Annotated in this window: 58 protein-coding genes and 1 tRNA gene (2 of these 59 only partly in view); 34 read left to right on the forward strand and 25 right to left on the reverse strand. The window is 70.4% G+C overall.

The window, feature by feature from the left end; genetic code table 11:
- From uvrA to Q9S71_RS08660, 10 genes are all read left to right on the forward strand, one after another.
- Positions 1–1,071: the final stretch of an excinuclease ABC subunit UvrA gene (uvrA, locus tag Q9S71_RS08615; protein WP_217531316.1), read on the forward strand. It extends 1,815 nt beyond the left edge of the window; the window shows 1,071 of its 2,886 coding nt (coding positions 1,816–2,886); its start codon lies off the left edge, out of view; it ends in the stop codon at positions 1,069–1,071.
- A gap of 1 nt (position 1,072) precedes the next feature.
- Positions 1,073–2,992, forward strand: coding sequence for an excinuclease ABC subunit UvrC (gene uvrC / locus Q9S71_RS08620; RefSeq protein ID WP_311861849.1), 1,920 nt, complete (start codon positions 1,073–1,075; stop codon positions 2,990–2,992).
- 33 nt (positions 2,993–3,025) lie between these two features.
- Positions 3,026–3,898 (forward strand): RNase adapter RapZ, encoded by an 873-nt coding sequence (gene rapZ / locus Q9S71_RS08625; RefSeq protein WP_217531341.1) that lies wholly within the window; start codon positions 3,026–3,028, stop codon positions 3,896–3,898.
- A gap of 55 nt (positions 3,899–3,953) precedes the next feature.
- On the forward strand, positions 3,954–4,931 hold the full coding sequence (gene whiA / locus Q9S71_RS08630) for a DNA-binding protein WhiA (RefSeq protein ID WP_064002298.1): 978 nt from the start codon (positions 3,954–3,956) through the stop codon (positions 4,929–4,931).
- 113 nt (positions 4,932–5,044) lie between these two features.
- On the forward strand, positions 5,045–5,671 hold the full coding sequence (locus tag Q9S71_RS08635) for a superoxide dismutase (protein ID WP_064002297.1): 627 nt from the start codon (positions 5,045–5,047) through the stop codon (positions 5,669–5,671).
- Positions 5,672–5,808: 137 nt separating this feature from the next.
- On the forward strand, positions 5,809–6,819 hold the full coding sequence (gene gap / locus Q9S71_RS08640) for a type I glyceraldehyde-3-phosphate dehydrogenase (protein ID WP_064002296.1): 1,011 nt from the start codon (positions 5,809–5,811) through the stop codon (positions 6,817–6,819).
- Positions 6,820–6,821: 2 nt separating this feature from the next.
- Positions 6,822–8,039, forward strand: a complete 1,218-nt coding sequence (locus Q9S71_RS08645; RefSeq protein WP_311861850.1) for a phosphoglycerate kinase — start codon at positions 6,822–6,824, stop codon at positions 8,037–8,039.
- A complete protein-coding gene (gene tpiA, locus Q9S71_RS08650; protein WP_217531320.1) occupies positions 8,027–8,818 on the forward strand; it encodes a triose-phosphate isomerase in 792 nt (263 codons plus the stop codon). Before Q9S71_RS08645 ends, tpiA begins: the two co-directional genes overlap by 13 nt.
- Positions 8,819–8,915: 97 nt before the next feature.
- Positions 8,916–9,164, forward strand: a complete 249-nt coding sequence (secG, locus tag Q9S71_RS08655) for a preprotein translocase subunit SecG (protein ID WP_064002293.1) — start codon at positions 8,916–8,918, stop codon at positions 9,162–9,164.
- The gene (locus Q9S71_RS08660; RefSeq protein WP_064002292.1) at positions 9,164–9,520 is read left to right on the forward strand and encodes an RNA polymerase-binding protein RbpA; all 357 of its coding nucleotides are present in this window, start codon (positions 9,164–9,166) and stop codon (positions 9,518–9,520) included. Before secG ends, Q9S71_RS08660 begins: the two co-directional genes overlap by 1 nt.
- A 36-nt stretch (positions 9,521–9,556) precedes the next feature.
- Here Q9S71_RS08660 and pgl read toward each other — a convergent pair whose 3' ends face one another.
- Genes pgl through tkt form a run of 5 tightly spaced genes read right to left on the reverse strand, consistent with a single transcriptional unit; the run spans position 9,557 to position 16,014 of the window.
- The gene (gene pgl, locus Q9S71_RS08665; RefSeq protein WP_311861853.1) at positions 9,557–10,336 is read right to left on the reverse strand and encodes a 6-phosphogluconolactonase; all 780 of its coding nucleotides are present in this window, start codon (positions 10,334–10,336) and stop codon (positions 9,557–9,559) included.
- Positions 10,337–10,343: 7 nt separating this feature from the next.
- Positions 10,344–11,276, reverse strand: a complete 933-nt coding sequence (locus Q9S71_RS08670) for a glucose-6-phosphate dehydrogenase assembly protein OpcA (protein WP_311861854.1) — start codon at positions 11,274–11,276, stop codon at positions 10,344–10,346.
- On the reverse strand, positions 11,273–12,820 hold the full coding sequence (zwf, locus tag Q9S71_RS08675; RefSeq protein ID WP_311861855.1) for a glucose-6-phosphate dehydrogenase: 1,548 nt from the start codon (positions 12,818–12,820) through the stop codon (positions 11,273–11,275). The genes Q9S71_RS08670 and zwf overlap by 4 nt, the downstream gene beginning before the upstream one ends.
- Before the next feature lie 3 nt (positions 12,821–12,823).
- Positions 12,824–13,936, reverse strand: a complete 1,113-nt coding sequence (gene tal / locus Q9S71_RS08680) for a transaldolase (protein WP_311861856.1) — start codon at positions 13,934–13,936, stop codon at positions 12,824–12,826.
- Positions 13,933–16,014, reverse strand: coding sequence for a transketolase (gene tkt, locus Q9S71_RS08685; protein WP_311861857.1), 2,082 nt, complete (start codon positions 16,012–16,014; stop codon positions 13,933–13,935). The genes tal and tkt overlap by 4 nt, the downstream gene beginning before the upstream one ends.
- Before the next feature lie 221 nt (positions 16,015–16,235).
- On the opposite strand from tkt, the gene Q9S71_RS08690 reads away from it, so the two are divergent.
- The gene (locus Q9S71_RS08690; RefSeq protein WP_311861858.1) at positions 16,236–17,162 is read left to right on the forward strand and encodes a heme o synthase; all 927 of its coding nucleotides are present in this window, start codon (positions 16,236–16,238) and stop codon (positions 17,160–17,162) included.
- Between the two features lie 22 nt (positions 17,163–17,184).
- Here Q9S71_RS08690 and Q9S71_RS08695 read toward each other — a convergent pair whose 3' ends face one another.
- On the reverse strand, positions 17,185–17,589 hold the full coding sequence (locus Q9S71_RS08695) for a dinucleotide-utilizing enzyme (RefSeq protein WP_311861859.1): 405 nt from the start codon (positions 17,587–17,589) through the stop codon (positions 17,185–17,187).
- An 85-nt stretch (positions 17,590–17,674) separates the two neighbouring features.
- The gene (locus Q9S71_RS08700) at positions 17,675–18,592 is read right to left on the reverse strand and encodes a COX15/CtaA family protein (protein WP_311861861.1); all 918 of its coding nucleotides are present in this window, start codon (positions 18,590–18,592) and stop codon (positions 17,675–17,677) included.
- 219 nt (positions 18,593–18,811) lie between these two features.
- On the opposite strand from Q9S71_RS08700, the gene sufB reads away from it, so the two are divergent.
- The 5 genes from sufB to Q9S71_RS08725 are packed head-to-tail and all read left to right on the forward strand — an operon-like array spanning position 18,812 to position 22,876.
- Entirely contained in the window at positions 18,812–20,230 is a 1,419-nt protein-coding gene (gene sufB, locus Q9S71_RS08705; RefSeq protein WP_064002283.1) for a Fe-S cluster assembly protein SufB, read from the forward strand.
- Complete coding sequence (gene sufD / locus Q9S71_RS08710) at positions 20,230–21,426, forward strand: Fe-S cluster assembly protein SufD (RefSeq protein WP_311861862.1); 1,197 nt, start codon at positions 20,230–20,232, stop codon at positions 21,424–21,426. Before sufB ends, sufD begins: the two co-directional genes overlap by 1 nt.
- Positions 21,423–21,752 (forward strand): non-heme iron oxygenase ferredoxin subunit, encoded by a 330-nt coding sequence (locus Q9S71_RS08715; RefSeq protein ID WP_064002281.1) that lies wholly within the window; start codon positions 21,423–21,425, stop codon positions 21,750–21,752. The genes sufD and Q9S71_RS08715 overlap by 4 nt, the downstream gene beginning before the upstream one ends.
- A 14-nt stretch (positions 21,753–21,766) precedes the next feature.
- Positions 21,767–22,537, forward strand: coding sequence for a Fe-S cluster assembly ATPase SufC (gene sufC, locus Q9S71_RS08720; protein ID WP_064002280.1), 771 nt, complete (start codon positions 21,767–21,769; stop codon positions 22,535–22,537).
- Between the two features lie 9 nt (positions 22,538–22,546).
- A complete protein-coding gene (locus tag Q9S71_RS08725) occupies positions 22,547–22,876 on the forward strand; it encodes a metal-sulfur cluster assembly factor (protein WP_064002279.1) in 330 nt (109 codons plus the stop codon).
- A 58-nt stretch (positions 22,877–22,934) separates the two neighbouring features.
- On the opposite strand, the gene Q9S71_RS08730 is transcribed toward Q9S71_RS08725, so the two are convergent.
- Genes Q9S71_RS08730 through Q9S71_RS08750 form a run of 5 tightly spaced genes read right to left on the reverse strand, consistent with a single transcriptional unit; the run spans position 22,935 to position 27,836 of the window.
- Entirely contained in the window at positions 22,935–23,840 is a 906-nt protein-coding gene (locus Q9S71_RS08730) for a siderophore-interacting protein (RefSeq protein WP_064002278.1), read from the reverse strand.
- Between the two features lie 22 nt (positions 23,841–23,862).
- Positions 23,863–24,672: an ABC transporter ATP-binding protein gene (locus tag Q9S71_RS08735; RefSeq protein ID WP_311283575.1), complete on the reverse strand. Its 810-nt coding sequence runs from the start codon at positions 24,670–24,672 to the stop codon at positions 23,863–23,865.
- A complete protein-coding gene (locus Q9S71_RS08740; protein WP_311861865.1) occupies positions 24,669–25,718 on the reverse strand; it encodes a FecCD family ABC transporter permease in 1,050 nt (349 codons plus the stop codon). The genes Q9S71_RS08735 and Q9S71_RS08740 overlap by 4 nt, the downstream gene beginning before the upstream one ends.
- Complete coding sequence (locus Q9S71_RS08745; protein ID WP_311861866.1) at positions 25,715–26,764, reverse strand: FecCD family ABC transporter permease; 1,050 nt, start codon at positions 26,762–26,764, stop codon at positions 25,715–25,717. Before Q9S71_RS08745 ends, Q9S71_RS08740 begins: the two co-directional genes overlap by 4 nt.
- Before the next feature lie 25 nt (positions 26,765–26,789).
- On the reverse strand, positions 26,790–27,836 hold the full coding sequence (locus tag Q9S71_RS08750; protein WP_311861867.1) for an iron-siderophore ABC transporter substrate-binding protein: 1,047 nt from the start codon (positions 27,834–27,836) through the stop codon (positions 26,790–26,792).
- Between the two features lie 166 nt (positions 27,837–28,002).
- Between Q9S71_RS08750 and Q9S71_RS08755 the strand changes: the two genes are divergently transcribed.
- Entirely contained in the window at positions 28,003–29,601 is a 1,599-nt protein-coding gene (locus tag Q9S71_RS08755) for an ABC-F family ATP-binding cassette domain-containing protein (protein ID WP_064002273.1), read from the forward strand.
- A gap of 20 nt (positions 29,602–29,621) precedes the next feature.
- On the opposite strand, the gene Q9S71_RS08760 is transcribed toward Q9S71_RS08755, so the two are convergent.
- From Q9S71_RS08760 to Q9S71_RS08775, 4 genes are all read right to left on the reverse strand, one after another.
- Positions 29,622–30,452, reverse strand: coding sequence for an SURF1 family cytochrome oxidase biogenesis protein (locus tag Q9S71_RS08760; protein WP_311861868.1), 831 nt, complete (start codon positions 30,450–30,452; stop codon positions 29,622–29,624).
- Positions 30,449–30,652: a hypothetical protein gene (locus Q9S71_RS08765; RefSeq protein WP_311861870.1), complete on the reverse strand. Its 204-nt coding sequence runs from the start codon at positions 30,650–30,652 to the stop codon at positions 30,449–30,451. The genes Q9S71_RS08760 and Q9S71_RS08765 overlap by 4 nt, the downstream gene beginning before the upstream one ends.
- Positions 30,649–30,912, reverse strand: coding sequence for a DUF3099 domain-containing protein (locus tag Q9S71_RS08770; protein ID WP_064002270.1), 264 nt, complete (start codon positions 30,910–30,912; stop codon positions 30,649–30,651). The genes Q9S71_RS08765 and Q9S71_RS08770 overlap by 4 nt, the downstream gene beginning before the upstream one ends.
- A gap of 109 nt (positions 30,913–31,021) precedes the next feature.
- Entirely contained in the window at positions 31,022–31,543 is a 522-nt protein-coding gene (locus Q9S71_RS08775) for a DUF4190 domain-containing protein (RefSeq protein WP_311861871.1), read from the reverse strand.
- A 92-nt stretch (positions 31,544–31,635) separates the two neighbouring features.
- Here Q9S71_RS08775 and fabG point away from each other — a divergent pair, with 92 nt between their 5' ends.
- On the forward strand, positions 31,636–32,346 hold the full coding sequence (gene fabG, locus Q9S71_RS08780; RefSeq protein WP_311861873.1) for a 3-oxoacyl-ACP reductase FabG: 711 nt from the start codon (positions 31,636–31,638) through the stop codon (positions 32,344–32,346).
- A 6-nt stretch (positions 32,347–32,352) separates the two neighbouring features.
- On the opposite strand, the gene Q9S71_RS08785 is transcribed toward fabG, so the two are convergent.
- From Q9S71_RS08785 to glgC, 3 genes are read right to left on the reverse strand one after another with little or no spacing between them, the layout of a single operon-like run.
- A complete protein-coding gene (locus Q9S71_RS08785; RefSeq protein WP_311861875.1) occupies positions 32,353–33,036 on the reverse strand; it encodes an alpha/beta fold hydrolase in 684 nt (227 codons plus the stop codon).
- A 52-nt stretch (positions 33,037–33,088) separates the two neighbouring features.
- Complete coding sequence (gene serB / locus Q9S71_RS08790; RefSeq protein ID WP_311861877.1) at positions 33,089–33,724, reverse strand: phosphoserine phosphatase SerB; 636 nt, start codon at positions 33,722–33,724, stop codon at positions 33,089–33,091.
- A gap of 37 nt (positions 33,725–33,761) precedes the next feature.
- Positions 33,762–35,006, reverse strand: coding sequence for a glucose-1-phosphate adenylyltransferase (glgC, locus tag Q9S71_RS08795; RefSeq protein WP_311861879.1), 1,245 nt, complete (start codon positions 35,004–35,006; stop codon positions 33,762–33,764).
- 76 nt (positions 35,007–35,082) lie between these two features.
- Here glgC and glgA point away from each other — a divergent pair, with 76 nt between their 5' ends.
- From glgA to Q9S71_RS08815, 4 genes are all read left to right on the forward strand, one after another.
- Positions 35,083–36,294 (forward strand): glycogen synthase, encoded by a 1,212-nt coding sequence (glgA, locus tag Q9S71_RS08800; RefSeq protein ID WP_311861880.1) that lies wholly within the window; start codon positions 35,083–35,085, stop codon positions 36,292–36,294.
- A gap of 9 nt (positions 36,295–36,303) precedes the next feature.
- On the forward strand, positions 36,304–37,089 hold the full coding sequence (locus Q9S71_RS08805) for an ABC transporter ATP-binding protein (RefSeq protein ID WP_311861881.1): 786 nt from the start codon (positions 36,304–36,306) through the stop codon (positions 37,087–37,089).
- An 80-nt stretch (positions 37,090–37,169) separates the two neighbouring features.
- Positions 37,170–37,421 (forward strand): type B 50S ribosomal protein L31, encoded by a 252-nt coding sequence (locus Q9S71_RS08810; RefSeq protein WP_018186539.1) that lies wholly within the window; start codon positions 37,170–37,172, stop codon positions 37,419–37,421.
- Between the two features lie 75 nt (positions 37,422–37,496).
- Positions 37,497–38,015 (forward strand): hypothetical protein, encoded by a 519-nt coding sequence (locus tag Q9S71_RS08815; RefSeq protein WP_311861883.1) that lies wholly within the window; start codon positions 37,497–37,499, stop codon positions 38,013–38,015.
- Positions 38,016–38,024: 9 nt separating this feature from the next.
- Here Q9S71_RS08815 and Q9S71_RS08820 read toward each other — a convergent pair whose 3' ends face one another.
- Complete coding sequence (locus Q9S71_RS08820; RefSeq protein ID WP_311861884.1) at positions 38,025–38,783, reverse strand: exonuclease domain-containing protein; 759 nt, start codon at positions 38,781–38,783, stop codon at positions 38,025–38,027.
- An 87-nt stretch (positions 38,784–38,870) separates the two neighbouring features.
- On the opposite strand from Q9S71_RS08820, the gene Q9S71_RS08825 reads away from it, so the two are divergent.
- Complete coding sequence (locus Q9S71_RS08825) at positions 38,871–39,767, forward strand: alpha/beta fold hydrolase (protein WP_311861885.1); 897 nt, start codon at positions 38,871–38,873, stop codon at positions 39,765–39,767.
- Here the strand turns inward: Q9S71_RS08825 and Q9S71_RS08830 are convergent.
- Complete coding sequence (locus Q9S71_RS08830) at positions 39,727–40,284, reverse strand: CGNR zinc finger domain-containing protein (RefSeq protein ID WP_311861886.1); 558 nt, start codon at positions 40,282–40,284, stop codon at positions 39,727–39,729. The genes Q9S71_RS08825 and Q9S71_RS08830 overlap by 41 nt on opposite strands.
- 91 nt (positions 40,285–40,375) lie before the next feature.
- Here Q9S71_RS08830 and Q9S71_RS08835 point away from each other — a divergent pair, with 91 nt between their 5' ends.
- Positions 40,376–41,383 carry an EamA family transporter gene (locus tag Q9S71_RS08835; RefSeq protein ID WP_311861887.1) on the forward strand — a complete coding sequence of 336 codons (1,008 nt, stop codon included), beginning with the start codon at positions 40,376–40,378 and terminating at the stop codon, positions 41,381–41,383.
- Here the strand turns inward: Q9S71_RS08835 and Q9S71_RS08840 are convergent.
- Positions 41,331–41,804: an Lrp/AsnC family transcriptional regulator gene (locus Q9S71_RS08840; protein WP_253036082.1), complete on the reverse strand. Its 474-nt coding sequence runs from the start codon at positions 41,802–41,804 to the stop codon at positions 41,331–41,333. The genes Q9S71_RS08835 and Q9S71_RS08840 overlap by 53 nt on opposite strands.
- Before the next feature lie 177 nt (positions 41,805–41,981).
- Here Q9S71_RS08840 and pdhA point away from each other — a divergent pair, with 177 nt between their 5' ends.
- The 4 genes from pdhA to Q9S71_RS08860 are packed head-to-tail and all read left to right on the forward strand — an operon-like array spanning position 41,982 to position 46,601.
- A complete protein-coding gene (gene pdhA, locus Q9S71_RS08845) occupies positions 41,982–43,103 on the forward strand; it encodes a pyruvate dehydrogenase (acetyl-transferring) E1 component subunit alpha (RefSeq protein WP_311861888.1) in 1,122 nt (373 codons plus the stop codon).
- Positions 43,100–44,107, forward strand: a complete 1,008-nt coding sequence (locus tag Q9S71_RS08850) for an alpha-ketoacid dehydrogenase subunit beta (RefSeq protein ID WP_064002256.1) — start codon at positions 43,100–43,102, stop codon at positions 44,105–44,107. The genes pdhA and Q9S71_RS08850 overlap by 4 nt, the downstream gene beginning before the upstream one ends.
- The gene (locus Q9S71_RS08855) at positions 44,104–45,438 is read left to right on the forward strand and encodes a dihydrolipoamide acetyltransferase family protein (protein ID WP_311861889.1); all 1,335 of its coding nucleotides are present in this window, start codon (positions 44,104–44,106) and stop codon (positions 45,436–45,438) included. The genes Q9S71_RS08850 and Q9S71_RS08855 overlap by 4 nt, the downstream gene beginning before the upstream one ends.
- Positions 45,439–45,446: 8 nt before the next feature.
- Positions 45,447–46,601, forward strand: a complete 1,155-nt coding sequence (locus Q9S71_RS08860; RefSeq protein WP_217531545.1) for an acyl-CoA dehydrogenase family protein — start codon at positions 45,447–45,449, stop codon at positions 46,599–46,601.
- Positions 46,602–46,604: 3 nt separating this feature from the next.
- Here Q9S71_RS08860 and Q9S71_RS08865 read toward each other — a convergent pair whose 3' ends face one another.
- Positions 46,605–47,210 (reverse strand): histidine phosphatase family protein, encoded by a 606-nt coding sequence (locus Q9S71_RS08865; RefSeq protein ID WP_311861890.1) that lies wholly within the window; start codon positions 47,208–47,210, stop codon positions 46,605–46,607.
- Between the two features lie 26 nt (positions 47,211–47,236).
- Positions 47,237–48,082 carry a Sir2 family NAD-dependent protein deacetylase gene (locus Q9S71_RS08870; RefSeq protein WP_311861891.1) on the reverse strand — a complete coding sequence of 282 codons (846 nt, stop codon included), beginning with the start codon at positions 48,080–48,082 and terminating at the stop codon, positions 47,237–47,239.
- Positions 48,083–48,160: 78 nt separating this feature from the next.
- Here Q9S71_RS08870 and Q9S71_RS08875 point away from each other — a divergent pair, with 78 nt between their 5' ends.
- Positions 48,161–48,952 carry a TrmH family RNA methyltransferase gene (locus Q9S71_RS08875; RefSeq protein ID WP_311861892.1) on the forward strand — a complete coding sequence of 264 codons (792 nt, stop codon included), beginning with the start codon at positions 48,161–48,163 and terminating at the stop codon, positions 48,950–48,952.
- 6 nt (positions 48,953–48,958) lie between these two features.
- On the opposite strand, the gene Q9S71_RS08880 is transcribed toward Q9S71_RS08875, so the two are convergent.
- The gene (locus Q9S71_RS08880) at positions 48,959–49,801 is read right to left on the reverse strand and encodes an SGNH/GDSL hydrolase family protein (RefSeq protein ID WP_311861894.1); all 843 of its coding nucleotides are present in this window, start codon (positions 49,799–49,801) and stop codon (positions 48,959–48,961) included.
- Positions 49,802–49,884: 83 nt separating this feature from the next.
- On the opposite strand from Q9S71_RS08880, the gene Q9S71_RS08885 reads away from it, so the two are divergent.
- From Q9S71_RS08885 to Q9S71_RS08905, 5 genes are all read left to right on the forward strand, one after another.
- Positions 49,885–51,741: a DEAD/DEAH box helicase gene (locus tag Q9S71_RS08885; RefSeq protein ID WP_311861895.1), complete on the forward strand. Its 1,857-nt coding sequence runs from the start codon at positions 49,885–49,887 to the stop codon at positions 51,739–51,741.
- Between the two features lie 80 nt (positions 51,742–51,821).
- Positions 51,822–52,925: a VIT1/CCC1 transporter family protein gene (locus Q9S71_RS08890; protein ID WP_311861896.1), complete on the forward strand. Its 1,104-nt coding sequence runs from the start codon at positions 51,822–51,824 to the stop codon at positions 52,923–52,925.
- A gap of 92 nt (positions 52,926–53,017) precedes the next feature.
- Positions 53,018–53,102: transfer RNA gene (locus Q9S71_RS08895), tRNA-Leu, on the forward strand.
- 86 nt (positions 53,103–53,188) lie between these two features.
- Positions 53,189–54,487: a M20/M25/M40 family metallo-hydrolase gene (locus tag Q9S71_RS08900; protein WP_311861897.1), complete on the forward strand. Its 1,299-nt coding sequence runs from the start codon at positions 53,189–53,191 to the stop codon at positions 54,485–54,487.
- Between the two features lie 10 nt (positions 54,488–54,497).
- Positions 54,498–54,605, forward strand: the start of a protein-coding gene (locus Q9S71_RS08905) for an undecaprenyl-diphosphate phosphatase (protein ID WP_311861898.1). 726 nt of this gene lie beyond the right edge of the window; 108 of the gene's 834 nt are visible here — the first part of the coding sequence; its start codon is at positions 54,498–54,500; its stop codon lies off the right edge, out of view.

Consider the following 54,605-nt stretch of genomic DNA (forward strand, 5'->3'; position numbering starts at 1 on the left):
AGCGGACGACGCGCCATCCGGATGCCGAAGAAGCGTCGGAAGATCGACAAGGGGCGCCAGCTGCGCGTCGTCGGAGCGCGGGAGAACAACCTCCAGAACGTCACCGTCGACTTCCCGCTCGGCGTGCTCACCGCCGTCACCGGGGTGAGCGGTTCCGGCAAGTCGTCGCTCGTGAACGGCATCCTCTACGAAGTCCTCGCGACCAAGCTCAACGGTGCGCGCCGCGTCGCCGGCAAGCACACCCGGGTGACCGGACTCGAGCACCTCGACAAGGTCGTCCACGTCGATCAGGCCCCCATCGGTCGCACGCCCCGGTCCAACCCGGCCACCTACACGGGGGTCTTCGACCGCATCCGCTCCCTGTTCGCCGAGACGACCGAGGCGAAGGCGCGCGGCTACCAGCCCGGCCGCTTCAGCTTCAACGTGAAGGGCGGCCGGTGCGAGGCGTGCTCGGGTGACGGCACGATCAAGATCGAGATGAACTTCCTGCCCGACGTGTACGTCGACTGCGAGGTCTGCCACGGCCAGCGCTACAACCGCGACACCCTCGCGGTGCACTACAAGGGCAAGAACATCGCCGAGGTCCTCGACATGCCGATCTCGGAGGCGGCCGACTTCTTCGAGCCGATCCAGGCGATCCACCGGTACCTGAAGACCCTCGTCGACGTGGGGCTCGGCTACGTCCGGCTGGGGCAGTCCGCCACGACGCTCTCCGGCGGCGAGGCGCAGCGCGTGAAGCTCGCCACCGAGCTCCAGCGTCGCTCGAACGGGCGCACCATCTACGTGCTCGACGAGCCGACGACGGGTCTGCACTTCGAAGACGTGCAGCGCCTGCTCGAGGTCCTGAACAGCCTCGTCGACAAGGGCAACTCGGTGCTCGTCATCGAGCACAACCTCGACGTGATCAAGTCCGCCGACTGGGTCATCGACCTCGGCCCCGAGGGGGGCTCGGGCGGCGGCACGATCGTGGCGACGGGGACCCCGGAGCAGGTCGCGACCGTACCCGAGAGCCACACCGGGCAGTTCCTCGCCGAGATCCTGGAAGTGGCTCCCGCGCGCAAGGCGGGCTGACGTGGCATCCGCTCTGCCGTACAAGCCGAAGCCGGGGGAGATTCCCACCGACCCCGGCGTCTACCGGTTCCTGGATGCCGACGGTCGGATCCTCTACGTCGGCAAGGCCAAGAACCTCCGCGCCCGGCTGTCCAACTACTTCGCGCCGCTCCACACGCTCCACGAGCGCACACGGCGCATGGTGACGACGGCCGCGAAGGTCGAGTGGACCGTCGTGAAGACCGACATCGACTCGCTCCAGCTCGAGTACACCTGGATTCAGGAGTACTCGCCGCCGTTCAACGTCCGGTACAAGGACGACAAGTCCTATCCGTACATGGCCGTGACCCTCGCCGACGAGGCGCCGCGGGTCATCGTGACCCGCAACCGCCGCATCCGCGGGGCCAAGTACTTCGGCCCGTACCCGAAGGTCTGGGCGGTCCACGACACGATCGATCAGCTCATCAAGGTGTTCCCGATCCGCACCTGCAGCGACTCGTCGTACAAGAAGGCGATGGCCTCGGGGCGGCCGTGCTTCCCCGGGCAGATCGGCCGGTGCGGCGGTCCCTGCTCGATGAAGGTCACGATCGAGGAGCACCGCGCCATCGTCGACGACTTCGTCTCGTTCATGTCCGGGAGCGACAAGCGGTTCACGAAGCGGCTCGAAGCGCGGATGCGCGAAGCGGCGGCCGCGATGGACTACGAGGCCGCGGCGTCGTACCGCGACAAGCTGCAGGCGCTCGACGCCGTCCTCAACCGCAGCGCGCTCGTGCTGAGCGAGGACACGGACGCCGACCTGTTCGGCGTGGCCGAGGACGAGCTGTCCGCGGCCGTCCAGCACTTCGTCGTCCGCGGCGGACGTGTGCGCGGCGTCCGCGCGACGACGATCGACAAGGAGCTCGACATCTCCGGGCCCGACCTCGTGGATCAGATCCTGCAGCGCGCCTACGGTGCCGCCTCGGCCGAGGACATCCCGCGCCAGGTCCTCGTCCCGACGCTTCCCGACGACTCGGCCGAGCTCGAGCAGTGGCTGCAGTCGCGGCGCGGCAAGAAGGTGACGGTGCAGATCGCGCAGCGCGGTCAGAAGGCCGACCTCATGCGGACGGCGACGCTCAACGCCCAGCAGGCGCTCATGCTGCACAAGACGCGGCGGACGAGCGACTACACGGCTCGCACCAAGGCGCTGACGGATCTGCAGGAGGCGCTCGGGATGACCGAGGCCCCGCTGCGCATCGAGTGCTTCGACATCTCGCACCTCGGCGGCACGGGGGTCGTCGCGTCGATGGTCGTGTTCGAGGACGGTCTGCCGCGCAAGGACCAGTACCGGTCGTTCTCCGTCGCCGAGACCACCGACGACACCGACTCGATGTATCAGGTGCTCACGCGACGGCTCGCGCACATCGACCGCGACGAAGCCGAGCAGGAGAAGATCGACCCGATGGCGGACGGTGAGGTGGATGCCACGCGCAAGCGCCCGCGCTTCGCCTACCGGCCTCAGCTGCTCCTCGTCGACGGCGGCCAGCCGCAGGTGCAGGCCGCGGCGCGTGCCCTCCGCGACGCCGGCCACGAGGAGATCGCCCTGTGCGGCATCGCGAAGCGTCTCGAGGAGGTCTGGCTGCCCGACGACGACTTCCCGGTGATCCTGCCGCGCTCCTCCGAGGCGCTCTACCTGCTGCAGCGGCTCCGTGACGAGGCGCATCGCTTCGCGATCACCCACCAGCGCAAGAAGCGTGGCCGGGACATCACGACGGTGCTGGCGGAGGTGCCCGGTCTCGGCGCGACGCGGATCAAGGCGCTCCTGCGGCACTTCGGATCGGTGAGCCGCCTGAAGCAGGCGACACCCGAGGAGATCCAGGAGCTGCCCGGGATCGGCCCGCGGCTCGCGGCCACGATCCACGCGCACCTGGCCGCCGGGTCGGAGGCCGTGCCCTCGGGTGGTTAGGCTGGGATGACACGCGTGGAAGGCGGGGTGCGGATGGACGGCCAGACGGCGGGCGAGGTCCTGATCGTCACGGGCATGTCCGGAGCCGGGCGCACGACCGCGGCGAACGCCCTCGAGGACCTCGACTGGTACGTCGTCGACAACCTGCCGCCGCAGATGCTCTCGCATCTGCTGGATCTCACGGCGCTCGCAGCCGACGCGCTTCCGCGTGTGGCCGCGGTGGTCGACGTCCGCGGGCGCCAGCTCTTCGGCGAGCTGCCCTCGGTGACCCATTCGCTCCGCGACGGCCGTCAGTTGCGGGTGCTGTTCCTCGACGCTTCCGACGAGGTGCTCGTCCGCCGGTTCGAAGCCGTCCGTCGGCCCCACCCGCTGCAGGGGGAGGGGACGATCCTCGACGGCATCCGCCGTGAGCGCGAGCGCGTCGCCGCCATCCGTGAAGCCGCCGACGTCATCGTCGACACCAGCGCCCTCAACATCCATCAGCTGGCGAACCGCATCGTCGACCTCTTCAGCGCGGACGGGGACGCGCGGCACACCGTCACCGTCATGAGCTTCGGCTTCAAGTACGGGTTGCCGCCGGACGTCGACCTCGTCGCGGACATGCGCTTCCTCCCCAACCCGTACTGGGAGCCCTCGCTGCGCGCCCTCACGGGGGAGGACGAGGCGGTCCGCGAGTTCGTGCTCGGTCAGGAGGGCGCACGCGAGTTCATCGATGCGTATGCGGCGGCCCTCCACCCCGTGCTCCAGGGGTATCAGCGCGAGAACAAACGTCACTCCGTGATCGCGATCGGATGCACCGGGGGCAAGCACCGCTCCGTCGTGACGTCGTTCGAGCTCGCGGAGCGTCTGGGCGCCGAACCGGGCGTCGCCGTGCGGGTCACGCACCGGGACCTGGGTCGCGAATGAGCGGTGCGCGAGTAAGCTGATCCTTTGTCCCCCTCGCCCCCACCGAAGGATCGCCGTGCCGCTGACTGCTGACGTGAAGACGGAACTCACCTCGGTGCGTGATCCGCGGCCGACGGCCCGCGTCGCAGAACTCACCACGATCCTGCGCTTCTCGGGCGGACTCCATTCGATCGCCGGCCGGGTCGCCGTCGAGGCGGAGGTCGAGACCGACATCCTGGCCCGACGCGTGGCCCGCGACCTCGTCGAGATCTACGGCGTCCGTCCCGAACTCGCGCACGTGCAGTCCTCCGGCGGACGGACGGCGAACCTCGTCGCGGTGCGCGTCATCGAGGGCGGGGAGACCCTGGCCCGCCAGACGGGTCTGCTCGACAACCGTCGGCGACCGGTCCGCGGACTCCCGAACAAGCTGACCACCGGCGCACGCCCCGACCTCGCGGCCGTGTGGCGCGGCGCCTTCCTCGCGGCCGGCACCCTGTCCGATCCGGGCCGTTCGGCGGCGCTCGAGGTCGCCTGCCCTTCGGGCGAGGCGGCCATGGCGCTCGTCGGTGCGGCGCACCGTCTCGGGATCGCCGCCAAGGCGCGCGAGGTCCGCGGCGTGCCGCGCGTCGTCGTCCGCGACGGCGAGGCGATCCGCGCGACCCTCCTCATGATGGGTGCGCAGAAGACCGCCGCCGCGTGGGAGGAGATGCGGCAGCGCCGTGAGGTCCGCGCCGGCGTGAACCGCCTGGTCAACTTCGACGACGCCAACCTGCGCCGTTCCGCGCAGGCGGCGGTCGCGGCCTGCGCCCGTGTCGAGCGTGCGCTCGAGATCCTCGGCGACACCGTCCCGCCGCACCTGAAGCAGGCCGGCGACCTCCGCCTCGCGCACCGCGACGCGAGCCTCGACGAGCTCGGCCACCACGCCGATCCGCCGCTGACGAAGGATGCCGTGGCCGGCCGCATCCGCCGTCTCCTCGCGATGGCCGACAAGAAGGCCGCGCAGGACGGCATCCCCGACACGGAGTCCGCCGTCCCCGCCGGTCTCGAGGACTGACGGGATACATCCCCTCTTCGCGGGAAGCAACCGGGTGTCCGGCGGGTTGGCCCTCAATAGGATGAATCCGACCGGCCGCGCCGTGCGCGCGGCACCGACAGAAGGAAGAGGACATGGCGAAGTACACGCTGCCTGAGCTCCCGTACGACTACTCCGCGCTCGAGCCGAGCATCAGCGGCAAGATCATGGAGCTTCACCACTCGAAGCACCACCAGGCGTACGTCACCGGAGCGAACACCGCCCTCGAGCAGCTCGCGGAGGCGCGGGAGACCGGCAACCTCGCGAACGTCAACAAGCTCGAGAAGGACCTCGCGTTCAACCTCGGCGGACACGTCAACCACTCCATCTTCTGGACCAACCTGGCCCCCGCCTCGCAGGGCGGCGGCGGTGAGCCCGAGGGCGAGCTGCGCGCGGCGATCGACGAGTTCTTCGGCGGCTTCGACAAGTTCCAGGCGCACTTCACGGCCGCTGCCACCGGCATCCAGGGCTCCGGGTGGGCCGTCCTCAGCTGGGACCCGATCGGCCAGCAGCTGATCATCCAGCAGCTGTTCGACCAGCAGTCGAACACGGCGCAGGGGACCATCCCGATCTTCCAGCTCGACATGTGGGAGCACGCCTTCTACCTCGACTACCTCAACGTCAAGGCCGACTACGTGAAGGCGGCCTGGAACATCGCCAACTGGCAGAACGTCGCGCAGCGTCTCGACGCCGCCCGTGACAAGACGGCGGGCCTGCTCTAGTAGTAGGGTCGTTCACAGGTGAGGATGCCGGGCTCCTCCCGGCAACGGGGGCGAAGCCCCGGCATCCTCTCTCTTTTCCAGCACATCGCGAGTCGACCCCGTTCGAGGGGCGTACGCGACGAAAAACGGGAGACAACGTGTCTGTCAAGATCGGCATCAACGGCTTCGGCCGAATCGGACGCAACTTCCTCCGCGCGGCTCTCGCGCAGGGAGCTGACCTGGAGATCGTGGCGGTGAACGACCTCACCGACAACAAGAGCCTCGCTCACCTCCTGAAGTACGACTCCGTCGGCGGTCGCCTGGACGCCGAGGTCTCGTACACCGAGGACTCGATCACGGTCAACGGCAAGACCATCAAGGTCTTCGAAGAGCGCGACCCCGCCAACCTCCCCTGGGGCGAGCTGGGCGTCGACATCGTCATCGAGTCGACCGGCCGCTTCACCAAGGCTGCGGACGCCAAGAAGCACATCGACGGCGGTGCGAAGAAGGTCATCATCTCGGCGCCGGGCACCGACGTCGACGGCACCTTCGTCATGGGTGTCAACGACGGCACCTACGACTCCGAGACGATGCACGTCATCTCGAACGCGTCCTGCACCACGAACTGCCTCGCCCCGATCGCCAAGGTCTTCAACGACAACTTCGGCATCGAGCGCGGCTTCATGATGACGGCCCACGCCTACACCGCCGACCAGAACCTGCAGGACGGCCCCCACGGCGACCTGCACCGTGCGCGCGCTGCGGCGATCAACATCGTCCCCGCCGCCACCGGCGCCGCCAAGGCCATCGGTCTCGTGCTTCCCGAGCTCAACGGCAAGCTGAGCGGCTCGTCGTACCGCGTTCCGGTCCCCACCGGCTCGATCGTCGACCTCACGGTCGTCACCCCGACCGAGGGCCTGACCGCCGAGGTCATCAACGCCGCCTTCGAGAAGGCCGCTGCCGAGGGCGAGCTCGTCGGGTACCTGAAGTACAACACCGACGCGATCGTCTCGAGCGACATCCAGCTCGACCCGCACTCCTCGGTCTTCGACGCCGGCCAGACCAACGTGTCGGGCAACCTCGTGAAGATCTCGTCCTGGTACGACAACGAGTGGGGCTACTCGAACCGCCTCGTCGACCTCACCGAGCTCGTCGCCAGCAAGCTCTGACGATGGCTCTGCGCACCCTCGATTCGCTGGGTTCGCTCGCAGGCAAGCGTGTCATCGTCCGTGTCGACTTCAACGTCCCCCTGAAGGACGGCGTCATCACGGACGATGGCCGCGTGCGTGCGGCTCTGCCGACGCTGTCGGCGCTGGTCGAGCAGGGAGCTCGCGTCATCGCGGTCTCCCATCTCGGCCGGCCCGACGGCGCCCCGGACGCGAAGTACAGCCTCGCCCCCGTCGCCACGCGGCTGTCCGAGCTCCTCGGCGCGGACGTCGCCTTCGCGATCGACACGGTCGGCGACTCCGCTCGCGACACCGTGGCGGGCCTCGCGGACGGGCAGGTCGCCGTCCTCGAGAACCTCCGCTTCAACGCGGGGGAGACCGCGAAGGACGACGCGACCCGTCGCGCGTTCGCCGAGCAGCTCGCGTCGTTCGGCGACGCCCTCGTCTCGGACGGGTTCGGTGTCGTGCACCGCAAGCAGGCGTCGGTCTACGACCTCGCCGAGCTGCTGCCCTCCGCTGCGGGCCTCCTCATCGAGAAGGAGGTCGACGTCCTCGACCGCCTGACCGAGCGTCCGGAGCGTCCGTACGCGGTCGTCCTGGGCGGCTCCAAGGTCAGCGACAAGCTGGGCGTGATCGAGCACCTCCTGCCCCGCGTGGACAAGATCCTCGTGGGTGGCGGCATGCTGTTCACCTTCCTCGCGGCACAGGGTCACAAGGTCGGCAAGAGTCTCCTCGAGGTCGATCAGCTCGACACGGTCCGCGGATACATGGAGACGGCGCGCGAGCGCGGGGTGGAGCTCGTGCTCCCCGTCGACGCCGTGATGGCCGCCGGTTTCGCCGCCGACGCCGATCACGTCGTGGCATCCGTCGACGCCCTGGAGGACACCCCCTTCGGTGCGGACGGCATGGGCCTCGACATCGGACCGAAGACGGCGGAGCTGTTCGCCGACGCGATCCGCGGCGCGAAGACCGTGTTCTGGAACGGCCCGATGGGCGTGTTCGAGATGGCGGCGTTCGCCGAAGGGACCAGGACGGTCGCCCAGGCGCTGACCGAGGTCGACGGCCTGTCGGTCGTCGGCGGCGGCGACTCCGCGGCCGCCGTCCGTCAGCTCGGGTTCGACGACGACCAGTTCGGCCACATCTCCACCGGTGGTGGGGCCAGCCTCGAATTCCTCGAGGGCAAGAAGCTGCCCGGATTGGAGATCCTCGGATGGGAAGCGTGACCCGCAAGCCCCTCATCGCCGGCAACTGGAAGATGAACCTCGACCACCTGCAGGCGGTCGCGTTCGTCCAGAAGCTGCACTGGACGCTGAAGGATGCCGCGCACGAGACCGACTCGGTCGAGGTCGCGGTGTTCCCGCCGTTCACCGACATCCGCACGGTGCAGACGCTCATCGACGCCGACAAGATCCCGTTCGCCCTCGGTGCGCAGGACGTGTCGACGAAGGACTCGGGCGCCTACACGGGTGAGGTCTCGGGAGCGTTCCTGAAGAAGCTCGACGTCGACTACGTGATCATCGGTCACTCCGAGCGACGCGAGTACCACGGCGAGACCGACGAGGTCGTCGCGGCGAAGGTCCAGGCCGCGCTGCGTCACGGGCTCGTGCCGGTGATCTGCGTGGGCGAGACGCTCGAGCAGCGCGAGGAGTCCGGCCCGACCGCCGTGTCGGTCGCTCAGCTCCGCGCCGCGCTCGAGGGTGTGCCCTCGGACGCGGACGTCGTGGTCGCCTACGAGCCGGTCTGGGCGATCGGGACCGGACAGGTCGCGTCGCCCGAGCAGGCGCAGGAAGTGTGCGCCGCGCTGCGTACGGTGCTCTCCGAAAGCCTCGGGGATGCCGCGGCCGAGCGCACCCGCATCCTCTACGGCGGATCGGTGAAGTCCGGCAACATCGCGAGCTTCATGCGCGAACCCGATGTCGACGGCGCCCTCGTCGGAGGAGCGAGCCTCCTCGCCGACGAGTTCGCCGCCATCATCCGCTACCAGAAGCACGTCGGCGTGTGATCCTGAGCGGTGCGGCGCCTCGCGGCGTCGCACCGCTCAGCCGGTATACTCGTGCGAGCGCTGAGCGACTCGGCGACCCGAAAGGCTTTCAACGACTGTGGACATCCTCCAGCTTGTGCTGCAGGTGCTGCTGGGACTCACCAGCCTCCTGCTCACTCTCCTGATCCTCCTGCACAAGGGGCGCGGCGGCGGCCTCTCCGACATGTTCGGCGGCGGCATGAGCTCGGCGATGGGGTCCTCGGGCCTCGCCGAGCGCAACCTCAACCGCTTCACGGTCGTGCTCGCACTCGTCTGGTTCGTCGCGATCGTCGCGCTGGGCCTCATCACGAAGTTCCAGAGCATCTGATGGCGACCGGGGGCAACGCGATCCGGGGCACCCGCGTCGGTGCCGGACCGATGGGGGAGCAGGACCACGGTCACCACGCCGACCGTGTGGCCGTCTCGTACTGGGACGCACTCGGTAACGAGACGGTGCGCTACTTCGCGGCCGGCATCTCGGAGGAGGAGATCCCCGAGACGATCGACTCGCCGCACTCGGGCCTCCCGGCCGGTCGCGACAAGGCGAACCCGCCCGCGCTGGCCAAGACCGAGCCCTACAAGACCCACCTCGCTTACGTGAAGGAGCGTCGCACGGACGAGGAGGCGGAGTCGATCCTGGACGACGCCCTCAAGCAGCTTCGGGAGCGCCGCGGTCAGGACTGATCGCCGCCTTCCACACCGATACGACCCCGGGTTCTCTCAGAACTCGGGGTCGATCAGTTCTTCGGGCACGCCCTGCGCGGCGGCCTCGTCGACGAAGAACACCGTCTGCTTGCGCCCCTTCGCCCCGGCGGCGGGAACGGAGTGGTAGCTCGCGCCGGCGAGCGCCAAGCCCAGCGCAGACGCTTTGTCGGTGCCGGGGAGGACCAACCACACGCGCCGGGACGAGTTGATCACCGGACGGGTCAGGGTGATCCGCTCGGACGGCGGCACGGGGGAGTGTCGCACCGGGAGGACGGCGTGCTCGGTGTCGGAGATCTCGCTGCGATCCGGGAAGAGGGACGCGATGTGTCCGTCGGGTCCGACGCCCAGGAACGCCAGGGTGAACCGTGGCCAGGGCTGGTCCTCGGCGGCGAACGAGGCCAGCTCCGCCGCGTAGTCGGCGGCCGCTTCGTCATGGCTGCGACCGGCGTCGGAGGCGGCGATCGGGTGGATGTTCGCCGCCGGGACGTCGATGTGGTCGAGGAACGCGGCGCGTGCCGCCGTCTCGTTCCGCTCCGGATCGCCCGCCGGGACGAAACGCTCGTCCCCCCACCAGAAGTGGACCTTCGACCAGTCCACCTCCCGCCGGCGATCGCTCTCGCCCGCCGCGTGCAGCACGGCCGTTCCGGCGGTGCCCCCGGTCAGCAGGATGTGCGTCGTCTTTCCCTCGGCGGCACGTGCGGAGACCCGCTGGAAGAAGCGCTTCGCGACCCCTCGGGCCAACGTCTGCGCGTCAGGACGGACGACGACGCGCTTCTCCGCGCGGAACTCCGACATGCGACTCCTACCTCGTGGGAGGGTCGAGGAGCTCCCACCCTTCGGTGATGACTCGACCATACAAGAGGTCGGGATCGAGACGGCGCAGCTCCTCCGCGAGGCACTCGCGCAGGGATCGCCGCGGCAGCACGATGTCGTGCGTCGGCTGGCCGGGCTGAGTGAGGGTCGCGTCCGTGGCGCTCGAGCGTTCGAGGACGATGTCACCGGAGTCCCGCGAGAGGGTGACCGAGCGGATGCCGTGGGCCCACTCGTGCTCGTCCGTGTAGTGCCATTCGACCGGCACATCGAGCTTCATCCGCAGCCACGCGGCCAGCAGCCCGGTGGAGGGGGAGCTGCCCGCACCGACGACCGTCACGGCCGTGACGGGCTCGTACGGCGGCTGGTCGAGGACGGCGGCGAGCTGCTCGCGCCAGTGGGTGAGCCGCGTCCACGCCAGATCCGTGTCACCGGGCGCGTAGACGGAGCCGAGCTGTGCGAGCCGGTCCTTGGCGAACGGCTTCGTCGAGGCATCCGTGATCCGCCGCTGCGCCATGCGACCGATCGCGGAGTGCGCGGGGTCGGTGGGCGGGTCGTCGGGCCACCAGGCGACGACGGGAGCGTCGGGGAGGAGGAGGCCGTTCACGAGGCTCTCCTGGTTGCCGGCCGCCGCACCCCGGGCGCGGAGGACGACCACCTCGCTGGCACCGGCGTCGCCGCCGACGCGGATCTGCGCGTCGAGCCCGGTCGGGGCGTCGGGTTGGACGACCAGGACGATGACGCGCATCGGGTGCTCGCGCGAGGCGGCGTTCGCGGCGTCGATGGCCTCCTCGTCGAAGCCCCCCGTGGAGACGATGACGAGGGTCAGCACGCGCCCGAGGGCGACGGCGCCGCCCTCCTCGCGCACGCTCACGAGCTTCTTCGCGATCGTGGACACCGTGGTGTCGGGCAGGTCGACGATCATGGGCGCCTCCAGACGCGGCCGTCGCGGGCCAGGAGCTCATCGGCGGACGGGGGACCCCAGGATCCGGGGGAGTACTGCTCGAGCGGCTCGTCCTGCTCCGCCCAGTACTGCTCGACGGGGTCGAGGATGCGCCAGGACAGCTCGACCTCCTCGTGACGGGGGAACAGCGGCGGGTCGCCCAGGAGGACGTCGAGGATGAGGCGTTCGTAGGCCTCGGGGCTCGACTCGGTGAACGCGTGGCCGTAGCCGAAGTCCATCGTGACGTCGCGCACCTCGTTGCCCGCGCCCGGAACCTTCGATCCGAAGCGGAGGGTCACGCCCTCGTCGGGCTGGATGCGGATGACGAGGGCGTTCTGCCCGAGCTGCAGCGCCTGCGAGCGCAGGAACAGCAGCGGCGGCGTGTGCTTGAAGACCACGGCGATCTCCGTGACCCGGCGGCCGAGGCGCTTGCCCGTGCGCAGGTAGAACGGCACACCGTTCCAGCGTCGGGTGGCGATCTCGAGCTTGATGGCGGCGTAGGTCTCGGTCCGGGACTGCGGGTCCATGCCGTCCTCGTCGAGGAAGCCGGTGACCTCCTCGCCGCCCTGCCAGCCGCCGGCGTATTGCCCGCGCGCCGTGGCGGTGGACAGGTCGTCAGGGAGCTTGACCGCGGCGAGGACCTTCTCCTTCTCGGCGCGCAGGTGCTCCGCGTCGAGCGAGATGGGCTCCTCCATCGCGGTCAGCGCGAGCAGCTGCAGGAGGTGGTTCTGGATGACGTCGCGCGCCGCGCCGATGCCGTCGTAGTACCCCGCGCGACCGCCGACGCCGATGTCCTCGGCCATCGTGATCTGCACGTGGTCGACGTAGTTCGCGTTCCAGAGCGGCTCGTACAGCTCGTTCGCGAAGCGCAGCGCCAGGATGTTCTGGACCGTCTCCTTGCCGAGGTAGTGGTCGATCCGGAAGATGGCGTCGGCCGGGAAGGCGACCTCGAGGGCTTCGTTCAGCTCGCGGGCGGTCTGCAGATCGCTGCCGAACGGCTTCTCGATGACGACGCGTCGCCAGGTGTCCCCGTCCACCGTCTCGTCGACGAGGCCGGAGTCGCGCAGCTGACGCGCGACGACCGGGAAGTCCTTCGGTGGGATCGAGAGGTAGTACGCGTGGTTTCCCATGGTGCCGCGCTCGGTGTCGAGACGCTCCACGGTCTCGCGGAGCCGGGCGAAGGATGCCGCGTCGTCGAACTCGCCCTGCACGAAGCGGATGCCCTGCAGGAGCTGGTTCCACGTCTCCTCGCGGAAGGGCGTGCGCGCGTGCTGCCGCACCGCGTCGTAGACGACCTTCGCGAAGTCCTGGTCCTCCCAGTCGCGTCGGGCGAAACCGACCAGCGCGAACCCCGGGGGGAGCAGGCCCCGGTTCGCGAGGTCGTACACGGCGGGCATGAGCTTCTTGCGCGACAGGTCGCCCGTCACGCCGAAGATCACGAGCGCGCTGGGTCCCGCGATGCGGTTGAGGCGCCGATCATCCGGATCGCGGAGGGGGTTGTTCCCCCGCGAGATCTCCGCAGCCATCGGTCAGCGTGCGCTGTCGAGGGCCGTGCGCACCGTGCCCTGCAGGTCGTGCCACGAAACGATGAACTTCTCGACACCCTCGTCCTCGAGGACCTGGGTGACATCCACCAGATCGATGCCCGCCTCGGCGAGCTGGTCGAAGACCCGGTGGGCGTCCTCGTACGACCCGGTCACGGTGTCGTCCGTGATCTTCCCGTGGTCGAAGGTCGCCTCGAGCGTCTTCTCGGGCATCGTGTTGACGGTGCCGGGAGCGACGAGCTCGGTGACGTAGAGGGTGTCGGGGAGCGCCGGGTCTTTGACGCCCGTCGACGCCCACAGGGGGCGCTGGACGTTCGCGCCCGCCGCGATGAGCTCGAGGGCGGACGGCTCGGCGAACCGCTTCTCGAAGAGCTCGTAGGCGAGTCGGGCGTTCGCGATCCCGGCCTTGCCCTTGAGGGATGCCGCCGCGTCCGTGCCGATGGCCTCGAGACGCTTGTCGACCTCGGTGTCCACGCGCGAGACGAAGAACGACGCCACCGAGTGGATGGTGGCGATGTCGTGCCCGTTCTCCTTCGCCCGGCGTACGCCCTCGAGGTAGGCGTCGATGACCGCCGCGTACCGCTCGAGGCTGAAGATCAGAGTGACGTTGACCGAGATGCCCTCTGCCAGGACGGCGCTGATCGCCGGGAGACCGGCGAGCGTCGCGGGGATCTTGATGAGCGTGTTCGGCCGGTCGACCTTCGCCCACAGTTCCTTCGCCTGCGCCACCGTCGCGTCGGTGTCGTGAGCGAGGTCGGGGGAGACCTCGATCGAGACCCGGCCGTCGACGCCGTTCGTGCGGTCGAAGACCGGACGGAAGATGTCGGCCGCGTCGCGGACGTCGGTGGTCGTGATCTCGAAGATCGCGGTGTCGACGTCGGCGCCCTGGGCCGCGAGGGCCTGGAGCGGCGCGTCGTACGAGTCGTCCTCCGTGTTGCCGATGGCGGCCTGGAAGATCGACGGGTTGGTGGTGACGCCGACGACGTCACGCGTCTCGATCAGCTGCGCCAGGTTGCCGGTGTCGATCCGCGATCGCGACAGGTCGTCGAGCCAGATGCTGACGCCGGCGCCGGACAGGTCCTCGGTGGGGGTGCTCATGCGTTCTCCTTGACGGTTGCGCGGGCCGCTTCGACGACCGCATCGGCGGTGACGCCGAACTTCTCGAACAGGGTCTTGTAGTCGGCGGAGGCGCCGAAGTGGTCGATGCCGACGGTGCGTCCGCTGTCGCCGACGATGCCGCGCCACAGGCCGGTCGCGCCGGCCTCGACCGAGACACGCGCCTTGACGGATGCCGGGAGCACGGACTCGCGGTAGGCGGCATCCTGCTCCGCGAACCACTCGAGGCTCGGAGCCGACACGACGCGCGCGCCGATCCCTTCGGCGGCGAGCGTCTCGCGGGCGGCGACGGCCAGCTGGACCTCGGAGCCGGTCGCGATGAGGATCACGTCGGGCTCGCCCTCGGGAGCCTCGAGCAGGGTGTACGCACCCTTCGCGACTCCCTCGGTCGTGGCGAAACCGTTCTCGCCGCGCGGGAAGACCGCGATGTTCTGACGCGTCAGCGCGATGCCGGTCGGACCGCCCTGGCGGCGCAGGATCTCGAGCCACGCCGCAGCGGTCTCGTTGGCGTCGGCGGGACGGACGACCGTGAAGTTCGGGATGAGCCGCAGGGTCGCCAGCTGCTCGATCGGCTGGTGCGTCGGGCCGTCCTCACCGAGGGCGACCGAGTCGTGGGTCCAGACGAACACCGAGGGGATGTCCATGAGGGCGGCGAGGCGCACGGCGGGACGCATGTAGTCGCTGAAGATCAGGAACGTACCGCCGAAGGGGCGGGTCGGACCGTGCAGCTTGATGCCGTTGACGATGGCGCCCATCGCGTGCTCGCGGATGCCGAAGTGCAGCACGCGCCCGTACGGGTCGCCCGACCACTCGTGCGTCGACCACTCCGCCGGGATGAAGCTCTTGGCGTCCTTGATCGTCGTGAGGTTGGACTCCGCGAGGTCCGCAGATCCGCCCCACAGCTCGGGCAGCTCGGCGGCGAGGGCGTTGATGACGAGTCCGGATGCGGCGCGCGTGGAGACGTCCTTGCCGGGCTCGAACACGGGGAGCGCGTCCTCGATGCCCTCGGGCAGCGTGGCCGCCTCGAGGCGGTCGAGCAGCGCCTTGCGCTCGGGGTTCGCGGCGGCCCAGGCGTCGAAGGACTCCTGCCAGGCGGCACGGTCGGCGGCACCGCGCTCGGCGAGGGCGCGCGTGTGCGCGATCACGTCGTCGGCGACGGCGAAGTTCTCCTCGGAGTCGAAGCCGAGCACCTTCTTCGTCGCGGCGAGTTCGTCCGCGCCGAGCGCGGAACCGTGGATCTTGCCGGTGTTCTGCTTGCCCGGGGCGGGCCATCCGATGATCGTCTTGAGGATGATGAGCGAGGGCTTCGACGTCTCGGACTTGGCCGCCTCGATCGCGTCGTAGAGGGCGGCGACGTCCTCGACGTACTCACCCGTCTTCTTCCAGTCGACCGTCTGGACCTGCCAGCCGTACGCCTCGTAGCGCTTCTGCACGTCTTCGGTGAAGGCGACGTTCGTGTCGTCCTCGATCGAGATCTGGTTGGAGTCGTAGATCGCGATGAGGTTGCCGAGCTGCTGGTGACCGGCGAGCGAACCGGCCTCGGCCGTCACACCCTCCTGCAGGTCGCCGTCGCCGGCGATGACGAACACGTGGTGGTCGAAAGGCGACGTGCCGGCCTCCGCCTCGGGGTCGAAGAGTCCGCGCTCGTAGCGGGCGGCGTACGCGAAGCCGACGGCCGAGGCCAGGCCCTGACCCAGCGGGCCGGTCGTGATCTCGACGCCCTTGGTGTGTCCGTACTCGGGGTGTCCCGGGGTCAGGGAGCCCCATGTACGCAGCGCCTTGAGGTCGTCGAGCTCGAGCCCGAAGCCGCCGAGGTACAGCTGGACGTACTGCGTCAGCGAGGAGTGGCCCGCGGAGAGGATGAAGCGGTCGCGTCCGAGCCAGTGGGTGTCGGTCGGGTCGTGGCGCAGCACCCGCTGGTACAGCAGGTACGCGGCCGGGGCGAGGCTCATGGCCGTTCCGGGGTGGCCGTTACCGACCTTCTCGACGGCGTCCGCCGCCAGCACGCGCGCGGTGTCCACCGCGCGCCGATCGATCTCGTCCCAAACCAGCTCTGACACCTGGAAGCCTTTCGTCGGTGAGTCCGCGCGGGCGCCCGCTTCTCAGGAAGAAGGAGGGGACGCCTGACGCCGGGATTTTCAGCATATCCATCCGAGCCCCTCGACGAGGCCGGGTCGACGCTGTGTGACGTGCGCTGTGAGCGAAGCCGGGGAGCGGGCGCGGAAGGACCCCGTCCGAGGGATGGCGTAGACTCGATCGGACGATCTACACGGCAGGGGCGATGGCACTCACGGACACCGGCGCGCGCGTATCCGCGCCCGCTCGACAGTCGTTCGGCCGCACCGTCCGCGCGTACGTCCAGTTGACGAAGCCGCGCGTCCTGGAGCTGCTGCTGGTCACGACCATCCCGGTCATGTTCCTCGCGGCGAACGGACTGCCCGATCTCTGGCTGATCCTGGCCACCGTCGTCGGCGGTGCCATGAGTGCCGGGTCGGCGGCATCCTTCAACATGTATCTGGACCGCGACATCGACGCGCACATGAAGCGGACCGAGAACCGTCCGCTCGTGACGGGCGAGGTCACGCCGCGCGGTGCGCTCGTCTTCTCGTGGACGCTCGCCGTCGTCTCGACCGTCTGGCTCTGGGTCTTCACGAACTGGGTCGCGGCGGCGCTCAGCGCCGGCGCGATCTTCTTCTACGTCGTGATCTACACGATCCTGCTCAAGCGTCGCACCGAGCAGAACATCGTGTGGGGCGGGATCGCCGGATGCTTCCCGGTCATCATCGGCTGGTCGGCCGTCACCGAGTCGCTCACGTGGACCCCGTTCATCCTCTTCCTCCTGGTGTTCCTCTGGACGCCGCCGCACTACTGGCCGCTCTCGATGAAATACAAGGGCGACTACGCCGAGGTGGACGTCCCGATGCTGGGCGCGACGCGCAACGGCGCGCAGGTGGGACTCCAGGTCATCCTCTACGCGTGGGCGACGGTGGCGAGCTCGCTCCTGTTGATCCCCGTCGCGCCGATGGGCCTCGTCTACACCGCGTCGGCTCTCGTGCTGGGCGGCTGGTTCATCTACGAGTCCCACGTGCTCTACGCGCGCGCCGTCCGCGGCGAGAAGGTCCGTCCGATGCGCGTGTTCCACGCGTCGATCACGTACCTCACCCTGCTGTTCGTCGCGATCGCGATCGACCCGCTGCTGCCCTTCTGACGCAGCGGGCCGATCGAGGCGATCAGCGTCCGGCGCCGTCGAGCACGGGGTGCGGCGTCGTGTCCGACCCGTCCTGGGCGGCGGCGGACGCCGGAGCGTCCCCCGTCGCTGCTGCATCCTGCGCCGTCGCGGGCTCGTCGTCGACGGCCCGCTGTGCGCGCGGCGCGACGACGAAGGCGCGGAGCGCTCCGAGCGTGAAGGCGAGCAGCAGGCCGATGGCGCCGACGCCCACGAGGATCGCGCCGAGGACCGCCCAGATCTGGCCGACGTAGACGTCCACTCCGGTCGCGGTGCCGGCGGTCAGGGCCGTCTCCATCTTCGCGAGCTTGTCCATGAGGACGACGCCGCCGGCGGCTCCGGATGCGAGCGAGCCGGCCACGAGCAGCCAGAACGGGATGCTGCGGGTCAGGCGGGGGCGGGTGTTCATCGATTCTCCTCCGGGTCGAGGTCGCCCGCTCTGGGGCGACCCGGGCCACTGTTCCCGGCCCACCCTGACGGAACCGATGCGCCGCCTATGAGGTTTCGGTGTGCGCCGGCGCCTTCAGCCGCAGGACGACGACGGTCATCGCCGCGGCGGTGAGGGCGGCGAGCACCATGTGCACGCCGACGGCGAGCTCGGGCAGGCCGTTGCGCGCCTGGTAGAGTCCGACGAGGATCTGCACGGCTTCGGCGGCCAGCAGGACGCCCACCCACGTCCGGGTCGAGAGCCCCCGGCGCCACGCCACCACGGCGAGGGTCACCGTGAGCGCGAGCAGCGCGTACCCGGGCCACGCGTGCACGTGCTCGAGGATCTCGGCGTTGAATCCGTTGCGGCCGGCGGCGGCGTCACCGGAGTGGGGACCCGCTCCGGTCGTGAGCACCCCGAACGCGATGGTCAGGGCCAGCACGCCGGTGGTGAGGTGCGTCAGCCGCGCGTACCAGGCGGGGACGACGCGCACGCGGGCGCCGCCGGGCTCGTCGAGGCGGGCGAGGAACGCCGCGCAGACGCAGACCAGGATGAGCGACACGACGTAGTGGAACCCCACGATGAACGGGTTGAGGCCCGTGAGGACAGTGATGCCGCCGACGATCGCCTGGGCGACGACGCCGCCGAGCACGATGAGCGCCAGGACGAAGAGGTCGCGGCGGGTGCGGCGCATCCGCCACACGAGGATGACGACGGCGAGGGCGAGGATGCCGACGAGGCCCGTCAGCGTGCGGTTGCCGAACTCGATCACGCCGTGGATGCCCATCTCGGGGGTCGCGACGAGCGAGTCAGCGGTGCAGGTCGGCCAGGTGGGGCAGCCGAGGCCCGAACCGGTCAGACGCACGGCGCCGCCGGTCCCGATGATGAGGGTCTCGGCGAGGAACGACAGCCACGCGACGACGCGCAGCAGGCGCGGGACCCGGGTCGTCGGCGGGGCGGTCGGTGTCGACGCGGTGATCAGCATGGGTCGCCTCCGGGCGAGGGCCGGCACGCCGCGGGGGATGGCCGTGCCTGTAGAATGAAGCTGTCGGCGAGCGCGATCCCCATCGCAGCCCGCACAACGATTCTAGGCGCGGTCTCGCGTCATCAGAGCGGCCAGCAGCGGCATCCCCCTCGTGCACTCCTCTCGCGGGAGGGAATGCCGGAACGGATGACACCGTTGCCGCCCGTGAGGAGGAAAGTCATGTCGGATGTGCTCATCGACCGTCCCGAGCTCGAAGGGCTGGGGGTGTACGAATTCGGCTGGCACGACGCCGATGCCGCCGGTGCCGTCGCCCAGCGGGGTATCAACGAGGACGTGGTCCGCGGGATCTCCTCGCTGAAGAACGAGCCGGAGTGGATGCTGAAGACCCGTCTGAAGGGGTATCAGCTGTTCGGGCGCAAGCCCATGCCGACGTGGGGTGCCGATCTGTCCGGCATCGACTTCGACAACATCAAGTACTTCGTGCGCTCCACCGAGAAGCAGGCGCAGACGTGGGAGGACCTTCCCGAGGAGATCCGCAACACGTACGAGAAGCTCGGCATCCCCGAGGCGGAGCGTCAGCGCCTCGTCGCCGGTGTCGCGGCGCAGTACGAGTCCGAGGTCGTCTACCACCAGATCCGCGAGGACCTGGAGCAGCAGGGTGTCATCTTCATGGACACCGACACGGCGCTGCGCGAGCACCCCGAGTTCTTCGAGGAGTACTTCGGCACCGTCATCCCCGCCGGAGACAACAAGTTCGCCGCGCTGAACACCGCCGTCTGGTCGGGCGGCTCGTTCGTCTACGTCCCGAAGGGCGTGCACGTCGAGATCCCGCTGCAGGCCTACTTCCGCATCAACACCGAGAACATGGGCCAGTTCGAGCGGACCTTGATCATCGCGGACGAGGACAGCTACGTCCACTACATCGAGGGCTGCACGGCGCCGATCTACAAGAGCGACTCGCTGCACTCGGCCGTCGTCGAGATCATCGTGAAGAAGAACGCCCGCGTGCGCTACACGACGATCCAGAATTGGTCGAACAACGTCTACAACCTCGTCACCAAGCGCGCCGTCGCCCACGAGGGCGCGACCATGGAGTGGGTCGACGGCAACATCGGCTCGAAGGTGACGATGAAGTACCCGTCGATCTACCTGATGGGCGAGCACGCGAAGGGCGAGACGCTGTCGGTCGCCTTCGCTGGTCCCGGTCAGCACCAGGATGCCGGCGCGAAGATGATCCACATGGCGCCGCACACGCAGTCCTCGATCGTCTCGAAGTCGATCGCCCGCGGCGGCGGTCGTGCCGGGTACCGGGGGGAGGTCCGGGTGGACGCGAACGCGCACCACTCCGCCAACACCGTCCGGTGCGACGCGCTGCTGGTCGACACGATCTCGCGGTCCGACACCTACCCGGCCATCGACATCCGCGTCGACGACGTCCAGCTCGGCCACGAGGCGACCGTCTCGAAGGTCAGCGAGGAGCAGCTGTTCTACCTCATGAGCCGCGGCATGCCCGAGGACGAGGCGATGGCGATGATCGTGCGCGGCTTCATCGAGCCGATCGCCCGCGAACTGCCCATGGAGTACGCCCTCGAGCTGAACAAGCTCATCGAGATGGGCATGGAAGGATCCGTCGGCTGATGACGACAGCGACTCAGGCCCCCGCATCCGATGCGAAGGGCCACATCGACCCTGCGGCGACGCTGACGGAGACCACCGTTCCCGTCCAGACCCGGTCGGAGCGGCCGTGGTCGTTCGACCCCGCGGACTTCGGCACGCCGACCGGCCGCGAGGTCAACTGGAAGCACACGCCGCTCGACCGCGTCGCTCCGCTGCTGGCCGACGAAGAGGCCCCGCACGATGTGATCGGCGTCGAGGTGTCCGGTCCGGATGCGGTGGAGCACCGTCGTCTGCAGAAGGACGAGGCGCCCCGCGGCGAGGTCTTCCGTCCCGAGGACGTGGTGAGCGCGATCGCGTGGTCGCAGGAGCCGGAGGCTCCGCTCATCCGCATCCCGGCGAACGCCGAGCTCGACGAGCCCGTCATCGTGACCCTCACCGGTCGCGGCGGCGTCGCTCACGCGCACGTCGTCATCGAGGCGCAGCCGAACTCGCGCGGGACGGTCGTGCTCCGGCACGAGGGATCCGCGGCCCAGGCGCAGAACGTCGAGATCATCGTGCGCGACGGCGCAGCCCTGACGGTCGTCTCGGTGCAGCGCTGGGACGACGACGCCGTGCACCTCGCGGCGCACCAGGCCCGCGTCGACCGCGACGCGTCGCTGACGCACATCGTCGTGAGCCTCGGCGGCGGACTCGTCCGCGTCAACCCGTCGGTCGAGCTCGCCGGTACCGGCGCGCAGGGACGCCTCTACGGGCTGTCCTTCGCCGACGCCGGCCAGCACCTCGAGAGCCAGGTCTACCTGCACCACAAGGGCGCCCACACCAACGGCGACGTGCTCTACAAGAGTGCGCTGCAGGGTGCGTCGGCCCGCACGGTCTGGATCGGCGACGTCCTCATCGGACCGGATGCCGTGGGCACCGACTCCTACGAGGCGAACCGCAACCTCGTCCTCACCGACGGTGCGCGCGCCGACTCCATCCCGAACCTCGAGATCGAGACGGGTGACATCGTCGGCGCCGGGCACGCCAGTGCGACCGGACGCTTCGACGACGAGCAGCTGTTCTACCTGCAGGCCCGCGGGATCGACGAGGAGCAGGCCCGACGTCTGGTCGTCCTCGGCTTCCTCGCCGAGATCGTGCAGAAGATCGGCATCCCCTCGCTCGAGGACGAGTTCATCGCCGCGATCGAGGCGGAGCTGGCCGGCGGGAGCGACGCATGACCGCCCAGAAGGTGCTGCAGCTGAGCGACCTGACGCAGGACACGGCTGTGCGCGTCGAGGTCGACGGCGTCGCGATCGCCGTCGTGCTGGACGGCCAGGGCGAGGTGCACGCGATCGGCGACACCTGCACGCACGGCGACATCTCGCTGGCCGACGGTTTCGTCGAAGGCGACTCGCTCGAATGCTGGGCGCACGGGTCGGCGTTCTCGCTGCGCACCGGGCGCCCCCTGAACCTGCCGGCCTACGAGCCGGTGCCCGTCTACGAGGTCACGATCGACGGGGACGACATCCTCATCGACCCCGCCGTGACCAAAGCCGTGAACTGAAGAAAGAAGCTGACATGTCTGTCCTCGAGATCCGCGACCTCCACGTGACGGTCGAGACGGAAGCCGGCGAGACCCCGATCCTGAACGGTGTGACCCTCACCGTCCGCACGGGCGAGACCCACGCCATCATGGGCCCGAACGGTTCCGGCAAGTCGACCCTCGCGTACACGATCGCGGGCCACCCCAAGTACACCGTCACCGGCGGCACCATCACGCTCGACGGCGAGGACGTCCTCGCGATGTCGGTCGACGAGCGCGCCCGCGCCGGCCTGTTCCTCGCGATGCAGTACCCGGTCGAGATCCCCGGCGTGACGGTGACCAACTTCCTGCGCACCGCGAAGACGGCCGTCGACGGCGAGGCGCCGTCGATCCGTTCGTGGACCAAGGACGTCAAGCAGGCGATGCAGAACCTGCGGATGGATCCGAAGTTCGCCGCGCGCAACGTGAACGAGGGGTTCTCCGGCGGTGAGAAGAAGCGTCACGAGATCCTCCAGCTCGAGCTCCTCAAGCCGAAGCTCGCCGTGCTCGACGAGACCGACTCGGGCCTCGACGTCGACGCGCTGAAGATCGTGTCCGAGGGTGTGAACCGTGCCAAGGAGCAGACCGACATGGGTGTGCTCCTGATCACGCACTACACCCGCATCCTCCGCTACATCCAGCCCGACTTCGTCCACGTGCTCGTGAACGGCCGCGTGGCCGAAGAGGGCGGCCCCGAGCTCGCCGCGCGCCTCGAGGATGAGGGGTACGACCGTTTCCTCGCCCCCGTCGCGGGCGAGCAGGCCTAGGATCGTCGCATGACCGAGACGCTCGCACCCGAGAAGTACGACGAGGTCACCGAGGCCCTCAAGGACGTCATGGACCCCGAACTCGGGGTCAACGTCGTCGACCTGGGGCTCATCTACGACCTCGGGTGGGATGACGAGAACGACGCCCTCGTCATCCACATGACCCTGACCTCCGCCGGCTGCCCGCTGACGGACGTGCTCGAGGAGCAGACCGGACAGGCGCTGGACGGCGTCGTCGACCGTTTCCGGATCAACTGGGTGTGGATGCCGCCGTGGGGCCCCGAGCGGATCACTGACGACGGCCGCGACATGATGCGCGCGCTCGGCTTCTCGATCTGACCGAATCCGCGAGAGGGGCGGTGCGACCACGTCGCACCGCCCCTTTCGCGTGCCGGAGTCAGTTTTCCGAGCGCCCCAGGCGCCAGTACCCCATGAAGGCGACGGCGCGTCGGTCGACGCCGACCTCGCTGACGAGGTGACGACGGAGTGCCTTGATGGCGGATGCCTCACCCGCGAGCCACGCGTAGAGGGGGGCGCTCTTCAGCGCGGCACCGCCCTTCGCCGTGCGGGGCACCTCCCAGAGGATGTCGTGGTCGACGTCGATCTCCTCGACCTCGGCCCCGATCCCGCCGGGGGCGAGGCGACGGGCGACATCGGCCACCGCGGAGATCAGGTGCTCGTGGCGACGGTCCTCCCCGCCGCGCGCCTCGATGATCAGCTCGAAGCCCGGGTGCGAGGGCACGTAGGCGACGTCGTTCGGGTGCGGGAGCTCGAGGACGACGACACCGCGCGCGTCCGCGGGGAGCTGCTCCAGGATCCGCGCGATCGCGGGGGCCGCCGTCTCGTCGCCGGCGAGCAGGATGGCGTCGGTCCGGGCCGGCGGCACGAAGTCGATACCGTAGCTGACGCCGGTGTGCTCGGTGGTCGGGGCCAGGATCAGGACCTCGTCGCCCGCCTTGGCGTCGGCGATCCACGCGGACGCCGGGCCCATCACGTCGTGCGCGACCATGTCGATGTCGACCTCGCCGGCGGAGCTCCGCACCGCACGCGTCGTGTAAGTCCGCATGACGGGACGCGTCTCCTCGGGCATGGCGCGCCAGCGGTCGTACCAGTCGGCATCCGTCGGCATCGCCTCCAGCGAGGCGGTCGGCGTCGGGAACATGATCTTGACCCGCTGGTCGAATCCGGGGTCGCCGTATGCGCCGAGCGCCTCGTCGCGGAACGTGAACCGCCGGAAGCTGGGTGTGAGGTCGGTGACCGCCGCGACGGGGGCGCGGAAGAAGTTCATCGTGCTCAGGGACATGGGGGTCTCGGCTTTCGTGCGGTCAGACGCCGGCGGGGACGTGATGGCGGCCGATGGGGAGGACCATCGGGCGGCCGGTGAGCGGATCGGGGATGACGCGGCTGTCCATGCCGAAGACGTCCTTGACGGTCTCGGCGGTCAGGATCTCGCCCGGGTCTCCGGCGGCGTACAGGCGCCCGCCGGCCATCGCGACGAGGTGGTCGGCGTAACGGGCCGCGAGGTTCAGGTCGTGGAGGACCATGACGATGGTCGTCCCCCGACGGCGGTTGAGGTCGGTGAGGAGGTCGAGGACGTCGACCTGGTGGCTGACGTCGAGGAAGGTCGTCGGCTCGTCGAGGAGCAAGACGTCCGTCTGCTGTGCGAGGGCCATCGCGATCCAGACCCGCTGGCGCTGGCCGCCGGACAGCTCGTCGACGGGGCGATCCGCCAGCGCGGCGGTGTCGGTGGCGTCGAGGGCCGCGGCCACGGCCTCGTCGTCGGCACGGCTCCAGCGGGAGAGCGGACCGTGGTGGGGCGTGCGCCCGCGGCCGACGAGGTCCGAGACGGCGATGCCCTCGGGGGCGATCGGGGACTGGGGGAGGAGGCCGAGTTCGCGCGCCACCTGCTTCGTCGGCAGCTTGTGGATGTCCTTGCCGTCCAGCAGCACCTGCCCCGCGCGGGGGGCCAGCAGTCGCGCCATCGACTTGAGCAGGGTCGACTTGCCGCACGCGTTGGCGCCGACGATCGCCGTGATCCGCCCGGGCGGGACGACGAGGTCGAGGTCGTCGACGATGAGGCGGTCGCCGTAGGCCAGCTTCAGGCCGGAGGCGTGGAGGGTGCGTTCCGCGGTCATAGAGAGCCTCCCGAGCGGCTGCTGCGGATGAGAAGGAAGATCAGGTAGGGCGCGCCGAGGACACCGGTCACGACGCCCACGGGCAGACGCATCCCGAGCAGGTACTGCCCGGTGAGGTCGGCGAGCAGCACCAGGAAGGAGCCGAACAGGCCCGCGACCAGGACGGGGGAGCCGACGGGGCCCAGCATACGCGCGGCGATGGGGCCCGACAGGAAGGCGACGAAGGAGATGGGGCCGACGGCCGCCGTCGCGAAGGCGAGCAGCACGACCGCCGCGACGATGAGGAGGATGCGCCGCCGCTCGACGGGAACGCCGAGGGCGGCCGCCGCCTCGTCGCCCAGCCGCATGAGCTCCAGGTCGCGGGTCAGCCACAGCAGAACGGGGACGACGACGACCATCGCCCCTGCCAGCGGGACGACCTCGTTCCACGATGCGCTGTTGAGGCTGCCGGTGATCCACCGCATCGCGGCCTGCAGATCCCACTCGGCCGCGCGCGAGAGCACATAGGCGACGACGCTGTTGAAGATCGCGGCGACACCGATGCCGATGAGGATGAAGCGCGCCCCGGCGCCGCCGTCCTTGAACGCGAGGAGGTAGATGGTCAGCGCGGTGCCCACCGCGGCGACGGTCGCGAGCACCGAAACGGCGGTCCCCGAGAGCGAGAGAAAGACGATGCCCACGACGGCCGCCGCGCTCGCGCCCGCGTTGATCCCGATGATGTCGGGGCTGGCCAGCGGGTTGCGCAGCAGCGTCTGGAAGACGGCACCGCCCATGCCGAAGCACAGTCCCGTCAGCAGGGCGACGGTCGATCGCGGCAATCGCAGCTCGCCGACCGTGAAGGACGCACCCGGCACCGTCTGTCCGGTCATAACTGCCCACACCTCGGCGGGCGTGTAGAAGGTCTGTCCGACCATCAGCGAGACGAGATACGTCGCCAGCACGGCGACGAGGAGTCCGCCGGTGACGAGGATGCGGCGGCGCGCACGACGTGCCCGCCCCGACGTGACGGCGGCCAGGGTGGTCGGCGCGGGGGTGAGGGCGGTCACAGGGCACGCATCTTCTGTCGGCGGACGATGGCGATGAAGAACGGAGCACCGATCAAAGCGGTGACGACGCCGACCTCGACCTCCTGAGGCCGCGCGATGACGCGTCCGACGACGTCGGCGACGGTGAGCAGACCTGCGCCGACGAGGGCCGAGACGGGGAGCAGCCAGCGGTGGTCGGGGCCGACGAGCAGGCGGCAGACGTGGGGCACGATGAGTCCGACGAACCCGATGGGTCCGGCGACCGCGGTGGCCGCGCCGCAGAGGATCACCGCGCCGAGGGCCGACAGCAGTCGCGCCGTCCGGACCTTCTGGCCGAGGCCGGTCGCGAGGTCGTCGCCGAGGGCGAGGGCGTTCAACGCCGCTGCCGAGGCGACGCAGATGACCATGCCGACGGCGAGGAAGGGGAGGACGAGGAGGATGTTCTGCGTCGTCGCGCCGCCCACGCCGCCGATCTGCCAGAACCGGAAGACGCTCATGACGTCGATCCGGGGGAGCAGGATCGCGCTGATGAGCGAGGTGAAGGCGACGGCGGTCGCGGCACCCGCGAGGGCGAGCTTGAGGGGGCTCGCGCCGCCGCGGCCGAGCGACCCGATGGTGTAGACGAAGAGTGCCGCGAGCGCGGCGCCCAGCATCGCGAGCCAGATGTAGCCCAGGGCGCTCGTCACGCCGAAGAAGGCGAGCCCGGTCACGACGGCGAGCGACGCGCCGCCGTTGATGCCGAGGATCTGGGGGTCGGCCAAGGGATTGCGGGTGACGCCCTGCATGACGGCACCGGCTACCGCGAGGGAGGCTCCGACCAGGAGGGCGAGGATGGTGCGGGGCACCCGGCGCGCGACGGCAGCGGCATCCGTCGTCGTCAGGTCACCCGTCAGGCCGGCGATGATCTGCGATGCGTCGACCGTCCGGTTGCCGAAGGTGACCGAGAGCACGCAGATGACCGCCACCGCGACCGCGAGGACCAGCACCCACAGCACGCGCCGCCGCCCCGACCGGCGTCGGAGGGACGCGGTCGAGGCGGCGGCGGGCGCGGAGGCGACGGTGGTCATGGTGCAGGGAGCGGTGCGATCCGCGTCAGTCCGAGACCTTGGCGGCGGCCTCACCCAGGAGATCGACGTACTGGGCGGTCAGGGCGTTCGGGATCGAGAGCGGGCTCGGGTTCGCTGCCGCGGACAGCGGTGCGTTGGCGAGGGGCAGGATGACGACCGCGCCGTCCGCCACAGCGGGGATCCGAGACAGCAGCGGGTCGGCCTGCATCGTCGCCAGCGTCGTGTCGTCTCCGTAGGTCACGAGGACGTCGAGGTCGTTGAAACGCTCGATCTCCTCCGTGCTGTTCGTGATCCAGAACTGGTCGGTGCCCTTCGACTGCTCGGCGACCGTCGCGGCGGGCTCCATGCCGAGGTCCTGCAGGAACAGCTGGCGCGGGTCCTGTTCGGAGTAGAAGCCGATCTCGGCGAGGTTGGTCGCGTCGAACGAGCTGAACATGACGGTCTTGTCCGCGATGTCGGGCTGTCCCGCGGTGAGGTCGCCGAGCTGGGTGGTGAGGTCGTCGACGAGGGTCTCGGCCTCGTCCTTCAGGCCCAGCGCGGTGCCGTTGATGACGGTGAGCTCCTGCCAGGTGGTGCCCCACGCGACGTCGGGGTAGGCGACGACCGGCGCGATCTTGCTGAGGGTCTCGTACTCCTCCTTCGTCATGCCGGAGTACGCGGCGAGGATGACGTCGGGCGCCGTGTCGGCGATCGCCTCGTAGTCGAAGCCGTCCGCCTCGTCGAAGAGCACGGGGGTCTCGGCGCCCATCTCCTCGAGCTTGTCCTCGACCCAGGGGAGGATGCCGTCGCCGTCGTCGTCGCCCCAGGTGACGGCGGGCATGCCGACCGGGACGACACCGAGGGCGAGCGCCGCCTCCTGATTGGCCCAGGACACCGTCGCGACCCGCTCGGGCTTGCTCTTGATCGTCGTCGTGCCGAACGCGTGCGTGATCGTGACGGGGAACGCGTCGCCCGAGGCGGTGGCGCCGTCCGAAGACGTAGTCCCGGCGGGGGCGGCGGCCGTGGTGGCGCAGCCGGTGAGGAGGAGGGCGGATGCTGCGGCGAGGGCGAACGCAGTGCGGATGCGAGGCACAGAGGTCTCCTGGGAAAGGTGATTAGGGTCGCCTAACCTTACAACGAACCTGGGGCGGGCGGAAACCGAGGAACCCATCCGGGACCGGCCTGATCGTCCTCGATCCGCGCCGTATACTGGGGGTTTGGCCACTCGGCCGCCTCCCCAGGAAGAACGGACGTCTGCTGTGCTCGCCGTGCACGATCTCGAGATCCGCGTCGGTGCGCGCACCCTCATGTCCGATGTCTCCTTCCGCGTCTCGCCGGGCGACAAGATCGGTCTCGTCGGGCGCAACGGCGCCGGCAAGACGACCCTGACCAAGGTGCTCGCCGGCGACCTGCTGCCCGCGGACGGCAAGGTCGACCGCAGCGGCGAGCTCGGGTACCTGCCGCAGGACCCGCGGTCGGGCGACCCCGAGATGCTCGCCCGCACCCGCATCCTCGACGCCCGGGGACTCGGCTCGCTCGTCATCGGCATGCGCGAGACGGCCGACCAGATGGCATCGACGGATGCCGCCGTCGCCGACCGCGCCATGCGGAAGTACGCCTCGCTCACGGAGCGCTTCGAGGCGCTCGGGGGATACGCGGCCGAGGCGGAGGCGGCGTCGATCGCCCACAACCTCTCCCTGCCCGACCGGATCCTCGATCAGCCGTTGAAGACGCTGTCGGGTGGACAGCGGCGACGCATCGAGCTCGCCCGCATCCTCTTCTCCGACGCGCAGACGATGATCCTCGACGAGCCGACGAACCACCTCGACGCCGACAGCGTCGTGTGGCTGCGCGAGTTCCTGAAGGGGTACAAGGGCGGGCTGATCGTGATCAGCCACGACATCGACCTCGTCGGCGAGACGGTCAACCGGGTGTTCTACCTCGACGCCATGCGTCAGGTCATCGACGTCTACAACATGAACTGGAAGAACTACCTGCGTCAGCGTGCGGCGGACGAGGAGAGGCGCCGCAAGGAGCGCGCGAACGCCGAGAAGAAGGCGACGGCACTGCAGCAGCAGGCTGCGCGCTTCGGCGCGAAGGCCAGCAAGGCCGCCGCCGCCCACCAGATGGTGGCCCGCGCCGAGAAGCTGCTCGCCGGTCTCGACGACGTCCGTCAGGACGACCGGGTCGCGAAGCTGCGGTTCCCGAAGCCCGCGCCCTGCGGCAAGACGCCGCTCATGGCGAAGAACCTGTCGAAGTCCTACGGCTCGCTCGAGATCTTCGCGGGCGTCGACCTCGCCATCGACCGCGGGTCCCGCGTCGTCGTCCTCGGGCTCAACGGCGCCGGCAAGACGACGCTGCTACGGATCCTCGCCGGCGTCGACAAGGCCGACACGGGCATCATCGAACCCGGTCACGGGCTGAAGATCGGGTACTACGCGCAGGAGCACGAGAACCTCGACGTCAGCCGCTCGGTCCTCGACAACATGATGTCGGCCGCGCCGGACATCACCGCCACCGAGGCGCGCAAGGTGCTGGGGTCCTTCCTGTTCACCGGCGACGACGTGCTGAAGCCGGCCGGGGTGCTCTCCGGCGGCGAGAAGACGCGACTGTCCCTCGCGACGCTCGTCGTCTCGTCGGCCAACATGCTGCTGCTCGACGAGCCCACGAACAACCTCGACCCGGCCTCCCGTGAGGAGATCCTCGGGGCGCTCGCGCACTACGAGGGCGCGGTCGTGCTCGTCTCGCACGACGAGGGCGCCGTGGAGGCCCTGAACCCCGAGCGTGTGCTGATCCTGCCCGACGGGGTCGAGGACATCTGGGGTCGCGACTACATCGACCTCATCACCCTGGCCTGACGGACGCCCGCCGGCCGCGGTCAGCGGGCATCGAGGAGCTCGTCCTCGGCCTCCATGTCGCGGTCGCGCCGTCGCTGCGGCCGGGAAGGCCGCGTCCGCCCGCCGTCCTCCTCGTCCTCGCGCCGGTGTCGAATCTCGGTCCGGATCATGTACCAGATGAAGGCGAAGCCCATGACGGCGAAGAGGATCCACTGGATCGCGTACGAGAGGTACGGCCCGGGGTCGGCCGACGGATCCTCCAGCTGCTGCGGGCGTTCCGCCGGCGCGGGAGTCTCCTCGGTCATCAGGACGTAGGCGGAGTCGATCATGTCGCCTGCCTGGCCCGTCATCTGCGCGATGAGGGTGAGATCGATCGTGGCGACCTGCCCCTCGGGGGCGGAGCGCCCCTCGCGGACCGGCGGCTCGCCGGGCTGCAGGCGGCCGACGACAGAGATCTCGCCCGTCGGCGGCGCCGGGACGCGGTCGGGCTCCGGCTGGTCGTCGCCGGGCGGGACCCAGCCCCGATCGATCACGATGACGCGACCGTCGTCCGTCCGGAACGGCACGAGCACCTCGAACGCGCTCGTGCCGCCGTGAGGCCGGTTGCGCACGAGCAGCGTCTGATCCGTCAGGTACTCACCGCGGATCTCGACGGGACGCCACTCGTCGCTCGCGACGAGGTCCTGCCCGGCGGGGATGAGGTCGCGCAGGGCGACGGGCTCGCGCGAATAGTTGTCGGCGACGAGTGCGAGCTCGGCATCCCGTTCCGCGTTGCGCGAGAACTGCCAGTTGGACAGGAACGCGCAGGCGATCGCGAACACGATCGCCATGGCGACGTATCCGCTCCTGCGCAGCGCCGTGTCGCGGTTCACGAGGCGGGTGCGGTGTCGAGCGCGAGGACCTCGACGGGGAAGCTCCGCGACGCGAGGTAGTCGCGGAGGAACCCGACGTGGTCGGGGCAGGCGGTCCACACCTTGCGCCGGTCGGCCGAGTGGATGCGGGGATTCCGCCACACGACCCGCCACTGCGCGTCGGCGCGGCATCCCGCGCGCGAGCACTGCGGGCTGGTCATCGCTCCTCCCGGGGCGGGGTCTCCTGGATCCTGATCACGTTCTCGTCCGGTTTCGGCGGGGGAGCGGATGCCGTCGGTGCCGCGTCGATCTCACGCGACGGACGTTCGGCCACGACGACCTCGTCGCCGTTCCCGACGTTGGCCACGACCACGGCGAGGTAGGGCAGGACCGCAGCGCCGGCCGCGAAGATCCAGGTCTGCCAGCCGTACGGAGTGACGGTGACCATCAGGATGAAGCAGACCACGCGGACGGTCATCATGATGACGTAGCGACGGGTGCGCGAGCGTGCGTCGACCTCGGGCGCAGTGGCGAGCGAGGTCGCGGACGGTGTCGAGTCGTGCTTGGTGCGGCGGGACGTGGGAGGGCTCCTAGGAAATCTGGCCCATGGACGGGATCGAGGCGGCGATCGCGATGGCCGCGATCACCCAGATGAGGATCAGCAGCAGCCAGAAGCCCGTGCCGATCCAGCCGATGATGGTGCCGGCGACGGCCATACCGCGACCGTTCTCACCAGAGGTCTTGAGCTGCTTGAGCGACATGTGGCCCGTGATGACACCGGCGATCGAACCGATGAGGGGGATGAACGTCACTCCGGCGATCGAGGCGACGAGCGAGATGATCGCGAGGACGTTGTTGGGCCGGGGCGGGGCGTAGCCGTAGGCGGGCTGTCCGTAGGGCTGCTGCCCGTAGGCGGGCTGGGCGTACGGCTGCTGGCCGTAGGTCGGCTGCGCGTAGGGCTGCGGCGTGCCGGTCTGCTGCTCGCCGTAGGCGGGCTGGCCCTGCGCGGAGGGCGGCGCGTACGGCGGGGCGGGCGGGTACGAGGCGCCCGCGGCGGGCGGGGCCGGCGGCACGTCGGAGGGCTGCGGCGGGGTGTTCGTGGCGTCGGTCACGTCCGTCTCCTTCAGGCGAGGTGACCCCCAGCCTACCCGCCGTGCGCGCCGCTAGGCTGGTGCGGTTCACCCGGCTCGGAGCAAGGAGAAACATGTCCCACGAGCGCGTCGTCCTCGTCACCGGAGGCAACCGCGGCATCGGCCGCGCGATCGCCGAGCGATTCGTCTCGGAGGGCTACACGGTCGCCGTGACCGCTCGATCGGGCGAGGGTCCCGAGGGGACGCTGACGGTCCGAGCCGACGTCACCGACGCCACCTCCCTCGACGCCGCGTACACCGAGGTCGAGCAGCAGCTCGGCCCCGTCGGGGTGGTCGTCGCGAACGCCGGGATCACGAAGGACACGCTGCTGCTGCGCATGACGGAGGAGGACTTCGACTCGGTCGTCTCGACGAACCTCGGCGGCGCCTTCCGGGTCGTCAAGCGCGCCGCCAAGGGGATGCTGCGGGCCAAGTGGGGCCGCGTCATCCTCATCTCCTCGGTCGTCGGCCTCTACGGCTCGGCCGGGCAGATCAACTACTCGTCCTCCAAGAGTGCGCTCGTCGGCTTCGCCCGCTCGCTGACCCGCGAGCTCGGGTCGCGGGGGATCACGGCCAACGTCGTCGCTCCCGGTTTCATCGAGACCGACATGACCGCAGCCCTTCCCGAGGACACGCAGGCGGAGTACAAGAAGAACATCCCCGCGGCGCGTTTCGGCGCCGCCGACGAGGTCGCCGCTGCCGTCGTCTGGCTCGCCTCCGACGACGCCGCTTACATCTCGGGCGCCGTCATCCCGGTCGACGGCGGCCTCGGCATGGGCCACTGACGGGTATCAGCGCACCGCTTCGGTGATCCGCCGCGCCAACTCGTCGGGCGCGGAGAACTGGGGCCAGTGACCGGTCCCCAGCCGGACCACCTCGGCTTCCGCGATCGCGGCGAACTCCGCGGCGAACGCGCCCCAGGCGGTCACCGCCTCGCGGAACGCCGCCTCGTCCAGGGACCCCATGAGCAGGGTGACCGGGACGCGGTGACGGTCGGTGCCCTCGAGCACCAGCGGATCGGTCGGGACGTGCCCGGGAACGGATGCCGTGAGCGGCGCCGTCCGCTGTCGAGTCGCGTCGTCGAGGTCCTCGACGTCCTCGGCATCGAAGAACTCCCAGCCGGGGAACGGGACGACGCCGTCGACGAGGGGGAACTCCGAGATGTCGGCGCCCGGAGGCGGAGGCGTCGTGTCGACGAACACCACCCGCGTCACCCGGTCGGCGCGGCGTTCGGCGGCGCCCCACGCGACGTTTCCGCCGCCGCTGTGACCGACGAGCACGACCGGACCGTCGATGCGGTCGATCTCGTCGACGACCGCATCGACCCAGTCCGCGAGACGGACCTCGGATGCCGGGGCGCCCACACCCGGCAGGGTGAGCGGATGCGGGGAGTGACCCGCGTCGCGCAGTGCGGGGACGACGTCGTCCCATGAGGAGGCCGTCAACCAGAGCCCGGGGATGAGGATGATGTCCATGGCGGCGACGCTACCGGCGGTCGCCGACATCCGGCAGTACCGCGGCGTCGGATCAGGGGAGGAGGGGGATGAGGGCGGCGAGATCGACCGGACCCACGACGAGGTCGGCACGACGGCGGACGGCGGGTTTCGCGTTGAACGCGACACCCAGGCCGGCGGCATCCATCATCAGGAGGTCGTTCGCCCCGTCACCGACCGCGATGGTCGCCGACGGCGCGACCCCGTAGGTCTGCGCCCACTCCCGCAGCGCCTCGGCTTTGCCGGCCGCATCGACGATCGGACCGTCCACGACGCCGGTGAGCGCGCCGCCCGAGACCGCCAACCGGTTGGCTCGCCACACGTCGACGCCGAGCGAGGGGGCGACGGTGTCGAGGATCTCGTGGAAGCCCCCCGACACGACGGCCGCGACGCCGCCCCGGTCGTGGATCGCCGCGATCAGCTCGTGCACGCCCGGCGTCGGCTCGACGCGCGACAGCACCCGTGCGAAGGAAGCGACCGGGACGCCGGTCAGCTCCTGCACCCGGGAGCGCAGACTCGTCGCGAAATCGACCTCACCGCGCATCGCCGCCTCGGTCGCGGCGGCGACCTCCGCACCGCGGCCGGCCTCATCGGCGATGAGCTCGATGACCTCGTTGCGGATGATCGTGGAATCGGCGTCGAACACGACGAGGAATCGGGCGTCAGGCACCCGACCACGCTAGCGGCTCCATCGCCGGGCCCCGCGCTCAGGAGGTGATGCGGATGTTCTTCCCCACGACGGTGAGTCCACTGTCGGTGACGGTGAACCCGCGCGACAGATCGAGCTCGCGGTCGACGCCCACGGTGGCCCCGGGTTCGATCACGACGTTCTTGTCGAGGATCGCGCGGTGCACGCGTGCGCCGGCACCGACGCTCACGTGGTCGAAGAGGACCGAGTCGGTGATGGTCGCGCCGCCGCCCGAGAGCGTCCACGGACCCAGCACGCTCCGCTCGAGATGCGTGCCCGAGAGCACGCAGCCCAGCGACACGATCGAGTCGATCGCGTTCCCGATGCGCCCCATCCCATCGCGGACGAACTTCGCGGGCGGGGAGTTCACCGACTGCGACCGGATGGGCCAGTCCATGTTGTAGAGGTTGAAGACCGGCAGCGCGGAGATGAGGTCCATGTGCGCGTCGAAGAACGAGTCGATCGTTCCCACGTCGCGCCAGTAGTCGCGGTCGCGGTCGGTGGAGCCGGGCACGTCGTTGCGCTTGAAGTCGTAGACCGCCGCCTCGCCCCGGGAGACGAAGTAGGGGATGATGTCGCCGCCCATGTCGTGGTTCGAGGTCGGCAGCTCTCCGTCGGCCTCGACGGCCTCGATCAGCGCGTCGGTGTCGAAGACGTAGTTGCCCATCGAGGCGAGCACCTCGCCGGGGCTGTCGGGCAGCCCGGTGGGGTTCTGCGGCTTCTCGAGGAAGTCCCGGATCGTGACGCCGTCGGTGGGGTCCACGTCGATCACGCCGAACTGGTTGGCCAGACCGATGGGCTGACGGATGCCGGCCACCGAGGCGCGCGCGCCCGAGGCGATGTGCGCCTCGATCATCTGCTGGAAGTCCATGCGGTACACGTGATCGGCGCCGATGACCGCGACGATGTCGGGCTTCTCGTCGTGGATCAGGTTGAGCGACTGGAGGATCGCGTCGGCCGACCCCGAGAACCATCGTTTGCCGAGCCGCTGCTGTGCGGGCACGGAGGTGACGTAGGCCCCGAGCAGAGCCGACATGCGCCACGTCTGCGACACGTGACGGTCGAGGCTGTGCGACTTGTACTGCGTCAGGACGACGATTTGGCGGAGCTCGGAGTTGATGAGGTTCGAGATCGCGAAGTCGATCAACCGGTACTGCCCGCCGAAGGGGACGGCGGGTTTCGCGCGGTCCTGGGTGAGCGGCATGAGTCGCTTGCCCTCGCCACCGGCGAGGACGATACCGAGGACCTTCGGGGATGCTGGCATGTGCTCACACTATGTGTCTTTCCGAGGGTCCGACCAGGACTGTGACGCCGTGTCCCGGTGCCCTAGAGTTCGGTCCATGCGCGTCGACATCGTCACGAAGGAATACCCGCCCGAGATCTACGGCGGAGCCGGTGTTCACGTGACCGAATTGGTGAAGGCGCTCCGCTCCCGCATGGAGGTCCAGGTCCGTGCCTTCGGCGCCGAGCGCGACGAGGTCGACACCACGTCCTACGCCGTCCCCGCCGGCCTGTCGGCGTCGAACCCCGCGCTGCAGACCCTCGGGACCGACCTCGAGATCGTGGGCGACGTCGCGGGCGCGGACGTCGTGCACAGTCACACCTGGTACGCCAACTACGCCGGGTTTCTCGCCTCGATGCTGCACGGTGTGCCGCACGTCGTGACCGCGCACTCGCTCGAGCCGCTGCGCCCGTGGAAGGCCGAGCAGCTCGGCGGTGGCTACGCGCTCTCTAGCTACGTCGAGAGGACCGCCTATGAGAACGCCGCCGCGGTGGTCGCCGTCAGCGACGGGATGCGGCGCGACATCCTCCGGAGCTATCCGGCCCTCGACCCCGCGAAGGTGCGGGTCATCTACAACGGCATCGACGTCGACGCCTGGCAGCCCCGCGAGGACCCGGAGCTCCTGTCGCGGTGGGGCATCGATCCCACCCGGCCGTCGGTCGTCTTCGTGGGGCGCATCACCCGCCAGAAGGGTCTGCCGTACTTCCTCCGCGCCGCCGAGCTCCTGCCCCCCGAGGTGCAGCTCATCCTGTGCGCCGGGGCCCCCGACACGCCGGAAATCATGGCCGAGGTCCAGGGACTCGTCCAGCAGCTCCAGCGCAGCCGGGAAGGGGTGGTCTGGATCGAGGAGTTCCTCCCGCGCTCGGACCTGTGCGCGATCCTCACCTCCGCGACGACGTTCGTCTGCCCGTCCGTCTACGAGCCGCTCGGCATCGTCAACCTCGAGGCAATGGCGTGCGGCGCGGCCGTCGTCGGCACGGCGACCGGCGGCATCCCCGAAGTCGTCATCGACGGTGTCACCGGTCGCCTCGTCGAAATCGAACAGGTCGAGGACGGCACCGGGACACCCGTCGATCCGGAGAAGTTCGTCGCCGACCTCGCCGCGACCCTGACCGAGGTCGTCTCCGACCCGGAGCGGGCACGGGCCTACGGCAGGGCGGGCCGGGAGCGCGCGGCATCCGCTTTCAGCTGGGATGCGATCGCCGACGAGACCGCCGCGCTCTACCAGGAGGTCGTCGCGGCCGCTCGGGAGGGCTCCGGCGCTCGATAGGCTGGGGCCATGCCTCAGGTGCTCGAACTCGCCGACGTCGTCGTCCGCCGCAACGCCCGCAACATCGTCGACGGGATCGACTGGACGGTCGAGTCCGACCAGCGCTGGGTGGTGCTCGGCCCCAACGGCGCCGGCAAGACGACGGTGCTGCAGCTCGCGGCGACACTCGTCCACCCCACCTCCGGCGCCGTGACCGTCCTCGACGAGCGGCTCGGACGCACCGACGTCTTCGACCTCCGCCCCCGCATCGGGTTCGCGTCGTCCGCGATGGCCAAGCGCGTCCCGCAGGACGAATCCGTGCTCGACGTCGTCCTGACCGCCGCGTACTCGGTGCTGGGCCGCTGGCGGGAGGACTACGAGGCGATCGACGAGCGGCGCGCGCGTCGTGTGCTGGGGGAGTGGGGTCTCGCGGACCTCGCCGACCGGACGTTCGGCACACTGTCGGACGGTGAGCAGAAGCGTGTGCAGATCGCCCGCGCCGTCATGACGGATCCCGAGCTCCTCCTGCTCGACGAGCCGACCGCCAGCCTCGACCTCGGCGCCCGCGAGGAGCTGCTGTCCCTCCTCGGCGGGTACGCCCGGGAGGAGTCGACGCCGGCCATGATCATGGTCACCCACCACGTCGAGGAGATCCCCGTCGGCTTCACGCACGTCCTCCTGCTGCGCGAGGGAGCCGCGGTCGCGCAGGGGCCGATCGCCGAGACCCTCACGGCGGAGAACCTCACCGCCACCTTCGGTCTGCCCATCACGCTGACGGCGGAGGGCGGCCGGTTCGCCGCGCGCGCGGCATCCTGATAGGATCTTGCGTTGGCGCGCTCGCGCCGCAGACTTCCACCCGCATCTGGCAAAATCCAGGGCACTTCGTGAGGAACCCAATGAAGACTGACATCCACCCCGAGTACCGCGCCGTCGTGTTCCGCGACCTCGGCTCCGGCGAGACCTTCCTGACCCGTTCGACGGTCTCGAGCGACAAGACGATCGAGCTGGACGGCGAGACCTACCCCGTCATCGACGTCGAGATCTCGTCCGCCTCGCACCCGTTCTACACGGGCAAGCAGCGCATCATGGACTCGGCCGGCCGCGTCGAGAAGTTCAACCAGCGCTTCAAGAACTTCGGCAGCAAGTAAGCAGCCGTCACCGAAGGCCCCGCTCCGGCGGGGCCTTCGTCGTACCCGCGTACGGTGCCGTGCGAGACTGCCCCCATGCGTCGACCACACCTCCTCGCCGTCCTCGCCCCGGTCCTCGTGGCCGGGTCGCTCTTCCTGGCGGGATGCGCGACCGGGTCTTCGCCTGCCGCGAGCCCGGGCGGCGACGACCCGAGCCCGGCGGTGACGGCGGCGTGTCCCGTCCAGCCGCACGCCGACCTGCCCCCCGAGTGCGCGCCCTACGATCCCGACGCGGCGATGGAGGCGAACGAGGCCTATCGGGATCGCTTCCCGCTGACGGACGACCAGGAGGATGCCGCGGCTCCGGTGGTGGATCGTGTCCGCACCGGACTGGAGGAGCTCCGCGGCGCCGGCGGATTCACCGAGGCCGAGGTCGCGGACCTGCTCGTCGCCGAGGGGCTGGCCGGTGTGCAGTCCCGCACCGGGGCCGGAGACGTTCTGTTCGGCGCGATGACACCCGCGGGGGCGTGCGTCCACGGTGCGCTCGAGGCGGAGCGCGTGACCGTCGAGGTCGGCGGCATCATTCAGGACGGCGGGTGCCTGCCGGCCCAGTGAGCCGGGCGTTCAGCGGATGGGCCAGCTGCCGTCGACGTCGGCGTCGATCCGCCCGATGCGCACGAAGTACTCGCTGAGACTCTCGGCCTGCGCTCGCGCCCAGGAGATCTGCTGCGTGTGCAACTCGTCCGCGGAGACCTCGAGGTCGAACCGTGCGGCGATGGCCTGGGCGACGCGGCCCGCGGCGATCGCGTCGGCCGCCGCGTCGTGAGCGCCCTCGAGCACGACGGCGTAGTGGGCGGCGACGACCTCGAGCGTGCGCTTGCCGCGCCGGTACCTGTCGTACGTCTTGTCGACGACCAAGGGATCGATGACCGGGGAGGGGGCCTCGATGGGGGTCAACCCGTGGCGGAGGCCCTCGTACTTGAGGAGGGAGAAGTCGAACGGTGCGTTGTAGGCGACGACGGGGATGCCGGCCGCGAAAAGGTCCCGCAGCGACGCGGTGACCTCGGCGACGACCTCCGCGGCGGGGCGGCCGTCGGCGCGGGCCCGCTCCGTCGTGATCCCGTGGACGGCGGTCGCGCCGGCGGGGATCGCCACGCCGGGGTCCGCCAGCCAGGTGCGGGCGTCGATCACGGCGCCGGACGCGTCCAGGACGCCGACGTGAGCGGTCACGATGCGGTCGGACCGGACGTCGACGCCGGTCGTCTCGAGGTCGAACACGCCGAGCGGACCCGCGCACGGACCCGCGGCGGTGAGCAGTGCGGGCGCCGGGGCGTCGCCCCACGTGTCGTCGTCCCATAGCGGAGTGTCGTGCCAGGCGCCCATCCTCCGACGCTACGATCCGGGTCGGACATCGACGCGGATGACGCGCCGCCGGCGAGGACGTGGGCCCCGCGCTCGTAGACTCGACGGATGACCGCCGCGAACCCGTACGCCGAGCGACTCGACGCCATCCCCGTCGCGCGGCACGACGTGACCGTCGCGGGGACCCGCACGGCCTACTGGACCTACGGACCGGATGACGCGGCCACGACGATCCTCGCCGTCCACGGATTCCGGGGGGAGCACCACGGCCTCGAGCCGGTCGTCGCCTTCCTCGACGACGTGCGCGTCGTCTCACCCGACCTGCCGGGGTTCGGCGAGACCCCCGCGCTGCCCGGCCGGCACGATCTGGCCGGCTACGCCGACTGGCTCACGGCCTTCGCCGCCGCGGCGGCGCCGGGAGCCGTCGTCCTGGGGCACTCGTTCGGGTCGATCGTCTCGGCGGCCGCCGTTGCCCGCGGGCTCCCGACGCCGCGGCTGATCCTCGTGAACCCCATCGGCGCACCGGCACTCGAGGGACCTCGCGGCATCCTCACCCGTCTCGCGATCTTCTACTACCGGGCCGGAGCGCGCCTGCCGCGCCGCCTGGGCGACGCGCTGCTGCGGAACCCGCTCATCGTGCGGGTCATGAGCATCGCGATGGCCAAGACGCGCGACAAGGACCTCCGCGCCTTCATCCACGACCAGCACGACACCTACTTCTCGCGCTTCGCCGATCGGGACACCCTCTCCGAGGCGTTCGTCACCTCGGTGTCGAACGACGTGCGGGCCGCGGCCCCCGACATCCCGGTGCCGACGCTGCTCGTCGCCGCGGAGAACGACGACATCACGCCACTGTCGGCGCAGTACGCGCTGCAGAAGCTGTTCCCGGATGCGGAGCTCGTCGTGATCCCCGGTGTGGGGCACCTCATCCACTACGAGACGCCGCAGGCTGCCGCATCCGCCGTCACGCGCTTTCTTCGGCCTTCCGGCGCCGATACGCCATGACGTTCATGCGGTTGCCGCAGTTGCCGGTGTCGCAGTAGCGCTTCGAGCCGTTCTTCGAGTAGTCGATGTAGACGGCCTCGCAGTCGTCGGCCGAGCACACCCGCACGCGGTCGAACTCGTCCGAGCGGATGACGTCGACGAACGCCATCGCGACCTCCACGGTGATGCGCGTCGCGAGCGGCGCCGCGTCGTCGGTCGCGTGGATGTGCCAGTCGTAGGAGTCGTGGATGACGAGCTGGGGGAGCGCCTTCCCCTCGCGCAGCATCGCGTTGACGATGGGGACCGCCGCCATCCGGTCGCCGGCCCACAGCATCCGCAGCCGTGTGCGGGCGGTACGCAGCTCGGACAGTTCGACGTCGTCCCGGCGGATCACGCCGCTGTAGGGGAACTCCTGCAGGAACGCGCTCAAGTCGTCGAGGGTCGCCAGCCTGTCGACGCCCTCGCCGTCGATCTCGGGGAGGGAGTTCACAAGCGCCGTCGCGGCGCGCAGCGAGGTCTCGGTGTCATGGATGAACATGGTCTTGACTCCTGACGCGGGGGATCGCTACTGTCACCAGTGTAATGACACTTAGGTCATGACTCACGGACCGCACCCCCGAGGACGATCGATGACGCACACCGCGCCCGTCCGGCTCGCCGCCGGCCCCGCCCCCCGCGTGCGGCGCACGCCCTCGAGTGGACTGCTGCTGGCGGTCACGAGCGCGCTGACGTTCTCGATCAGCGGCCCGATCGCCAAACCGCTTCTCGAGGGCGGCTGGTCGCTCGCGGCGGTGCTGGCGATCCGCATGGGTGTCGCGGGCCTCGTCCTCTCGCCCGCACTCGTGCGCACGCTCCGCCGCCGCCCGGACTTCCTCCGGGTGCACTGGGTCTCGCTCGTCGCCTTCGGGCTCATCCCGGTGGTGGGATGCCAGGTCTTCTACTTCTCGGCCCTGCAGCGGATGCCGGTGGGCGTCGCCCTGCTCATCCAGTACCTCGCGCCGGTCATGCTCGTGCTCTTCGTCTGGGCGAGGACGCGCCGCGCGCCGTCGCGCACCGTCCTCATCGGGTCGGTCGTCGCCATGGCCGGCCTCGTCCTCGTCGTCGACATCGCCGGTGCGCGCTTCGATCTGCTCGGCACGGTGTTCGCCCTCCTGGCGGCAGTGTGCGCGTGCGTGTACTTCGTCATGAGCGAGCGCACCGGGGACGACCTGCCGCCGCTCGCCCTGGCGGCCGGAGGGTTGCTCGTCGGGACGGTGACGATCCTGGCCCTGGCGGGTGTCGGCATCCTGCCCCTCCGGGTGTCGGGCGCGCCGGTGGAGATGCTCGGGATGAGTGCTGCGCCACTGGTCCCGCTGCTCTTGGTGGGAGTGTGCACGGCCCTGGGGTACGCGTTCGGCGTCATGGCGGTCCCGAGGATCGGGTCGCGGCTGGCCTCGTTCGTCGGGCTGTCCGAGGTGCTGTTCGCGCTGAGCTTCGCGTGGCTGCTGCTGGGGGAGGCGCCTGCGCCGGTCCAGTTCGTGGGTGGCGCGCTCATCCTGGTGGGCGTGGTCCTCGTCCGTGTCGAGGAACGCGCGCCCGCCGATGTCAGTTCCCCCGCCGAGCCGCTGCCAGGAGAGGTCGGACCCGGTATCCGATGACCTCGCCCATGGCGAGGGAGGTCTCGGTGCGCTCGACGCCGTCGATCGCGAGGATGCGCGCGTCGATGTCGAACAGGTGCTGCGTGTCGCGCGCCGCGACCCGCACGAGCAGGTCGACGGGTCCGCTCAGTCCGTGGCACTGGACCACTTCGGGGATCTCCTGCAGTTCGTCGGTGATCCGCGGCAGATCCGCCTGGCGCACCTGGACGTGCAGGATCGCGTCGATCGCATAGCCCAGCGCGGCGGGCGACATCGCGCGCTCGAACGAGAGGAAGACCCCCGATCGCTCGAGCTTGGCCATGCGGGCCTGGACGGTGTTGCGGGAGAGCCCGAGTCGCTCGGCGAGCGCGACCACGGTGGCACGGTGGTCCTCGGCGAGGGCGTTCAGCAGCTCGAGATCCACGTGGTCGAGGGCGCTCATAGTGCCACACCATAGCAGGGGGTCGAGGCGCCGCTTACGCATCCTGCTCAATGTTGCGCGTGATGCTTGAGCGAGGTGCGATGTCGGCATACTCTCGCAGCATCCGGCGACGAAGCCGGTGTTCTGCCCCGGTCACCCGTCCACAAGACGCGTGTCCGCGATCAGAGAGGGACGATGATGACCGACACTCTGACCCCCGCCGCGTCGGTGGCGAGCGACACCGAGGACGTGGCCCGTCTTCTCGACCACGAGGGCCGCCGCGTCCGCGACGAGCGGCTCGACCCGTGGGCCGCCGACGTCGACGCCGCGATGCTCCGCCAGGTCTACCGCGACATGTTCCTGACCCGCCGCCTCGATGCCGAGGGCGTCGCGCTGCAGCGCCAGGGCCACTTGGGCCTCTGGGCGCCGGCGCAGGGTCAGGAAGCCGTGCAGGTCGGCACCGCCTGGGCCTGCCACGACGACGACTTCCTCTTCCCCAGCTACCGCGAGATCGGCATCGAGGTCGTCCGCGGCGTGAAGCCCCGCGACTTCGTCATGGTGTGGCACGGCGCCGAGCACGCCAGCTGGGACCCCGCCGACGTCCACGTCGCGAACCCGCAGATCATCATCGGCGCGCAGAGCCTCCACGCCGTCGGGTACGCCATGGGCATCCAGCGCGACGGCGGCGACCAGGTCGCGGTCGCCTACTTCGGCGACGGCGCGACGAGCCAGGGCGACGTCAACGAGGCGATGGTCTTCGGCTCGGCCTTCGGAGTGCCCGTCGTGTTCGTCTGCTCCAACAACCAGTGGGCGATCTCCGAACCCGTCGGACTGCAGTCGCGGACACCGATCGCCGGCCGCGCGCCGGGCTTCGGCATCCCGAGCCTGCGCGTCGACGGCAACGACGTCCTCGCGTGCATCGCGGCGATGCGCTGGGCGGCCGACCACGCCCGCAGCGGCCGCGGTCCCGCGTACCTCGAGGCCGTCACCTACCGCGTCGGACCGCACACCACCTCGGACGACCCCACCCGCTACCGCGACGCGGACGAGGTGGCGTATTGGCGGGCGCGCGACCCCCTCGCCCGGGTCGAGGCGTACCTGCGGTCCCTCGGTGCGTTCGACGACGCCTTCGCCGAGGCGTTGACGGCGGATGCCGACCGCTTCACGGCGGCGATGCGCAGCGCCGTCGTGGGGGCCGCCGCCCCCGAGCCGCTGCGCGTGTTCGACCACGTGTACGCGGAGCCCCACAGCGGGCTCGACGAGCAGCGCGCCGGGTTCGCCGCCTACCTCGACGGCTTCGCCGAAGGAGGTGCGCGATGACCGAGCTCACGATGGGGAAGGCCCTCACCGCCGCCATGCGTCGCGCCATGACCGATGACGACCGCGTGCTCGTGATGGGGGAGGACATCGGCCGCCTCGGCGGCGTGTTCCGCATCACCGACGGTCTGCAGGCCGAGTTCGGACCCCGCCGTGTGGTCGACACCCCGCTCGCGGAGTCCGGCATCGTCGGCACCGCCGTCGGTCTCGCCTTCCGGGGCTTCCGGCCGATCGTCGAGATCCAGTTCGACGGGTTCGTCTACCCCGCCTTCGACCAGATCGTCAGTCAGGTCGCGAAGCTGCACTACCGCACGCAGGGACGGGTGAAGATGCCGATCACGATCCGCATCCCCTGGGCCGGCGGCGTGGGGGCCGCCGAGCACCACTCCGAATCGCCCGAGGCGTACTTCGTCCACACCGCGGGTCTGCGCGTGGTGGCCGTGTCGAACCCGCAGGATGCGTACACGATGCTCCGCCAGGCGATTGCGAGCGACGACCCGGTCGTCTTCTTCGAGCCGAAACGGCTGTACCACTCCAAGGGCGAGGTCGATCTCGACGGCGACATCGCCGACGCGCCGCCCCTCGGCCTCGCGCGCGTCGTCCGGGAGGGCACCGACGTGACGATCGTCACCTACGGCTCGCAGGTGACGACGGCGATGGATGCCGCGCTCGCCGCCGAGGACGAGGGGCTGTCGCTCGAGGTGATCGACCTGCGGTCGCTGTCCCCGGTCGACTACGGGACCGTGGCGGCCTCCGTCCGACGCACGGGTCGTGTCGTGGTCACGCATGAGGCGTCCCGCGAGGCCGGTGTCGCCGCCGAGGTGATCGCGAGCATCACGGAGAAGTGCTTCCACTACCTCGAAGCGCCGCCGCTGCGGGTGACCGGGCACGACGTGCCGTACCCGCCGGCGAAGCTCGAGCAGCACCACCTGCCCGACCTCGATCGGATCCTCGACGCCGTCGACCGCGTCATGGGTCGCGCCGGGATGCCGGAGGTGACCGCGTGATCACCGACTTCCGACTTCCCGACCTGGGGGAGGGTCTCGTCGAGGCCGAGATCGTCCAGTGGCACGTCGCCGCGGGTGACGAGGTCACGCTGAATCAGACGATCGCCGAGGTCGAGACGGCCAAGGCCGTCGTCGAACTCCCGTCCCCCTTCGCCGGCACCGTCTCGGCGATCCGTCACGCCGAGGGCGACGTCGTCCCCGTCGGCGAGGTGCTCATCTCGTTCGACGTCGAAGGATCGGATGCCGCGGTCCCCGAGACCGCAGAGAGGCGCGAGCCCAATCTGGTCGGGTACGGGGCGGCACCCCGCAGCACCGCCCGCCCGCAGCGGCGGGCCCGGGCGGGGGCGGCGGGCGACGCGGTCGACCTGGCCGTCCGCGAGGCCGCGCCGCACGACGCGATCGCGCCGAGCGCCCCCGAGCGCGAGCCGCGCGAGCGCCCCCGGTCCACTCCGCCGGTGCGCAAGCTGGCCCGGGACCTCGGCGTCGACCTCGACCTCGTCGCCGCGAGCGGCGTGGACGGTCTCATCACCCGCGACGACGTCGAGGCCTACGCCGCCCGCACGGCCCCGGCGACCCCCGAGGCTCCGCGCGGGCCCGTGCCGCCGACCGCGGCACCCGTCGCCGGCGCGGCCGGCGACGAGCGCATCCCGATCCGCGGGGTGCGCAAGCACACGGCCGACGCGATGGTGCGCTCCGCGTTCACCGCCCCGCACGCGGCGACCTTCCTCACTGTCGACGTGACGGCATCCGTCGCCTTCGTCGCGGGTCTGCGGGCCGACGCCCGCTACGCGGCGCACCGGGTCGGGATCATGGCGGTCGCCGCGAAGGCGGTCTGCCTCGCGCTGCGTCGCACGCCGGAGTTGAACGCGACGTGGGACGACGCGGCGGGCGAGATCGTCCGTTTCGCGAAGGTCAACCTCGGCATCGCCGCGGCGACCGAGCGCGGACTCGTCGTTCCGTCGGTGAAGGATGCCGGCGGGATGCCGCTCCTCGAGCTCTCCGACGCGATCCGCGCCCTCGCGGAGACGGCGCGGGCGGGCAAGGCCACTCCGGCGGACCTGTCGGGCGGCACCTTCTCGATCACCAACTACGGGGTGTTCGGCGTCGACGCCGGCACACCGATCCTCGTGCCGGGGGAGGCCGGCATCCTCGGTCTCGGAGCGGTGCAGCGCCGGCCCTGGGAGCACGAGGGCGGCGTTGCGCTGCGCGACGTCATGACGCTGAGCCTGTCGTTCGACCACCGGCTGGTCGACGGCGCGGAGGCGGCTCGGTTCCTCACCGACGTGGGTGACGTCCTGCGCGACCCGGCCCGGGCGATGGTGTTCGCATGAGCCTGTCGATGTCGGGATACGGTCTCAGCGAGGAGCAGGTCGAGCTCGCGGGTCTCGTGCGCTCGTTCGCCGACGAGGTGGTCGCGCCGGTGTCGTACGAGGCGGATCGCACGAAGACCCTGCCGATGGACGTCGTCGCCCAGATGGGCGACATGGGACTGTTCGGCCTCCCGTTCCCCGAGGAGGTCGGCGGGCAGGGCGGCGACTACGTCACGCTCGGACTCGCCATCGAGGCGCTCGCGCGCGTCGATCAGTCCATCGCCATCACGCTGGAGGCCGGTGTCAGCCTCGGGGCGATGCCGATCTTCCGCTTCGGGACCGACGCGCAGCGGGAGGAGCACCTGCCCGACCTGCTGGCGGGTCGTGCGCTCGCCGGGTTCGGTCTGACCGAGCCCGAGGCGGGATCGGATGCCGGGGCCACCCGCACGACCGCGCGTCTCGACGGCGGCGAATGGGTGATCGACGGGGCCAAGCAGTTCATCACCAACTCGGGCACCCCGATCACGCGCTTCGTCACCGTCACCGCCGTCACGGGTGAGCCGGGTTCCGCGACGCGGGAGATCTCGACGATCATCGTCCCGAGCGGCACCCCGGGGTTCACGGTCGGCCCGGCGTACGACAAGGTCGGCTGGCATGCGAGCGACACGCATCCGCTCGTCTTCACGGGCGCGCGCGTCCCGGAGGGGAACCTCCTGGGGGAGCGCGGCCGCGGTTTCGCGAACTTCCTGCACATCCTCGACGAGGGTCGGATCGCGATTGCGGCGCTCGCCACCGGTGCCGCGGAGGGATGCCTTGAGGCGGCCGTCGACTACGCGAAGAGCCGTGTCGTCTTCGGGGAGTCGCTGGGCAGCAGGCAGGCGATCCAGTTCATGCTGGCGCGCATGCAGCAGCGCGTGCACGTGTCGCGGCTGGCCTGGCTGCATGCCGCTCGTCTGCGCGACGCGGGCCTGCCGTTCAAGACCGAGGCCGCCATCGCCAAGCTCACCTCGAGCGACGCCGCGATGGACAACGCACGCGATGCGACGCAGATCTTCGGCGGCAACGGGTTCATGAACGAGTACCCCGTCGCCCGGCACTTCCGCGACTCGAAGATCCTCGAAGTGGGGGAGGGGACGACCGAGGTGCAGCTGCTCCTGATCGCCCGATCGCTCGGGCTCGCCTGATCGTCAGACGGGGACGGCGGAGGTCTCGAGCAGGATGAGACCCTCCGGCTCGACGCGGAAGCTGTGAGCCGACCCGTTGAGGATCTTGTGGCCTCGGCCGGGGTGCACGCCGTCGGTCACGTGCTCCATGACGGCGCGGATGAGCGCGCCGTGGGCGACGACGATGAGGTCGGGGGCGTGCGGATCGTTCTCGCGCCGGGCGCGCTCGACGACCTCCTGTAGTGCGGCGAGCGCGCGGACCGCCACGGCGTCGCGGGATTCGGCGCCTGGCACGACGGCCGTGTCCCAAGGTCCCCAGCGCTCGGCGAACTCCACGTCGGTGACGCCCTCGGCCTCGCCGTACGCGCGCTCCCGCAGCCCGATGTGGGTGGTCGGCTCCGGCAAGCCCAGCTCCGCGGCGATGATGCGGGCGGTCTCATGCGCGCGGGACAAGTCGCTCGAGACCACGACGGTCGTGCTCGCGCGCGTCACGCGCTCGGCGAGGTCATGGGCGGCGGCACGTGCCTGGATCCGACCGGTGTCGTTGAGCGGGATGTCCGTCGAGCCCTGGATGCGGCGGGCGCGGTTCCAGTCGGTCTCGCCGTGGCGTACGAGGGTGAGGATCGTCACCCCACGAGCCTACGCGGGGCGCGGTGTCAGCCCGCCGAGAGGGCCCGGCTCAGCGCCGTCAGCACCTGGGAAGTGCCCGCGTCGATCTTCACCGTCGCCCGCGCGTCACCGCGGGTCTGCCCGCGGTTGACGATGACGACCGGGAGCTTGCGGCGCCGCGCCCGGTCGAGCAGCCGGATGCCGGAGTTCACGACGAGCGACGAGCCGGCGATCAGCAGCGCGCTGCTGGCGCGCACGAGCTGCTCGGCCTCGCGGAACTTCTCCAGCGGGATGTACTCGCCGAAGAAGACGACCTCGGGCTTGAGCATCCCGCCGCACACCGAGCAGTCCGGGACGACGAAGCCGTCGCTGCGACCCGGCAGGACGTCCCCGTCAGGACCGAGCTCGACGCTGTCGGGCACGGTGATCCACGGGTTGTCGCGTTCGATGCGCTCGGCGAGGTCGCGCCGGTCGAAGACCTGACCGCAGTGCAGGCAGCTCACCCGCCGCATCGTGCCGTGCAGCTCGACGACCCGGCGGCTGCCGGCGCGCAGGTGGAGCCCGTCGACGTTCTGCGTGATGACGCCGGTCGCGACCCCGGACCGCTCGAGGTCGGCGAGCGCGCGGTGCCCGTCGTTGGGGGCGGCGGCGGCGAATGTGCGCCAGCCGAGGTGACTGCCCACCCAGTACCGCCGCCGGGAGGCGTCGTCGGCGAGGAACTCCTGCGCCGTCATGGGGGTGCGGACGGGGGCGCCCTTGCCGCGGTAATCGGGGATGCCCGAATCGGTCGAGACCCCGGCGCCGGTGAGGACGGCGACGCGGCGCCCGGCGAGCGCGTCGACCGCGCGTCCCACCGCGGCGCTCGTCGCGGCATCCAGGTCCAGCACGCTCATGGCCCTCCTCGGTTTCCGAGCCTACGCCGTCGCGGTTTCGCGCGGATCACGCCGCGGCGCCCGTGACAGCATGGGTGTATGACGACGACCCGGATCGACGATCCCGCCGATCCGCGCCTGTCGGACTACCGCGACCTCACCGACACGGCGCTGCGGCGCGTCGCCGAACCCGCCGGGGGCCTCTACATCGCCGAATCGGCGAAGGTCATCTCCCGTGCGGTCGCGGCGGGGCACCGTCCCCGCTCCCTGCTCGTGCAGGAGAAGTGGCTCGACGACGCGCTCCCGCTCGCCGGCGACGCCCCCGTCTACGTCGTGCCGGACAGCGTCGCCGAGCAGGTCACGGGCTTCGCCGTCCATCGCGGCGCGCTCGCCGCCATGCATCGCCCCGCGCTCCCGGATCCCGCCGCGCTCCTCGAGGGCGCGCGTACGGTCGTGGTCCTCGAGGACATCGTCGACCACACGAACGTGGGGGCCGCGTTCCGCGCCGCCGCCGCCCTCGGCGCGGACGCCGTGCTCGTCAGTCCGCGCTGCGGCGATCCGCTGTACCGCCGGAGCGTGCGGGTGAGCATGGGCACCGTCTTCCAGGTGCCGTGGACGCGGTTGCCCGAATGGGATGCCGCGTCGCCGCTGTTCGCGGCCGCCGGCATCCATCTGGCGGCTCTCGCGCTCGCCGAGGACGCGGTCCTCCTGGACGCGTTCGCCGCCGCGCGACCGGAGCGGCTCGCCGTGCTCATGGGGTCGGAGGGCGAGGGGCTCTCGGCCGCCGCCCTCGCCGCCGCCGACACGATCGTCACGATCCCGATGGCGGGCGGGGTCGACTCCCTCAACGTCGCGTCGGCCGCCGCGGTCGCGCTCTGGGCGTTGCGCTGAGTCGGATCAGTCCTGCGGTGCGTCGGTCGAGAACGGCAGCGCTTCGGGGCGCTTGGCGGTGACGTTGTCTCCCGAGGACTGGTGCCGCAGGCGCCGCAGGACCCAGGGCACGAAGTGCTCCCGCGCCCACACGAGGTCGTTCGCGCGCGCGGCGCGCCACGTGGTCGGCGGCAGCGCCTCGGGAGCCATCGGCTGCAGGTCATTCGGCACGTTCAGGGCGCGCAGCACCATCCGTGCGACCTCGTGGTGCCCGAGCGCGTTGTAGTGCAGCCGGTCGTCGTCGAAGAAGCGCATGTCCTGCACCGACTTCAGCGCCCACTGATCGGCGACGATGCAGTCGTACCGATCCGCGATGGCCCGGATGTTCTCGTTGTAGATCGCCACGCGCCCGCGGATGCCGCGGAACACCGGGGTGAACTCGGTGTCGACGGCCGTGAACACGAGCAGCGTCGCGCCCTGCGACGACAACCGGGCGACGGCGTCCTCGAAGAGTTCGGCGACCGCATCCGGATCACCCTGCGGGCGGATGACGTCGTTGCCGCCGGCGGAGAGCGTGATGAGGTCGGGCTTCAGCGCGAGCGCGGGTTCGACCTGCCCGTCCACGATCTGGCGGATGAGTTTGCCCCGGATCGCGAGGTTCGCGTAGGCGAAGTCCTCCACCTGGGACGAGAGCACGGCAGCGACGCGGTCGGCCCAGCCGCGGTGCTCACCCGGGCGGTCGGGGTAGGGGTCGCCGATCCCCTCGGTGAACGAGTCACCGATCGACACCATCCGTCGCCACGGGTGGGCGGTCGAGTTGGGGACGTAGGGCGAACGGTTCTCGTCGGGCCCGGAGTCGATGTCGCGCATGGCACCTCCGCCTCGAGGCTACCCGTCCGCGCGCGGCGACCCGGGGCGCCCGGTGTCGGACCGGACGATTAGGGTGGATCGACGTGACGAGCGAGACGACGAACGAAGAGGGGGCGGCTTCGCAGGAGCCCCACTTCGGGAGTTTCGCCGCCGAGCACCTCTCGCCCGCATTCCCGCAGCGCGCCCCGTGGGGAACGGCCCAGAACCTGCGTGCCTGGCAGGCCGAGGCCCTTGAGCAGTACTTCGAGGCCGACGGGCCCGACGGCATCGGACGGGGCCCCCGCGACTTCCTCGCCGCCGCCACCCCCGGCGCCGGCAAGACGACCTTCGCGCTCCGGCTCGCGAGCGAGCTGCTGCGGCGCGGGGTGATCGATCGCATCATCGTGGTGGCGCCGACCGAGCACCTGAAGACGCAGTGGGCGGATGCCGCGGCCCGCGTCTCGATCCGGCTCGACCCGCGGTTCAGCAACAAGCACTACTCACCGGCGCGGCACTACCACGGCGTCGCCGTCACCTACGCGCAGGTCGCGGTGAAGGCCGCCGTGCACGAGCGTCTCGTCCTCGACTCGCGCGCCCTCGTCATCCTCGACGAGGTCCACCACGGCGGCGACGCCCTCAGCTGGGGCGACGCGCTGCGCGAGGCCTACGGGCGGGCGACCCGCCGGCTGCTGCTGTCGGGCACGCCGTTCCGCAGCGACACGGCACCGATCCCGTTCGTCGAGTACCACCCCAACGACAAGGGCATCCGCATCTCGCGGACCGACTACAACTACGGCTACGGCCGCGCGCTCGCCGACGGCGTCGTCCGTCCGGTGCTCTTCCACGTGTACGCGGGCCAGATGAAGTGGCGCACCAAGGCCGGTGACGAGTACGAGGCGCACCTCGGTCAGGACAACACGAAGGACATCAACGCGCAGGCGTGGCGGACGGCGCTGAACCCCGAGGGCGAGTGGATCTCCGCCGTGCTGCGCTCTGCGGATCGCCGACTGAGCGAAGTCCGTCAGGACGTCCCGGATGCCGGGGGTCTCGTCATCGCGACCGATCAGACGGCCGCCCGCGCCTACGCCGCGATCCTCCGCGACATCACGGGGGAGCCGACGACGGTCGTCCTCTCCGACGACAAGGCCGCGTCGGGGCGGATCGAGACCTTCTCGCAGTCCACGACGCGGTGGATGGTCGCCGTCCGCATGGTGTCGGAGGGCGTCGACGTCCCGCGGCTCGCCGTCGGCGTCTACGCGACGAGCGCCTCGACCCCGCTCTTCTTCGCTCAGGCCATCGGTCGCTTCGTGCGGGCCCGGCGCCGCGGCGAAGCGGCATCCGTCTTCCTCCCGAACGTGCCGCAGCTGCTCGCCCTCGCGAACGAGATGGAACGCGAGCGCGACCACGCCCTCGACCGCGAGGAATCGGACGACGACGGTCTTGAAGACTCGCTGCTGGAGGAGGCCGAACGCGAGGACAAGGCGTCGGACTCGCTGCTCGAGGAGGGCAGCTACCAGGCTCTCGGGTCGACCGCGCACTTCGACCGGGTGCTCTACGACGGCAAGGAGTTCGGGCAACTGGCCGTCCCCGGCACTCTCGAGGAGGAGGAGTTCCTCGGCATCCCGGGCCTGCTGGAGCCCGAGCACGTGCACGAACTCCTCATGCAGCGGCAGTCGCGGCAGTCGCGTCACCGTCACGCCCGCGAAGCCCAGGAGAAGGCGCGCGGCGAGGAGACGGGAGAGCCGGAGAACACCCTGCCGCCGGCGCTGCACCGTACCCTCCGCGAGCAGCGACAGCTGCTCAACAGCCTCGTCGGGCTCTACGCGCGGCAGAGCGGCGAACCCCACGGCGCCGTGCACGCCGAATTGCGTCGCGTGTGCGGGGGACCCGAGGTCGCGCGCGCGACCGTCGCGCAGCTGCAGGCGCGCATCGACGTCCTCCGACGGCGCGTCCACTCCTGACCCCTTCGGATCCCCGAAATGCTGGCAGTTCCGGCTTCGGCGCGGTCCCGGCCGGACGCGGTGGCTACCGTGAAGGGGACATGAGCACGACGAACGCAACCCCGCTGCCCGACGCCACCCCGAGGGATCGGCGGCGCTGGGCCTCCTATCTCGTCGACGAACGCGCCGAGGCCCGCGTGTACCGCGAACTCGCCGCACGGAAGTCCGGGGAGGAGCGCGACATCCTCACGGCGCTCGCCGACGCGGAGGGGCGCCACGAAGCGCACTGGCTAGGACTGCTGGGAGGTGAGCCGCAGCGGCTGCCGAGGGCCTCGGTGCGCACACGGATGCTGGCGGCAATGGCGCGCCGCTTCGGCTCGATCTTCGTCCTCGCGCTCGCGCAGAACGCCGAGAACCGCTCCCCGTACGACGACGACCCGCACGCCACCCCCGCCATGCGAGCCGACGAGAAGATCCACGGCGAGGTCGTGCGCGGCCTGGCCGCGCGCGGTCGGATGCGCCTGTCGGGCACCTTCCGCGCCGCCGTCTTCGGGGCCAACGACGGACTGGTGTCCAACCTCGCCCTCGTCATGGGCATCGGCGCGACCGGGGTCGCGCCGCAGTTCGTGCTCTTCAGCGGCATCGCGGGCCTCCTCGCGGGCGCCCTCTCGATGGCGGCCGGCGAGTTCGTCTCGGTCCGGTCGCAGCGCGAACTGATCGAGGCGACGCATCCCAACAACGACACCGATCACGTCCTGCCCGACCTCGACCTGGACGCCAACGAACTCGCCCTGGTGTACCGGACGCGCGGGCTCGACGAGGACGACGCGCTGGCGCGGGCACGGAAGGTCATCGCGACCGCCCAGGCGAGCGACCGCGCCGTGCCCTACCGGCGCGCCGCGGAGCCGCCGGCCGACCTCGAATCCGTCGGCTCGGCGTTCGGCGCCGCGGCATCCAGCTTCGCGTTCTTCGCCTCGGGTGCCGTCATCCCGGTCCTGCCCTGGATCTTCGGCCTCTCGGGGCTCTCCGCCGTCGTCCTCGCCCTCGCCCTGGTCGGACTCGCGCTGCTGCTCACCGGCGCCACCGTCGGGCTGCTCTCGGGCGCCCCGCCCCTGCGTCGCGGCCTCCGCCAGCTCGCGATCGGCTTCGGTGCGGCGGCGATCACCTACCTGCTGGGTCTGCTCTTCGGCGTCTCGGCGGCGTAGTCGCCCCGATTATCGGGAGCGGTCAGAACGTGCTACTGTCGATCCTCGGTTGCGAAACCGAAATCCCCGAGGAAACGACGGGAGAAAACTCTGCGCGGGTGGCGGAATAGGTAGACGCGCTAGCTTGAGGTGCTAGTGCCCGAATAGGGCGTGGGGGTTCAAGTCCCCCCTCGCGCACAGAGTCGAAATGGGTCCCGAAAGGGGCCCATTTCTCGTTTCCGGCCTCCCCGGCGCCGTCCTGCCGACCGGGTAGCGTGGGCGGCATGTCCGCTCCCGACGATCTGCCCGAGGTCGCCCGCGTCGCGCGCGACCTGATCCGGTTCGACACGACGAACTACGGCGAAGGGCGCGCGCACGGCGAACGGGAGGCCGCCGAGTACGTCGGCGCGTACCTCGAGTCTCTCGGCCTCACCCCGGAGTTCTACGAGCCGATCCCGCGCCGCACGAACGTCACCGCGCGGGTGCCGGGGCGCAACCCCGACAAGCCCGCGCTCGTCCTCCACGGCCACCTCGACGTCGTCCCCGCCGTGGCCGAGGACTGGAGCGTCGACCCCTTCGAAGGTGTCGTCAAGGACGGGATGCTGTGGGGTCGCGGCGCCGTCGACATGAAGGACATGGACGCCATGATCCTCACCTCGGTCGGCGACCTCCTGCGGGCGGGGGAGCAGCCCGAGCGCGACCTGATCCTGACCTTCTTCGCCGACGAGGAGAACGGGGGCGTCGAAGGCTCCCAGTTGGTGGTCCGGGACCGGGCCGAGTGGTTCGCCGGCGCATCCGAGGCGATCAGCGAGGTCGGCGGGTACTCCATCGCCGTCGGCGACGAGCGCGCGTACCTGCTGCAGGTCGGCGAGAAGGCGCTCGTCTGGATCCGGCTGCACGCGACCGGCCTCGCCGGGCACGGCAGCCGTCACCACCCCGACAACGCCGTCACGCGCCTCGCCGAGGCCGTCGCCGCTCTCGGCCGGACGGGATGGCCGATCGAGCTCACCTCGACGACGCGCCAGCTCGTGGGCTCGCTCGCCGAGCTGTCGGGCACCCTGGCCGACGACCCCGACACCGTCGCCGACACGGCGGGCGCGGCATCCGCGTTCCTGCGCTCCACCTTCCGGACGACCACGAACCCGACAGGCCTCACCGCCGGTTACAAGCACAACGTGATCCCGGATGCCGCGACCGCCGCGATCGACATCCGCACCCTTCCCGGGCGCGAGGACGAGGTGCTCGCACAGGTGCAGCGGATCGTCGGCGACGACATCCGCATCGAGGTCGTGCACCGCGACATCGGACTCGAGGTGCCGTTCGCCGGGGACTTGGTCGACGCGATGGTCGGCGCGCTGGGCAGGCACGATCCGGGCGTACCGGTCATCCCGTACCTTATGGGGGGAGGGACCGACAACAAGGCCCTCGCCGAGCTCGGCATCGCCGGGTTCGGGTTCGCACCGCTGCGACTGCCCGCCGATCTCGACTTCACGGGGATGTTCCACGGTGTCGACGAGCGTGTCCCGATCGACGCGCTGGTGTTCGGGCAGCGTGTGCTCACCGATCTGATCCGCTCGTACTGAAAGGCCCCGCATGTCGATCCTCGAGGCCATCATCCTGGGCATCGTCCAGGGTCTGACCGAGTTCCTCCCGATCTCCTCGAGTGCGCACCTGCGCATCGTGGGGGAGTTCCTGCCCTCG

Origin of the sequence: Microbacterium gawkjiense, from assembly GCF_031932225.1 — a bacterium.
GTDB classification, from domain to species: Bacteria; Actinomycetota; Actinomycetes; order Actinomycetales; family Microbacteriaceae; genus Microbacterium; species Microbacterium gawkjiense.

Coding starts and splice junctions, on each gene's coding strand:
- rapZ (WP_217531341.1), top strand. CDS start 3,026: ATGGACGGCCAGACGGCGGGCGAGGTCCTGATCGTCACGGGCATGTCC.
- Q9S71_RS08635 (WP_064002297.1), top strand. CDS start 5,045: ATGGCGAAGTACACGCTGCCTGAGCTCCCGTACGACTACTCCGCGCTC.
- Q9S71_RS08645 (WP_311861850.1), top strand. CDS start 6,822: ATGGCTCTGCGCACCCTCGATTCGCTGGGTTCGCTCGCAGGCAAGCGT.
- tpiA (WP_217531320.1), top strand. CDS start 8,027: ATGGGAAGCGTGACCCGCAAGCCCCTCATCGCCGGCAACTGGAAGATG.
- Q9S71_RS08660 (WP_064002292.1), top strand. CDS start 9,164: ATGGCGACCGGGGGCAACGCGATCCGGGGCACCCGCGTCGGTGCCGGA.
- pgl (WP_311861853.1), bottom strand. CDS start 10,336: ATGTCGGAGTTCCGCGCGGAGAAGCGCGTCGTCGTCCGTCCTGACGCG.
- Q9S71_RS08670 (WP_311861854.1), bottom strand. CDS start 11,276: ATGATCGTCGACCTGCCCGACACCACGGTGTCCACGATCGCGAAGAAG.
- zwf (WP_311861855.1), bottom strand. CDS start 12,820: ATGGCTGCGGAGATCTCGCGGGGGAACAACCCCCTCCGCGATCCGGAT.
- tal (WP_311861856.1), bottom strand. CDS start 13,936: ATGAGCACCCCCACCGAGGACCTGTCCGGCGCCGGCGTCAGCATCTGG.
- Q9S71_RS08690 (WP_311861858.1), top strand. CDS start 16,236: ATGGCACTCACGGACACCGGCGCGCGCGTATCCGCGCCCGCTCGACAG.
- Q9S71_RS08695 (WP_311861859.1), bottom strand. CDS start 17,589: ATGAACACCCGCCCCCGCCTGACCCGCAGCATCCCGTTCTGGCTGCTC.
- Q9S71_RS08700 (WP_311861861.1), bottom strand. CDS start 18,592: ATGCTGATCACCGCGTCGACACCGACCGCCCCGCCGACGACCCGGGTC.
- sufB (WP_064002283.1), top strand. CDS start 18,812: ATGTCGGATGTGCTCATCGACCGTCCCGAGCTCGAAGGGCTGGGGGTG.
- sufD (WP_311861862.1), top strand. CDS start 20,230: ATGACGACAGCGACTCAGGCCCCCGCATCCGATGCGAAGGGCCACATC.
- Q9S71_RS08715 (WP_064002281.1), top strand. CDS start 21,423: ATGACCGCCCAGAAGGTGCTGCAGCTGAGCGACCTGACGCAGGACACG.
- sufC (WP_064002280.1), top strand. CDS start 21,767: ATGTCTGTCCTCGAGATCCGCGACCTCCACGTGACGGTCGAGACGGAA.
- Q9S71_RS08725 (WP_064002279.1), top strand. CDS start 22,547: ATGACCGAGACGCTCGCACCCGAGAAGTACGACGAGGTCACCGAGGCC.
- Q9S71_RS08730 (WP_064002278.1), bottom strand. CDS start 23,840: ATGTCCCTGAGCACGATGAACTTCTTCCGCGCCCCCGTCGCGGCGGTC.
- Q9S71_RS08735 (WP_311283575.1), bottom strand. CDS start 24,672: ATGACCGCGGAACGCACCCTCCACGCCTCCGGCCTGAAGCTGGCCTAC.
- Q9S71_RS08745 (WP_311861866.1), bottom strand. CDS start 26,764: ATGACCACCGTCGCCTCCGCGCCCGCCGCCGCCTCGACCGCGTCCCTC.
- Q9S71_RS08765 (WP_311861870.1), bottom strand. CDS start 30,652: ATGACCAGCCCGCAGTGCTCGCGCGCGGGATGCCGCGCCGACGCGCAG.
- Q9S71_RS08770 (WP_064002270.1), bottom strand. CDS start 30,912: ATGATGACCGTCCGCGTGGTCTGCTTCATCCTGATGGTCACCGTCACT.
- fabG (WP_311861873.1), top strand. CDS start 31,636: ATGTCCCACGAGCGCGTCGTCCTCGTCACCGGAGGCAACCGCGGCATC.
- Q9S71_RS08785 (WP_311861875.1), bottom strand. CDS start 33,036: ATGGACATCATCCTCATCCCCGGGCTCTGGTTGACGGCCTCCTCATGG.
- glgC (WP_311861879.1), bottom strand. CDS start 35,006: ATGCCAGCATCCCCGAAGGTCCTCGGTATCGTCCTCGCCGGTGGCGAG.
- glgA (WP_311861880.1), top strand. CDS start 35,083: ATGCGCGTCGACATCGTCACGAAGGAATACCCGCCCGAGATCTACGGC.
- Q9S71_RS08805 (WP_311861881.1), top strand. CDS start 36,304: ATGCCTCAGGTGCTCGAACTCGCCGACGTCGTCGTCCGCCGCAACGCC.
- Q9S71_RS08810 (WP_018186539.1), top strand. CDS start 37,170: ATGAAGACTGACATCCACCCCGAGTACCGCGCCGTCGTGTTCCGCGAC.
- Q9S71_RS08815 (WP_311861883.1), top strand. CDS start 37,497: ATGCGTCGACCACACCTCCTCGCCGTCCTCGCCCCGGTCCTCGTGGCC.
- Q9S71_RS08820 (WP_311861884.1), bottom strand. CDS start 38,783: ATGGGCGCCTGGCACGACACTCCGCTATGGGACGACGACACGTGGGGC.
- Q9S71_RS08825 (WP_311861885.1), top strand. CDS start 38,871: ATGACCGCCGCGAACCCGTACGCCGAGCGACTCGACGCCATCCCCGTC.
- Q9S71_RS08830 (WP_311861886.1), bottom strand. CDS start 40,284: ATGTTCATCCATGACACCGAGACCTCGCTGCGCGCCGCGACGGCGCTT.
- Q9S71_RS08835 (WP_311861887.1), top strand. CDS start 40,376: ATGACGCACACCGCGCCCGTCCGGCTCGCCGCCGGCCCCGCCCCCCGC.
- Q9S71_RS08840 (WP_253036082.1), bottom strand. CDS start 41,804: ATGAGCGCCCTCGACCACGTGGATCTCGAGCTGCTGAACGCCCTCGCC.
- pdhA (WP_311861888.1), top strand. CDS start 41,982: ATGACCGACACTCTGACCCCCGCCGCGTCGGTGGCGAGCGACACCGAG.
- Q9S71_RS08850 (WP_064002256.1), top strand. CDS start 43,100: ATGACCGAGCTCACGATGGGGAAGGCCCTCACCGCCGCCATGCGTCGC.
- Q9S71_RS08860 (WP_217531545.1), top strand. CDS start 45,447: ATGTCGGGATACGGTCTCAGCGAGGAGCAGGTCGAGCTCGCGGGTCTC.
- Q9S71_RS08870 (WP_311861891.1), bottom strand. CDS start 48,082: ATGAGCGTGCTGGACCTGGATGCCGCGACGAGCGCCGCGGTGGGACGC.
- Q9S71_RS08875 (WP_311861892.1), top strand. CDS start 48,161: ATGACGACGACCCGGATCGACGATCCCGCCGATCCGCGCCTGTCGGAC.
- Q9S71_RS08880 (WP_311861894.1), bottom strand. CDS start 49,801: ATGCGCGACATCGACTCCGGGCCCGACGAGAACCGTTCGCCCTACGTC.
- Q9S71_RS08890 (WP_311861896.1), top strand. CDS start 51,822: ATGAGCACGACGAACGCAACCCCGCTGCCCGACGCCACCCCGAGGGAT.
- Q9S71_RS08900 (WP_311861897.1), top strand. CDS start 53,189: ATGTCCGCTCCCGACGATCTGCCCGAGGTCGCCCGCGTCGCGCGCGAC.